The sequence below is a fragment of the Stenotrophomonas sp. Ste96 genome, from assembly GCF_024519495.1.
In the GTDB taxonomy this organism is placed as follows: Bacteria; Pseudomonadota; Gammaproteobacteria; order Xanthomonadales; family Xanthomonadaceae; genus Stenotrophomonas; species Stenotrophomonas bentonitica_A.
The window spans coordinates 760,362-817,302 of sequence record NZ_JALJRX010000001.1; the positions used below are offsets into that span (position 1 = coordinate 760,362).

Here is a 56,941-nt window from a genome sequence, read left to right on the forward strand (position 1 = left end):
ACGCAGGAGGCCACGAAGCGTTCGCGGCTTTCCGTGGTCAGCGCCGCATCGGAGAACCCGCCCGCGTTCCAGCCGCCGATCGAGATCAGGGTGTGCAGCGTGGGATGCGCACGCTTGAGCGCGGCCAGTGCCCTGAAATGCGCATCGGCCTGCGGCGCGACCACGCATTGACCTTGGTCGATGGTGGCGAACGCATAGAACAGATGGGTGAGCGTATCGGCCGGAATGGTCTCCACCGGGTAGCGGTCCGCCGAACCCCCCGGGTAGTACGCGCCGATCACCTTGGGCAACGACTCCGTGGCGGAGGCGGCCTGCGGCATCACGCTGGCGATCAGAACGGCCAGGACAGCGACGGTTTGACGGAACATGGGATCTCCCGGGGCGAAGGCGAAGCCACGTTAGCAGCGTGCTGTGGTGCGCGGGCGCTTTGCGCGGTGATGTCCTGCGAATCCGTCCAGCGGACACTGACGGCTGACCCACGCAGGTCTGGCGGCTGTCCACAGGCCGTGCGGCAACACCCGGTACGCGCCACGGACGCGTCACTCGAAGTCGCCGCCCGCAGCCGACGACCGCGCGGTCTGTCCCGCTCTGCCGCGCCGCCCGCCCGCGCCGCCCACATGTATGCCTGCATGCCTGACGGCGACAGGTGTTCACCCCCGCCTTGCGTCATCGGTTTTACAGTTCAGCGATAGTGACTGCCTGCTGCGTGACACCGATGACCGACCTGCATATCGACCGATTGGACCACCTGGTCCTGACCGTGGCGGATGTCGCCGCGACCTGTGAGTTCTACCACCGCGTGCTGGGCATGGAGGTGGATACCTTCGGCGAGGGGCGCAAGGCGCTGCGCTTCGGCCTGCAGAAGATCAACCTGCATGCGCACGGCAACGAATTCGACCCCAAGGCCGAACGGCCGACACCGGGCTCGGCGGACCTGTGCCTGATCACCTACGCGACCATGGACGAGATCCTGGCGCACCTGCAGGCGCAGGGCGTGACCGTCGAAGAAGGACCGGTCCAGCGGACGGGTGCGACCGGACCGATCCTCTCGGTGTATTTCCGCGATCCGGACCGGAATCTGATCGAGGTATCGCGCTATCTGGCGTAATGCGCCCCACCCAACGGCAGCCATGCATCGCATGGCACTCCACCGCGAACCGGCGCTGTTGGCTGGACATGCAGGCACAAAAAAAGCGGGCCGAAGCCCGCTTTTTTTGTCTGCGAAAGCGTGAGGACCAACGGTCCTCACCTACCCTCCGATCGGCGTGGGCCGATCACTCGGCGGCAGCGGCGCCTTCGCCTTCTTCGACGGCCTTCATCGACAGGCGGATACGGCCCTGCTTGTCGACTTCCAGCACCTTGACCTTGACCACATCGCCTTCCTTCAGCACGTCGCCGACCTTCTCGACGCGGTCGCTGGAGATCTGCGACACGTGGACCAGACCGTCCTTGCCCGGCAGGATCGTGACGAACGCACCGAAGTCCATGATCTTGGCGACCTTGCCTTCGTAGATGCGGCCCGGCTCGACGTCCGAGGTGATCTGCTCGATGCGGGCCTTGGCAGCCTGCGCAGCGATGGCGTTGACCGAGGCGATGACGATGGTGCCGTCATCCTGGATGTCGATCTGGGTGCCGGTTTCCTTGGTGATGGCCTGGATGGTGGAACCACCCTTGCCGATCACTTCGCGGATCTTGTCCGGGTGGATCTTGATGGTCAGCAGGCGCGGCGCGTAGTCCGACAGCTCTTCGCGCGGGGCGGTCAGGCCGTGGGCCATTTCACCCAGGATGTGCAGACGGCCAGCCTTGGCCTGCTGCAGTGCCTGCTTCATGATCTCTTCGGTGATGCCTTCGATCTTGATGTCCATCTGCAGGGCGGAGATGCCCTCAGCAGTACCGGCCACCTTGAAGTCCATGTCGCCCAGGTGATCTTCGTCACCCAGGATGTCGGACAGGACGACGAAGCGATCGCCTTCCTTGACCAGACCCATGGCGATACCGGCCACCGGCGACTTGACCGGCACGCCGGCGTCCATCAGGGCCAGCGAGGAACCGCAGACCGAGGCCATCGACGAGGAGCCGTTGGATTCGGTGATTTCCGACACCACGCGGATGGTGTACGGGAAGGCTTCCAGCGACGGCATCACTGCCAGCACGCCGCGCTTGGCGAGGCGGCCGTGGCCGATTTCGCGACGCTTCGGGCCCATCATGCGGCCGGTCTCACCCACCGAGTAGGGGGGGAAGTTGTAATGGAAGAGGAAGTTTTCCTTGTACTCACCGGCAACGGCATCGATGACCTGGCCATCACGGGCGGTGCCCAGGGTGATGGTCACGATGGCCTGCGTTTCACCGCGGGTGAACAGCGAGGAACCGTGGGTACGCGGCAGGATGCCGGTCTTCACCGAGATCGGGCGGACGGTGTCCAGCGCACGGCCGTCGATGCGGACCTTGGTGTCGAGCACCGAGTTGCGCATGGTGCTGTATTCCAGCTCGCCGAATTCCTTCGACAGCTCGGCCGGGTTCCAGCCATCAGCGGCCACACGGCCTGCCAGCGACTCGGTCACGTCCTTCTTGATCGCCGAGATGGCGTCACGGCGCTGCAGCTTGTCGCGCACCTGGAAGGCTTCGCCCAGGCGCGGGCCGATGGCTTCCTGCAGGGCGCTGATCAGCGCGGTGTTCTTGGCCGGGGCTTCCCAGGTCGACGGCTTGGTGCCGGCTTCCACGGTCAGCTCGTTGATCGCGTTGATGACCTTCTGCATTTCGCGATGACCGAAGGTCACGGCGCCCAGCATCACGTCTTCGGACAGCAGCGCGGCTTCGGATTCCACCATCAGCACGGCGTTGGCGGTACCGGCGACAACCAGTTCCAGCTCCGAATCCTTCAGTTCGGTCACGGTCGGGTTGAGGATGTACTCACCGTTCTTGTAACCCACCTTGGCGGCGGCGATCGGACCCTTGAACGGGGTGCCGGCCAGCGACAGCGCGGCCGAGGCGCCGATCAGGGCAGCGATGTCACCATCGATGTCCGGGTTCAGCGACATCACCGTGGCGATGATCTGAACTTCGTTCTTGTAGTCTTCCGGGAACAGCGGACGGATCGGGCGATCGATCAGGCGCGAAATCAGCGTCTCTTTTTCGGTCGCGCGGCCTTCGCGCTTGAAGAAACCGCCCGGGATACGGCCACCGGCGTAGAACTTCTCCTGATAGTCGCAGGTCAGGGGGAAGAAGTCCTGGCCCTCACGCGCGCTCTTGGCGGCAACGGCGGAGACCAGCAGCACGGTGTCGTCGAACTTGACGATGACGGCACCGCCGGCCTGACGGGCGATTTCGCCGGTTTCAAGCGTGACGGTGTGCTTGCCGTACTGGAAGGTTTTGGTGATTTTTGCCACGGGGGTTTCCTTGGATGATGCTTTCTTCAATGGACCGCGGGCGACCCTTGCCGCCGACGGGTGACCGGTTGTCCGGCCCAGGCGTTTATTGCGGTACTACCAAAACAAAACCGCGGCGCATTCCTGCGCCGCGGTGGGGGTTCGTGCTTAGCGACGCAGGCCGAGCTTTTCGATCAGGGCCTTGTAACGCGGAGCGTCTTTCTTCTTCAGGTAGTCGAGCAGGCTGCGGCGACGGTTGACCATCTGCAGCAGACCACGACGGCTGTGGTGATCCTTCTTGTGGGTCTTGAAGTGGCCGGTCAGCAGTTCGATGCGGGCGGTCAGCAGGGCGACCTGGACTTCCGGGGAGCCGGTGTCAGCCGCGCTGCGCTTGTTTTCTTCAATGACCTTCTGGGTGTCGATCGACATATCAGTTTTCTCTTGGATGCGTGGCCCGCAGAAACGTCCGGTTGACGTACCGCGCGACTCGCCGTTAACGAAAGGATGAACCCGCAGAACGCGGGAAGCCTGAAAAGGCCGCGAAATTGTAACGTCAGCGGCCGTCCGGGACAAGGACCGGGGTGGTGCCCGGCCGGGGCCGGTCAGAGGTTGAACAGGCGCTGCGGGGCCAGCAGACCGGTCTCGTCGACCTGCCCCAGGCCCTGGATCGCCTCGCCCGGCCCGAACACGACCACCCCACCCTGCGGCCAGCCGCCATCGCGGATGCGCTGGCCCACGCGGAAGCGAGGGGTCTGCTCCTCGTTCAGCGTGATCCGGGGGTAATGCGCCAGACCCGCGTCCAGCGGCAGCAGCAGGGCCTCCATGCCGGCCTCATCGCCCTGCTCGGCCAGGCCGCGCAGGGTCTCCAGGGTGACCATCGGCGCCTCACGGAAGGGATCCACCCACAGCCGGCGCAGGCCGGCGATATGGGCGCCGCAGCCCAGGGTCTCGCCCAGATCGCGGGCCAGGCTGCGGATGTAAGTGCCTGAACCGCAGGTCACCCGCAGCGACAGACGGGTCGGCTGCTGGTCCAGCACCTCCAGGGCGTGGACCTCCACGTCGCGTTCGGGGGCCTCGATGGCCTCACCGCGGCGCGCCTTCAGATACAGCGGCTCGCCGCCCTGCTTGAGCGCGGAGTAGATCGGCGCGCGCTGGCGGATGGGGCCGCGCAGCGGTGCCAGCGCCGCCTCCAGTTCGGCCGCGCTGATGGCCGGCACCGGCCGCTCGCGCAGTACCGCACCATCGGAATCATCGGTATCGGTGGTCTGGCCCAGCACCACCTCGGCGTCATAGGCCTTGGCCGAGCCCAGCAGCAGACCGGCGATCTTGGTGGCTTCACCAAAGCACAGTGGCAGCAGGCCGGTCGCCAGCGGATCCAGGCTGCCGGTGTGGCCGCCCTTCTCGGCGCGGTACAGACGGCGTGCCACCTGCAAGGCTGCGTTGGAGCTCATGCCGGTCGGCTTGTCGAGCAGCAGGATGCCATCCAGGCGACGGAACGAAATTCGGGGTGCCATGCATTCAATTCAAATCGGCGCCGTGTGGCGCTGCCGGTCAATCCGGCCTCCGGCGGAGCGGTCGCACTGCGACAGGCCCCGCCCCATAAGACAACAGCCCTTGCGGGCTGTTGGTCCATCAGGCGTTCTTTTCGCCTTCGTCGGCAGCATCGTCGCCACCGTCGTCATCGCCCTGCCGGCTCTTCTCTGCCGCCAGCGTATCGGGCAGATCGCGCAGGATGTTGTCGATGCGCTCGCCGCGATCCACCGAATCATCGTAGTGGAAGTGCAGTTCGGGCACATGGCGCAGCTTCATCGCACGCGCCAGCTCCATGCGCAGGCCCCAGGCCAGTTCCTTCAGGCCCTTCATCGCTTCCACCGAACGTTCGGGCATCAGCGCCGTGACGAAGATCTTGGCATGTGCCATGTCACGGGTGATTTCCACGTCGGAGACGCTCACCGAAGGCAGGCCGTGTTCACGCACTGCGTTGTGCACGAGTGTTCCCAGTTCACGGCGGATCTGGGCGGAAACACGGTCGGTTCGATGGAAGGTCTTTGGCACGGTAGGCGGACTCGTCTTGAAGGGTGATGCGAAAGCGAAAAAGCCGGACCGCGTGATGCGGTCCGGCCTGGAACATTACAGGGTGCGCGGCACTTCGATACGCTCGAAGCACTCGATCTGGTCACCCGGCTTGACGTCGTTGTAAGCCTTCACGCCGATACCGCATTCGGTACCGTTGCGGACTTCCTCGACGTTCTCCTTGAAGCGACGCAGCGATTCCAGCTCGCCTTCGAACACCACGACGCTGTCGCGCAGGACGCGGATCGGCTTGCTGCGCTTCACCGTACCTTCGATGATCATGCAGCCTGCGACGGCACCGAACTTCGAGCTGCGGAACACATCGCGGACCTGGGCGATACCGATGATCTCTTCGCGGATTTCCACGCCGAGCAGACCGGAGGCCACCTGCTTCACCTGATCGATCACGTCATAGATGATCGAGAAGTAACGCAGGTCCACACCGTTGGACTCGATGATGCGACGCGCGGAGGCGTCGGCACGCACGTTGAAGCCGATGACGGTGGCCTTGGAGGCAACCGCCGAGTTGGCGTCCGATTCGGTGATGCCGCCCACGCCGGAGTGGATCACGTTGATGCGGATGTCGTCGTTGGACAGCGCGACCAGTGCCTGGCTCAGCGCCTGCACCGAACCCTGCACGTCGGCCTTGATCACCAGGTTCAGCACCTGCTGGCCATCGCCCTTGCCCAGGGTCGCCATGATGTCTTCCATGCGGCTGCCAGCGGACTGCACCAGGCGCGATTCACGGCGCTTGGTTTCGCGCTGCTGCGCGACGTCCTTGGCCAGACGCTCGTCTTCGACCACGACGAAGTCATCGCCGGCATCCGGCACGCCGGACAGACCCAGCACCTGCACCGGAATCGACGGGCCAGCCTGGTCGGGCTGTGCGCCGGTTTCGTCGAACAGGGCGCGCACGCGGCCGTACTGGATACCGCAGACCAGGTAATCGCCCTTCTTCAGCGAACCCTGCTGCACCAGCACGGTGGCGATCGGGCCGCGGCCCTTATCCAGCGAGGACTCGATGACCACGCCGCTGGCGCGGCCGTCGGCCACGGCCTTCAGCTCCAGCAGTTCGGCCTGGATCGAGATCGCGTCCAGCAGGTCGTCGATGCCCAGGCCAGCCTTGGCCGAGATCTCGACCATCTGGGTATCGCCACCGAAGTCTTCGGACACGACCTGCTCGGTGAGCAGCTCGTTCTTGACGCGCATCGGATCGGCGCCGGACTTGTCGATCTTGTTGATCGCCACGATCAGCGGCACACCCGCCGAACGGGCGTGCTGGATGGCTTCCTTGGTCTGCGGCATGACGCCGTCATCGGCCGCCACCACCAGCACCACGATGTCGGTCAGCTTGGCACCGCGGGCACGCATGGACGTAAACGCCGCGTGGCCCGGGGTATCCAGGAAGCTGATCACGCCCTTCGGCGTTTCAACGTGGTACGCACCGATGTGCTGGGTGATGCCACCGGCTTCGCCCGTGGCGACCTTGGTGCGGCGGATGTAATCCAGCAGCGAGGTCTTGCCGTGATCGACGTGGCCCATGATGGTGACCACCGGCGGACGTGCCACCGGCTCGCCCTGGTTGCCACCGGCCAGCGCCAGCAGCGCGTCTTCGGCGTCGTTGGTGTTGGCACGGATCACGTTGTGGCCGAGTTCTTCGGTCACCAGCGCGGCGGTGTCGTGGTCGATGGTCTGGGTGATGGTCGCCATGACGCCCATCTTGAACAGCGCCTTGACCACATCGCCGCCCTTGACGGCCAGCTTCTGGGCCAGATCGGCGACGGTGATGGTGTCGCCGATGGTGACGTCACGCACGATCGGAGCGACCGGACGTTCGAAGCCATGGGCACCACCGCCACTGCGCGACTGGTTGCTGTCACGGCGGCTGCCGTGCTGCACGCGCCCGGTCGGACGACCGCGCGAGTTGCTGTTGTTGCCGCGGCGGGCACGATCGGCAGCCGACAGATGCAGCTGACCGGCAAAGCGGTTGCCACCATCGTCGTCGCGCTTGGCGCCCGGACGGTTGTTGTTGTTCGAGTTGCGATCGTCCGAACGCGGCGCCGGACGGGCAGCCGACGGTGCCGCCGGGCGCGCATTGCGCGCCGGTGCATCGGCAGCAGCCGGCTTGGCGGCAACCGGGGCCGGGGCCGGCGGTGCGTTCTTGGCCGCTTCGGCAGCGGCTTCAGCCGCCTTGCGCTCGGCTTCGGCACGTTCCTTGGCGTCGATTTCTTCCTGACGCTTGCGGGCGATCTCTTCATCGCGCGCACGGTCCTTCTCGGCCAGTGCGCGCTGCTCGTCCAGATTGCGCTGGCGGGATTCCTCCAGCTTGCGCAGGATGTCGGCGCGCTCCTCATCCGCGGTCATCGGCTTGCCGCTGGCGTCCTTCATGTAGGTACGCTTCTGACGCACTTCCACGTTGACGGTGGTCTTGCTGCGGCCGGCACTGACGGTCACTTCCTGCAACTTGCGACGGTTCAGGGTGATCTTCTTGGCGGCTTCGTCGGTGCTCTCGACGGGCTGCTCGGTCTTGCCGTGCGAGCGACGAAGGAAGCCCAGGAGCTTCACCTTCTCGGTACTGGTCACGACCTGGTCGGGACCGCTGAACTTCATGCCGGCTTCGGCAAGTTGTACGAGCAGTTTATCGACCGGGGTATTGACCAGTTCGGCAAGCTTGCGGATGGTGGTTTGCTGCGACATTCGGATCCTATGATCTGGTTGGCGCTCCCTCGAAACGTGCGAAGGCAGCGCGGAGTCTAAGCCCTGAGCGGGTCAGGGCACTGTTCATCGCTGGCTCATTCGCCGCGCTCCAGGCGGGCGATCTCCTCGGCTCGGGCGGCAAGGATCAGGGCGGCGGCGCGCTCCTGGTCCATGTCCTCGATGCCGAACTCGAGGATCTCGTCGGCGGCCAGGTCCGACAGGTCCTCACTGGTACGCACGCCGTGACCGGCCAGGGCGTAGGCGGTTGCCTCGTCCATGCCTTCCAGGGCGAGCAGGTCTTCCGACGGCGAGCCGTCCTCCAGACCTTCTTCCACCGCCAGCGCTTCGTTGAGCAGCGCATCGCGGGCACGGGCACGCAGCTCTTCGACGATGTCTTCGTCGAAGCCTTCCACGGCCAGCAGTTCGCCGACCGGGACGTAGGCGATTTCTTCCACGGTGTTGAAGCCTTCGGTCACCAGGATGGCGGCGATTTCTTCATCCACTTCCAGCTTGTCCATGAACAGCTGGCGGGCAACGCCCTGCTCTGCCTCGGACTTGGCGGTCACCTGGTCCTGGGTCATCACATTGAGCTGCCAACCGGTCAGGCGGCTGGCAAGACGGACGTTCTGGCCGCCCTTGCCGATCGCCTGGGCCAGGCGCTCTTCCGCCACGGCCAGGTCCATCGAGTGCTTTTCTTCATCGACGATGATCGACTGCACTTCCGCCGGCGCCATCGCATTGATGACGAAGTTGGCGGGGTTCTCGTTCCACAGCACGATGTCCACGCGCTCGCCGTTGAGCTCGTTGGACACGGCCTGCACGCGCGAACCGCGCATGCCGATGCAGGCACCGATCGGATCGGTACGCGAATCATGGGCCAGCACGGCGATCTTGGCGCGGTCGCCCGGATCACGTGCGCAGGCCTTGATCTCGACCAGGCCCTGGCCGACTTCCGGCACTTCGAGCTTGAACAGTTCGATCATGAATTCCGGGGCGGCACGGCTGATGAACAGCTGCGGGCCACGCGGTTCCGAACGGACTTCGGCCAGGTAACCGCGCACGCGGTCGCCAGCGCGCAGCACGTCGCGCGGAATGCCCTTGTCCTTCGGGATGAAGGCCTCGGCGTTGCCGCCCAGGTCCACATAGATGTTGCCGCGCTCGGCGCGCTTGACCACACCGGTGACCAGTTCGCCAACGCGATCCTTCCACGCATCGACCACCTGCTGACGCTCGGCCTCGCGCACGCGCTGGACGATCACCTGCTTGGCGGCCTGTGCGGCGATACGGCCGAAGTCCGGGTTTTCGATCTGCTCTTCGATGAAATCGCCGACTTCCACGCCGTCGGCTTCATCGATGGCGTCCATCAGACGGATCTGGCGGTCCGGAGACTCCATGACCACGTCATCGGCCACCACTTCCCAGCGGCGGAAAGTTTCGTAGTTGCCGTCCTTGTGGTCGATCGACACACGGGCCAGCACTTCTTCTTCCGGGTAACGCTTTTTGGCAGCCGAAGCCAACGCTGCCTCGATGGCATCGAAGATGACTTCGCGCGGGACGCCTTTTTCGTTGGCGACCGCATCCACTACCAGCAAAAGTTCCTTGCTCATTGGCTCACTCCGCGCGCGGCTTTTTGGCCGCCGGCTCGTTGGATGGTTTCTTGTTCGCCTTGCCACCCTGTTTGGGTGCCGGGCCAGTCGGTTTGGTCGGAGCCAGGCCGAGGGCGGCCCAGTCCGGCATGATGCGTGCCTTGTCGATGTTTTCGATGTCGGCGGTGAACGGAGCATTGTCGACCTTGAAGGTCACCGTGCCCTGTTCGATATCCACGGCGAGAATCTCGCCCTGCAGACGGCGGCGGCCGTCCTGCGGCAGGCTGAGCGTCACCTTGGCCGATTCGCCGATGGCGCGCTGGAACTGCTCACCGGTGAACAGCGGGCGGTCCACGCCCGGCGAAGACACTTCCAGCGTGTAGTTCGCCGTGATCGGGTCTTCGACGTCCAGCTGGGCGGACACTTCGCGGCTGACGCGCTCGCAGTCGTCGATGTTGACGATGCGCTCGGGCTGTTCGGCCAGCGGCACGTCGATGTACAGGCGCAGCGTGGCACCACCCGGGGCGGTCAGATATTCCACGCCCAGCAGCTCGAGACCCAGCGACTGAACGGTGGGGGCGAGCAGATTCGCGATTTCGGTTGCCTTGTCGCTCACAGTCGGCCTTGATTCGTTGAAAAGAAATACGGTCTGGTCCATGGCTTGGACCACCTTCCGGAAACAACAAAGGGCCCGTTGGGCCCCTGTCCGGTACAACTCCGGTCATGCTGGATTCCGGTGCAGATGCGCACGTGGTGCGAGTCTGCGAGCCCAGCGTTCCGGGGGGTCACGGCGGCCTGGGTACAGGTTGCCGTTCCTGGAAGCCGGTCGCGGGGCCTGTTCATATCCCTTGAGGGGATAGGAATAGACAGTCCGCTAAGCCACTGATGATAGCCGTTGCACCGCGCTGGTGCAATGGTTGGGGTGGCCTCTGGCGTCCCTGTTCGAAAAGCTGAACAGCCAAGCGGCTGTGTAACCCTCGTCGTGGGCAGCGGCGCGGGCAGGTCCGAAGAAGGCGCCGTGACCCAACGAAAAAAGCGACCTCGTTGCCGAGATCGCCTTTTCGTCTACTGCATCTGCACTGCAGATTTTCTGTGGTAGCGGGGGCAGGATTTGAACCTGCGACCTTCGGGTTATGAGCCCGACGAGCTGCCAGACTGCTCCACCCCGCAGCAGAAGCGGAATTGTAAGGGAGTTTTCATTCCCGTGCAACCCCATGTTGAAACGAATACCTCGCACCGAGGAACGGCAGCCGGGGAACGGTTTCCCCTCTCGCCCAGGAACGGCAGCCGACCAACGGTCGGCTCTACCGGGACTGGAACGAAAAAAGCGACACCGTTTCCGGTATCGCTTGATTCGTCCACTGCCTCCGGTTTGCACCGGAGCTATATGGTAGCGGGGGCAGGATTTGAACCTGCGACCTTCGGGTTATGAGCCCGACGAGCTGCCAGACTGCTCCACCCCGCAGCAGAAGCGGATGAGTCGTGTACCAACCAACGGTTGGTACCTACCGCAACGATGTTCTGGCGAAACCGCTGCATCAACAACTCAGGAGATGAATATTACACGAGTTGCGCACGTTTGTATCGTTTTTTACGAAATTTGTGCAAATGCCTGCTGGCACCACACCATGATCGGGTTCCACGCCACGCCCAGGGCCAGCAGCGCCAGCGCGTTCACGCCCAGCACCACACCCAGCACGCGGTCGTTGTTGGCCGGCAGCGGCTCGCCCACCGGCTCATCGAAGTACATGACCTTGATGACGCGCAGGTAGTAGAAGCAGCCGATCACGGCGCAGATCACGCCGACCATGGCCAGCCACAGCATGTCGCCCTGGATCGCCGCGCCGAGGACGGCCAGCTTGGTCCAGAAGCCCAGGAACGGCGGGATGCCTGCCAGCGACGCCATGATGCACAGCACCAGGCCGGCCATCCACGGGTTGCGGGCATTGAGGCCCTTGAAGTCTTCGATCTTCTCCGCTTCAAAGCCGTTGCGCGACAGCGCGATGATCGCGCCGAACGCGGCCGTGGACATGATCGCGTAGCTCAGGGCGTAGAACAGCGCCGCCGAGTAGCCACGCTCGCCACCACCGGCCATGCCCATCAGCAGGAAGCCGATGTGCGAGACGGTCGAGAAGGCCAGCATGCGCTTGAGGTTGGTCTGCGCGATCGCCATCAGGTTGCCGATCACCAGCGACAGTGCGGCCAGCCCACCGATCAGGTACTTCCACTCGTCGGCCAGCGGGCCCACGCCCATCTCCAGCAGGCGGTAGGCCATGCCGAACGCGGCCAGCTTCGGGGCCGAGCTGATGAACAGCGCGACCGGTGCCGGGGCACCCTGGTACACGTCGGGCAGCCACATGTGGAACGGGGCGGCACCCAGCTTGAAGGCCACGCCGGCGATCATGAACACCGCGCCGGTCAGCAGCAGCATCTTCTCTTCGGTGTGCGGAATGGCAGCGTTGATCGCATCCAGATGCAGCGAGCCGGTGGCGCCGTAGATCAGCGACATGCCGTACAGCAGCAGGCCCGAGGCCAGCGAACCGAGCACGATGTACTTCATCGCCGCTTCCGAGGCCAGGCCGTTTTCACGGTTGCTGGCGACCAGTGCGTAGGAGCACAGCGCCAGCAGTTCCAGGCCCAGGTAGACCATCAGCAGGCTGCCGGCCGAGACCAGGATCATCATGCCTGCAGTGGCGAACAGGATCAGCACCGGGATCTCGCCCTGGTAGAGCTTGCGCTCGCGCAGGTAGCTCCAGCCGTAGATCAGGGTCAGGCCGCTGCACAGCACGATCACGGTCTTCATCACGTCGGCCGCGTTGTCGCGGACGAACATGCCGTGGAAGACCTCGCCCTGCCCGCCCACTCCGGTGGCGAGCATGATGAACACGACCGCCAGCGCAGCGATCGAGAACAGGTGGGTCCAGATCTTGTTCTTCTCACTGATGAAAAGATCAAGCATCAACAGGGCGAACGCACTGCCGACCAGCACCAGCTCGGGAGCGAGCGGCGGGAGGTCAGCGGCGGTCAGTGGCAACAGCGGCGAGGTGGTCATCATCAAATCCTGGAATCAATACTCTCGACGGCCCGATTACAGCAGCTTGCTGGATGCGATCTGCATCGCCAGCTTCGCGATCGAGGGCTCCATCAGGTCGGTCAGCGGCTTGGGGTACAGGCCCAGGGCAAGGGTGCCCACGGCGAATACACCCAACACCAGCCACTCGCGACCGTTGATGTCCTTCAGTTCGGCGACATGGGCGTTGGCCACTTCACCGAAGAACACGCGCTTGTACAGCCACAGCGTATACGCCGCGGTGATCACCAGGGTGCTCGCCGCGCCGAGTGCCAGCCACGGATTGCGCTGGAAGCTGGCCATGATGATCATGAACTCACCGACGAACCCGCTGGTACCCGGCAGGCCAGCATTGGCCATGAAGAACAGCATGGCGAAGGTGGCGAACCAGGGCATCACGTTGACCACGCCGCCGTAATCGGCGATGCGGCGGCTGTGCATGCGGTCGTACAGCACGCCGACGCAGGAGAACATCGCGCCTGACACGAAGCCGTGCGAGACCATCTGCACCATCGCGCCCTGCAGGCCCAGACGGGCGGCATCCGGGTTGCCGGCGTCGCGCACCAGCCACATGGCGATGAAGGTACCCAGGGTCACGAAGCCCATGTGCGCGATCGACGAATAGGCGATCAGCTTCTTCATGTCGTCCTGCACCAGGGCGACCAGGCCAACGTAGATCACCGCCACCAGCGACAGCGCGATCACCAGCCAGGCCCACTCATGCGAGGCGTCCGGCACGATCGGCAGGTTGAAGCGCAGGAAGCCGTAGCCACCGATCTTCAGGGCGATGGCGGCCAGGATCACCGAACCGGCGGTCGGCGCTTCCACGTGGGCGTCCGGCAGCCAGGTGTGGACCGGGAACATCGGCACCTTGACCGCGAAGGCGATCAGGAAGGCGAAGAAAATCCACGTCTGTTCCTTGCCCGACAGCTGCAGCTGGTACAGGTCGGCCAGCTGGAAGCTGCCGCCCTTCAGGTACAGGTAGATCAGGGCCACCAGCATCAGCACCGAGCCGAGGAAGGTGTACAGGAAGAACTTCAGCGCGGCGTAGATGCGGCGCGGGCCGCCCCAGACACCGATGATCAGGAACATCGGGATCAGCATCGCTTCGAAGAACACGTAGAACAGCATCGCGTCCGTCGCCGAGAAGATACCGACGGTGACACCCTCCAGGATCAGGAAGGCGGCCACGTACTGGTTCACGCGCTTGTCGATCGCGCTCCAGGCACCGATCAGGGCCAGCACCGAGACCAGCGTGGTCAGCAGGATCAACGCGATCGCGATGCCGTCGACGCCGAGGTTGTAGCCGATGTCGTAGGCGGGGATCCAGGCGCGGGTCTCGACGAACTGCAGCGCGTCGATTCCCCTGTCATAGCCGCTGAGCAGCGACAGGCTGGCCACGAAGGTCAGTACCGCGACGCCCAGGGACGCCCACCGGGCGGTTTGGGCATCCCGGATGGCAAGGATCAATGCACCGCCGATGATCGGCAGCCAGATGAGAACACTAAGTAGGGGCCAGTTCGACACGTCTTCTTATTCCGTACAGGTCATCAACGCAGGTAATGCATCAGGACGCCCAGAAGGGCAATCAGGCCGATGATCATCGCGAAGGCGTAGTGATAGAGGAAACCGGATTGGGTGCGACGCAGCAGGTTGGCCGCCAGATCGATCAGGCGCGCCGAACCGTTGACCACCACACCATCGACCACATTCGTGTCGATCGCGCGCGAAACCTTGCCGAGCTTGATACCGCCGCCGGCGAAACCGCCGATCCAGAGCTTGTCGAAGCCGTACTTGTTCTCCAGCACCGACACGATCGGCGCGAAGGTCTTGCGGGCCTTGCCGGCCAGTTCCGGCTTCCACAGGTAGAACAGCGCCGCCAGCAGGAAGCCGACCACCGTCAGGATGAAGGCCGGGGCCATCATGCCGTGGATCGCGAAGGCGACCGGGCCGTGGAATTCTTCGGCCAGCGCACCAATGGTGTTGCGCGCCGGGTCGTAGAAATCAACGATGCCGGTGAAGAACGAGTGCACCTGGCCCGGGATGGCGGTGTCGGCGTGGTGGCCGGCCCAGTCGGTGCCATACAGCATCGGACCGATGCTGAAGAAACCGATGACCATCGAGGGGATCGCCAGCAGGATCAGCGGCAGCGTCACCACCCACGGGGTTTCGTGCGGCTCATGCGCGCCATGGCCGTGGCCATGATCGTCATGATGCGCGTCGCCATGGTGGGCGTCGGCTGCATGCGCGTCTGCGGCGTGATGATCGTCATGGCCATGGCCGTGATCGTCATGCGCATCGCGGAAGCGTTCCTTGCCATGGAAGGTCAGGAACAGCAGGCGGAAGCTGTAGAAGCTGGTGACGACCACGCCACCCAGCACCGCCCAGTACCCATAGGTCGCGACCCAGCTCGAGGAGACATGCGCGTGGTGCTGCGCGGCCTCGATGATGGTGTCCTTGGAGTAGAAGCCGGAGAAGAACGGGGTGCCGACCAGGGCCAGCGTACCGATCCACATGGTGATGAAGGTGATCGGCATGTACTTGCGCAGGCCGCCCATCTTGCGCATGTCCTGCTCGTGGTGCATGGCGATGATCACCGAGCCCGCGCCGAGGAACAGCAGCGCCTTGAAGAAGGCATGGGTCATCAGGTGGAACACGGCCGCCGAGTAGGCCGACACACCCAGGGCGACGGTCATGTAGCCCAGCTGGGACAGCGTGGAGTACGCGACGACGCGCTTGATGTCGTTCTGCACGATGCCGATCAGGCCGGTGAAGAACGCGGTGGTGGCACCGATGAACAGCACGAAGTTCAGCGCGGTCTGCGACAGCTCGAACAGCGGCGACATGCGGGTAACCATGAAGATGCCCGCGGTGACCATGGTCGCGGCGTGGATCAGGGCCGAGATCGGGGTCGGGCCTTCCATCGAGTCCGGCAGCCAGACGTGCAGCGGCACCTGGGCCGACTTGCCCATCGCACCGATGAACAGGCAGATGCAGATCACGGTGGCGACCGACCAGATCACCGGCTCGCTCATCACCGGAATGGAGGTGCCGAACAGGTTGATCGTGCCCGACCAGATCTGGATCAGCGCATCCGGGTGGCCCAGCACCTGCGCATTGGCGAACACGGTGGCGTAATCGAGGGTGCCGAACACCCACAACACGCCGGCGATGCCGAGGATGAAGCCGAAGTCACCGACACGGTTGACCAGGAAGGCCTTCATGTTGGCGAAGATGGCGGTCGGGCGCTTGAACCAGAAGCCGATCAGCAGGTACGAGACCAGGCCCACCGCTTCCCAGCCGAAGAACAGCTGCAGGAAGTTGTTGCTCATCACCAGGGTGAGCATCGAGAAGGTGAACAGCGAGATGTAGCTGAAGAACCGCTGGTAGCCCGGGTCGTCCTGCATGTAGCCGATGGTGTACACGTGCACCAGGAAGGACACGAAGGTCACCACGACCATCATCATCGCGGTGAGCTTGTCGACCATGAAGCCGACGTGCGCCGAGTACTGGCCCACTTCGAAGAACGTATAGATGTTCTGGTTGAACGGCTGGGCGCCGCCCCACAGCAGCATGTACAGCACATAGCTGGACAGCACGCAGCTGACCGCCACGCCGAGGATGGTGACCGCCTGCGCGCCAGCGCGACCGACCTGACGACCGAACAGGCCGGCGATGATGCTGCCGAACAGCGGTGCGAGCACCACTGCGATCAACAGACTCTTGGAGAGAGTGATTTCCATCTACGGATCAGCCCTTCAGCGAATCGACTTCGCCGACATTGATGGTGCGGCGAGTACGGAACAGGGTTACCAGGATCGCGAGGCCGATGGCGGCCTCGGCCGCGGCCACGGTCAGGATGAAGAAGACGAACAGCTGTCCGGCCGTATCACCCATCTCACGCGAGAACCCGACGAAATTGATGTTGACCGACAGCAGCATCAACTCGATGGACATCAGCAGCACGATGATGTTCTTGCGGTTGAGGAAGATGCCGGCAAGGCTGATGCAGAACAGCACCGCGCCGAGCGCCAGAATGTGGCCAAGCGTGATCATGGCTGCGCCTCCTCGTTGCTGGACGGCTTGATGTTGGTGTGCACGACCGGCTTCTCCGCGTCCATCTTGACCACGCGCAGGCGGTCGCTGCCCTTGACCATGGTCTGCTCGGACGGGTTCTGGGTCTTCAGGCCGGTGCGGCGACGCAGGGTCAGCATCACGGCGGCAACCACGGCCACGGTCAGGATGACGGCGGCGAACTCGAACGGCAGCAGGTATTCGGTGAACAGGCTGCGGGCCAGCCAGGTGATGTTGGAGGTGTCGGCAGCCAGCGCGGCAGCGTTGTCGGCCGGGAACGGATTGACCGCCCTGCCCTTCACGCCGATCAGCACCAGCATCTGCACCAGCATCGTGACCGCCACCACCAGGCCGAGCGGCAGGTAACGCACCCAGCCCTCACGCAGGTTGGAGGGATCGATGTCCAGCATCATCACCACGAACAGGAACAACACCATGACCGCGCCGACGTAGACCAGCACCAGGGCCACGCCCAGGAACTCGGCGCCGACCAGGATCCAGATGCAGGCCACGGAGAAGAAGGTCAGGATCAGGCACAACACGGCATAGACCGGATTGCGCACGCTGATCACCGCCGCGGCGGAAATGCCCGCCACGATGGAGAAGACCCAGAAACTGATATTTACCCAATCCATCATTCGACCTCAGCGGAAAGCGGCATCGGCGGCGCGACGCTCGGCGATCTCGGCTTCAAGCCGATCACCGATGGCCAGCAGCTGCGGCTTGGTAACGATGTTCTCGCCACGGTTCTCGAAGTGGTACTCGAGAATGTGGGTCTCGACGATCGAGTCCACCGGGCAGCTTTCTTCGCAGAAGCCGCAGAAGATGCACTTGAACAGATCGATGTCGTAACGGGTGGTACGGCGGGTGCCGTCCTCGCGCTTTGCCGAATCGATGGTGATCGCCAGCGCCGGGCACACCGCTTCGCACAATTTGCATGCGATGCAGCGTTCCTCGCCGTTGGGGTAGCGGCGAAGCGCATGCAGGCCGCGGAAACGCGGCGACTGCGGGAACTTCTCCATCGGGTACATCAGCGTGTACTTGGGCTTGAAGGCGTACTTCAGGGTCAGCCACAGACCACCGAGCAGCTCAAGGAGCAGCAGGCTTTTGAAGTAATGGGTAATTCGGTTCATCGCTTAGACGCCCTTCTGGATCACGCCGTAAAACACCATCAACGCCGTCACTGCAATCCAGAAGATGGTGAGCGGGATGAAGACCTTCCAGCCCAGACGCATGATCTGGTCGTAACGGAAGCGCGGGAAGCTGGCACGGAACCAGATGTAGGAGCTGGCGAAGAAGAAGACCTTCAGCAGCAGCCACGGCCAGCCGCCCACCCAGATCCACTCAACCCACGGCGCAATGACCTGGTTGCTGAGCTGGATGTCGAACCAACCTTGGAACGGGCTCAGCCAACCACCGAGGAAGAAGATCGAGATCAGGAAGCTGATCAGGATCATGTTGGCGTATTCGGCCAGGAAGAACAGCGCGAACGCACCACCGGAGTATTCGACCATGTGGCCGGCCACGATTTCCGACTCACCTTCCACGACGTCGAACGGCGCGCGGTTGGTTTCGGCAACGCCGGACACCCAGTACACGATGAACAGCGGGAACAGCGGCAGCAGGAACCAGTCGAACAGACCGGAGTTGCCCGCCTGCGCCATCACGATGTTGCTCAGGTTGAGGCTGCCCGAAGCGATCATCACGCCGACCAGGGCAAAGCCCATCGCGATTTCGTAGCTGATCATCTGCGCCGAGGCGCGCATGGCGCCCAGGAACGCGTACTTCGAGTTGGAGGCCCAACCGGCCAGGATGATGCCGTACACACCCAGCGAGGTCATCGCCAGCAGGTACAGCAGGCCGGCGTTGGCGTTGGAGAGCACGATCCGCGCGTCGAAGGGAATCACCGACCAGGCCGCGAAGGCCGGGCCCAGGGTGATCAGCGGCGCCAGGATGAACATCGCCTTGTGCGAGCTGCTCGGCTGGATGATTTCCTTGAACAGCAGTTTGAAGACGTCGGCGAAGGCCTGGAAGATGCCCATGCCGACATACATCGGGCCATGACGCACGTGCATCCAGCCGATCAGCTTGCGCTCCCAGACCACGTAGAAGGCCACCGAGATGATCACCGGCATGGCGATCACCAGGATCTTCAGGATGATCCAGAGCAGCGCGCCGATGTCGCCCAGTGACAGCAGCCACTGGTGCAGCGGGTCGACCGCGTTCAACAGCAATTCGTTCATGCAGCCACCACCGTTACGCGTGCGGCACCCAGCGGTGCGGTTGCACCGTGGCCCGATTCAATCCAGACCGACCCAGCGGCAACGCGGGCGTCGACCACCACCGGCAAGGTGGCACGGCCGGCATCGGTGCCGACCTTGGCCATCTGGCCTTCCACCAACTGCAGGCGGGCAGCGTCGTCGGCGTTGAGCACGATGCGCGGGGCGTTGTTGAGCGGATGCGACTGCAGCGCCTGGGCACGACGGACCACCGCATCGGTGCGGTAGATCGCGCCGGTCGAGGTCACTTCCAGGCCCTCGCCCGCCACCGGCGTGGCCGCCGAAGACGACACGTTGACGCTGACCGCGGCCAGGCTGGCGCGCAGGCCGGCCAGATCGGTGAACTCGAAACCGGCCAGCGACAGTTCGCCGCCCAGTGCACGCAGCACGCGCCAGCCTTCACGCGCCTCACCCGGCAGCTTGCCGCCGGCACGCGCCGACTGCTCGCGACCATCGAGGTTGGTCAAGGTGGCATCCACTTCCGGCAGCGCGCCGATCGGCAGGATCACGTCGGCCACATCGCGGGTCGAGGCACAGGCGAACTGGCTGAAGGCCACCACCTGGGCACCGGCCAGTGCCTTGCGGGCAGCGGCGGCGTCGGCGAAGTCCAGGCCTGGCTCGATGCCGTAGATGACGTACGCCTTGCGCGGCTGCGCCAGCATGGCGTTGACATCCTTGCCGGCCGGCAGCACGCCGGCGCGGGTCAGGCCCACGGCATTGGCGCCCTGCGGGATGCGGCACAGCTTGGCACCGGTCGCAGCGGCGAAATCACGCGCGGCGGCGCGGATCGCGGCAGCCTGCGGGTGGTTTTCGGCGATGCCACCGACGATCAGCACGGCATTGCTGGCGCCCTTGACCGCGTCGCGCAGGTCGGCACTGCCGAGCGCGTCGATGAAGGCCGACGGGGCAACGATCTGCTTGCTGGCCAGCTTGAACGCGAAATCGAAGTCCACCGGATTGACGGCATGGATCTTCGCGTTGCGCGTGGTCTGTGCCTTGCGCAGCCGGGCATGCAGCAGCGGCAGCTCGTGGCGGATGTTGCTGCCGAGCACGACGATGCTGTCCGCGCCTTCGATCTCGGCCAGCGGCAGGCCGAAGACTTCGGCGGTGGCGGCGTCGGAGAAGTCGCGGTTGTTGATGCGGTGATCGATGTTGGTGGTGCCCAGGCCGGTGGCGAGGCGGGCCAGCAGCGCGCCCTCCTCGTTCGAGGCCGACGGGTGCACCAGCACGCCGAGGTCGTCGCCCTGGTTCGCGGCGAAGATTTCCTTTGCGGCGGCCAGGCCTTCAGCCCAGCTCACTTCCTTCCACTCGCCGTTGACCTTGCGCAGCGGCTTGACCGCACGGTCATCGCTGTACAGGCCCTGGTGCGAATAGCGGTCGCGATCGGACAGCCAGCATTCGTTGACGGCTTCGTTGTCGCGCGGCACTGCGCGCAGCACTTCGCCGCGACGCACGTGCAGGAACAGGTTCGAGCCCATCGCGTCGTGGTAACCCAGCGACTCGCGTGCAGTCAGTTCCCACGGGCGGGCGCGGAACTGGAAGACCTTGTTGGTCAGCGCGCCGACCGGGCAGACATCGACGACGTTGCCGGACAGCTCGGTGGTCAGCGGCTTGCCGTCGTAGGTGCCGATCTGCAGGTTTTCACCGCGGTACATGCCACCCAGTTCGTAGGTACCGGCAACGTCGGCGGTGAAACGGACGCAGCGGGTGCACTGGATGCAGCGGGTCATTTCGGTGGCCACCAGCGGACCGATGTCCTCGTCGGGCACCACGCGCTTGCGCTCGTTGAAGCGGCTGACCGAACGGCCATAGCCCAGCGAAACGTCCTGCAGCTCGCACTCGCCGCCCTGATCGCAGATCGGGCAGTCCAGCGGATGGTTGATCAGCAGGAATTCCATCACCGAGCGCTGGAACTTCAGCGCCTTTTCACTGCGGGTGGCGACCTTCATGCCATCCATGACCGGCGTGGCGCAGGCCGGTGCCGGCTTGGGCGACTTTTCCACGTCGACCAGGCACATGCGGCAGTTGGCGGCGATCGGCAGCTTCTCGTGGTAGCAGAAGCGCGGGATCGGAATGCCGGCCTTGTCGGCGGCCTGGATGATCATCGAGCCCTTGGGCACGACCAGGGACTGGCCGTCGATTTCGACGGTCACGTGATCCGGTGGCACGCTCGGGTTTACGGGTTGCGCGCTCATGCGGCGGCTGCCTCCACCTTCTTGCCGTCAACCATCGAATGACCGTTGACGATGTAGTACTCGAATTCGTCCCAGAACTGGCGCAGGAAGCCCTGGATGGGCCATGCCGCCGCTTCACCGAACGCGCAGATGGTGTGGCCTTCGATCTGGCCGGCCACCGTCTTCAACTGATGCAGGTCTTCCATCGTGGCCTTGCCGGCGACGATGCGCTCCAGCACGCGGTGCATCCAGCCGGTGCCTTCACGGCACGGGGTGCACTGCCCACAGGATTCCTTGTGGAAGAACTGGCTGATGCGGCAGGCGAACTTGACGCAGCAGACGCTGTCGTCAAGCACCACGATGGCGCCCGACCCCAGACCGGTGCCCAGGGCACGCAGGGTGTCGTAGTCCATCTGCAGGCCCTTGAGCTCTTCAGCCTTCAGCACCGGCATCGAGACGCCGCCCGGGACCGCGCCCTTGAGCGTGCGGCCCGGCTTCAGACCACCGGCCATTTCCAGCAGGTCGTCGAAGGTGGTGCCCAGCGGCACTTCGAAGTTGCCGCCGTTCTGCACGCAACCGGAGACCGAGAAGATCTTCGGGCCGCCGTTCTTGGTCAGGCTCAGGCCCTGGAACCACTCCGGACCATTGCGGATGATCGCCGGCACCGAGGCATAGGTCTCGGTGTTGTTGATCGTCGACGGCTTGCCGTACAGGCCGAAGTTGGCCGGGAACGGCGGCTTGTAGCGCGGCTGGCCTTTCTTGCCTTCCAGCGATTCCATCAGCGCGGTTTCTTCGCCGCAGATGTACGCGCCGGCGCCCAGCGCACCGTAGATGTCGATGTCCACGCCGCTGCCGAGGATGTCCTTGCCCAGCCAGCCGTTCGCGTACGCGTCGGCCAGGGCCTGCTCGAAGTTCTCGAACGGCTCGTGGTGGAACTCGCCACGCAGGTAGTTGTAGCCCACGGTCGAGCCGGTGGCGTAGCAGGCGATCGCCATGCCTTCCACCACCGAATGCGGGTTGTAACGCAGGATGTCGCGGTCCTTGCAGGTACCCGGCTCGGATTCATCCGAGTTGCACAGGATGTACTTCTGCATCGTGCCCTTGGGCATGAAGGACCACTTCAGGCCGGTCGGGAAGCCCGCGCCGCCACGGCCGCGCAGGTTGGACTGCTTGACCATCTCGATGACCTGCTCCGGCGAGATCTTCTCTTCGAGGATCTTGCGCAGGGCGGCGTAACCGCCGGTCTTGAGGTAGTTTTCATACGACCACGGAGTGTCGTAATGCAGGGTGGTGTAGACCACCTGGTGCGGCAACGGTGCGGGACCGACCGGACCACTGGGTGCGTGATGATGTGCCATGTCTTACTCCAACCCGTCCAGCAGCTCGTCGACTTTCTCGACGGTCAGGCGCTCGTGGTAATGGCCGTTGATGACCATCATCGGCGCACCGGCGCAACCGGCCAGGCATTCTTCTTCGCGCTTGAGGTAGATGCGGCCATCGGCGGTGGACTGACCGGTCTTGCAACCGAGCTTCTTCTCGGCGTGCGCGACCAGGTCTTCGGCGCCGTTCAACCAGCAGCTGATGTTGGTGCAGAAGGCGACGTTGTGGCGGCCGACCTTCTCCAGTTCGAACATCGAGTAGAAGCTGGCGACCTCGTAGGCCCACACCGGCGGCAGGTCCAGGTACTTGGCGACGCCGGCGATCAGTTCGTCGGTCAGCCAGCCCGCATTCTGTTCCTGTGCGGCGTGCAGGCCCTGCAGGACAGCCGAGCGCTTGCGATCCGGCGGGAACTTGGCCAGCCAGTGATCGATGTGCGCACGGGTCTTGTCACTCAAGACCACCATCGGGTCGACGTCGCGCGCCGCCTCGAAATTACCTGTCGCCTTCATCGGCCGACCTCAGCGAATACGAAATCGTTAAAAACCAGAACCTGCAGCGCCGGCAGCAGCCGGCGGGTGTCAGGCATCGTGCAAGCGGATGCGATCACCGGTCCACCTCACCGAACACCAGGTCGTAGGTGCCGATCATGGCCACCACGTCGGCGAGCATGTGCCCGCGCACGACCGAGTCGATCGAGGACAGATGGGCGAAGCCCGGCGCGCGCAGGTGCACGCGGAACGGCTTGTTGGCGCCATCGGACATCAGGTAGCAGCCGAACTCGCCCTTGGGCGCTTCGACGGCGGCGTAGGTTTCGCCGGCCGGGACGCAGTAGCCTTCACTGAACAGCTTGAAGTGATGGATCAGCGCTTCCATGTCGTCCTTCATGTCTTCGCGGCTGGGCGGCGCGACCTTGAAGTTCTTGACCATGACCGGACCCGGGTTGGCCTTCAGCCAGGTGACGCACTGCTTGATGATGCGGTTGGATTCGCGCATCTCGGCCACGCGGCACAGGTAACGGTCGTAGCAGTCACCTTCCTTGCCGAGCGGGATGTCGAACTCGACCGCATCGTACTTGGCATACGGCTGCTTCTTGCGCAGATCCCAGGCGATGCCCGAGCCACGCAGCATCACGCCGGTCATGCCCCAGGCATGGGCCAGCTCCGGGGTGACCACGCCGATGCCGACCGTACGCTGCTTCCAGATACGGTTGTCGGTCAGCAGGGTCTCGTATTCGTCCACGCGCTTGGGGAACTCGACGGTGAAGTTCTCCAGGAAGTCCAGCAGCGAACCTTCGCGCGAGGCGTTGAGGTTCTTCAGGGCCTTGCCCTTGTGCCAGCGCGATTCCTTGTACTTGGGCATGTGGTCCGGCAGGTCACGGTAGACGCCGCCCGGACGGTAGTACGCTGCGTGCATGCGCGCGCCGGAGACCGCTTCGTAGCAGTCCATCAGCTCTTCGCGCTCACGGAAGGCGTACAGCATGACCGCCATCGCGCCCAGATCGAGCGCGTTGGAACCCAGCCACATCAGGTGATTCAGGATGCGGGTGATTTCGTCGAACATGGTGCGGATGTACTGCGCACGCTCCGGCGCCTCGATCCCCATCAGGGTCTCGATCGCGCGCACGTAGGCGTGCTCGTTGCACATCATCGACACGTAATCCAGGCGATCCATGTAGCCGATCGACTGGTTGAACGGCTTGGACTCGGCCAGCTTTTCGGTACCACGGTGCAGCAGGCCCACGTGGGGGTCGGCACGCATGATGGTTTCGCCGTCCATTTCCAGGATCAGGCGCAGCACACCGTGCGCGGCCGGATGCTGCGGACCGAAGTTCATCGTGTAGTTGCGGATCTCCTGGCGCAGTTCGGCCGGGTTGCTCGCAAAGGCCTGGCTGGCCTGGGTGAATTCACTCACTTGCTTGCCTCCGACTGCGCGGATTCACCGGCAGCGGTCTGGAAACGGGCGTCGTCACGGATCACGCGCGGCACGCCGACACGCGGTTCGACCGAGGTCACCGGTTCATAGATGACGCGCTGTTTTTCTTCGTCGTAGCGCACTTCGACGTTGCCGATCAGCGGGAAATCCTTGCGGAACGGATGGCCGACGAAGCCATAGTCGGTCAGGATGCGGCGCAGGTCCGGGTGACCTTCGAAGATCACGCCGAACAGATCGAACGCTTCGCGCTCGAACCAGTTCAGGCCCGGCCAGATGTTGGTCAGCGAAGCGACCACCGGCAGTTCCTCGTTCGGCGCAAAGCAGCGGATGCGCATGGTGAGGTTGTGCTGGTAGGAACGCAGCTGGGCGACCACGGCAAACCGCTGCAGCGGGATCGGCTGCGGCTGGGCGCCATCGCTGGTTTCGCGGGTGGGGAATTCACCCCAGGCGAAACGGCCGACGGACTTGCCCTCGACGCCACGGCTGAAACCCTGGGACGACACATCGGCCGTATCCCATTCGTCGCTGCCATAACCGAGATAATCCAGGCCGCACAGGTCAACGGCCTGCTCGAAACCGAATTCGTCGCGCAGCGCCAGAGCGGTGGCATGCCAGTCAGCGGCGGGCACTTCCAGCGTCACTTCGCCGCGGGGTTCGACCACGAAGACCTGCGCACCTGCGAAACGTGCGGAAAGTCGGTCGATGAAGGAATGTGCTTGCTCTGCCATGGGGGCTTGGCGTGCTCTTGTCAGGAGGGATGTCAGCGGGCGATGGTCTGCGTACGCCAGATCTTCTTCTGCAACTGCAGGATCCCGTACACCAGCGCTTCGGCGGTAGGTGGGCAGCCGGGGACATAGATGTCCACCGGCACCACGCGGTCACAGCCACGCACTACTGCATAGGAGTAGTGGTAGTAGCCGCCACCGTTGGCACAGCTGCCCATCGAGATGACCCACTTCGGGTCCGGCATCTGGTCATAGACCTTGCGCAGGGCCGGAGCCATCTTGTTGACCAGGGTGCCGGCCACGATCATCACGTCGGACTGACGCGGCGACGGGCGGAACACCACGCCGTAACGGTCAAGATCCAGGCGCGCCGCACCGGCGTGCATCATTTCCACTGCGCAGCAGGCCAGACCAAAGGTCATCGGCCACATCGAACCGGTACGCGCCCAATTCAACAGCGCATCGACGCTGGTGGTCACGTAGCCCTTTTCGAGCAGGGGGTTGTCGCCTTCGGGGCGCAGGATGTCATCGACCCGCCCTTCCGGGACCGGGTTGTTCATCAGGCCGTCGAGCGTCTGAATTACTCCCATTCCAGCGCTCCCTTCTTCCAGACGTAAATGAAACCGAGGAAAAGCATGCCTACGAAGAGGCCCATCGTGACCAGCGAACGTGCGCCCAGTTCCATGAAGACCTGGGTCCACGGCACGATGAAGATGATTTCCAGATCAAATACGATGAACTGAATCGCGATCAGGTAGTAGCGCACATCGAACTTCATGCGCGCGTCCTCGAAAGCCTCGAAGCCGCATTCGTACGGCGAGAGCTTTTTAAGATCAGGACGTCGGGGACCGAGGAATCGGCCAACCAGCATCAGCGCAACGCCGATACCGGTGGCAACGATCAGAAACAGCAGAGACGGCAAATATTCGGCCAGCACAGCGATTCTCTCTTGCCTCTGCCGCTGCGCCTGCAGGCGCTTTGGCATGGGGGAGTGGACGGATACCGCTACCTGGCGCTTTGCGCGCCAGACGAACCCGCTTACAAACAAATGGTGCCCAAGAGGGGACTCGAACCCCTACGACTCTCGTCGCTACCACCTCAAGGTAGTGCGTCTACCAATTCCGCCACCTGGGCTTACGATCGCACCGGTTGTTCTCCAGTGCGCCGCATATTGTAACCGTCTTCAGCGAGTCTGGGTGCCTTCCGAAGGCTTTTCTTCACCAGATTTCGGAGTTTCCGCCTGAGCCGGCACAGTGGCCGACGGAACAGGCTGCTGCGCCGGGGCTTCCGGGGCCTTGGGCACGGCCGGAAGCTCACCTGCCGGTGCGGCCGGCGCAGTGGCGGCCGGCGCCGACATCAGGCCGAGGTCCTGCTGTGCTGCCGGGCGCGAGCCATGGCTGGCGTACCAGGCCATGAAGAGGCTGATGCCGAAGAACACCACGGCCAGCCACTTGGTCGACTTGGACAGGAAGTTGGACGCACCACGTGCGCCGAACACGGTGCCCGAGGCGCCGGCACCGAAACCCGACCCTGCGGCCGCGCCGGAACCACGCTGCATCAGGATGAGCGCGATCATGGCCACTGCGACCAGCACGTAGACCACATTGAGGATCAACATCAGCATTTCGAATCCGTCCTCGGACATGTCGTGCCGGCGGTTGGGCCGACAACGTAACTAATTAGCGCCCCGCCGCCGCGGCGGCGATGGCAAGGAAGTCCGCGGCCACCAGCGAGGCGCCGCCCACCAGCCCACCATCGACATCGGGCTGTGCGAACAGTTCCGCGGCGTTGTCGGGCTTCACGCTGCCGCCATAGAGGATCGACAGTGAATCCGCAATTCTAGCATCGAGCTTGGCCACTTCGCCACGGATGAACGCGTGGACCTGCTGGGCCTGCTCCTTGGAGGCGGTCCGGCCGGTGCCGATGGCCCAGACCGGCTCATAGGCGACCACGGCCTGGGCGAACCCTGCGGCCCCGACCAGATCCAGCACCGGGGCCAGCTGGGCGGCGATGACCGCCTCGGTCTGGTTGGCTTCGCGCTGCTCGAGCGTCTCACCGACGCACAGGATCGGGGTCAGACCGGCATGCAGGGCGGCGGCGAACTTGCGGGCGACCAGTTCGCTGCTTTCAGCGTGGTACTGCCGGCGCTCGGAGTGTCCGACCAGGCCGTAGCGGGCCCCGACTTCGGCCAGCATGGTGGCCGAGACTTCACCGGTGTAGGCGCCCTTTTCATTGCTGCTGACATCCTGGGAGCCGAACGCAACGGCGCGGCCTTCGAAGGCTTCGACCAGCTCGCCCAGATACGGCAGCGGCGGCAGGACCACGACGTCGACGCCCTGCAGCGGGAGGTCGGCAACCAGGTCACTGACCAGGTCGGTGGCGAATTGGCGGCTGCCGTGCAGCTTCCAGTTACCGGCGACGATCTTGCGGCGCATGGCGGGGGCTCCTTTGGGTATCAGCCGGCCATGATAACGGATGCAACGAAATGGCGTTGGTCAGAAAACGCTTACATTTCAATTGGATATTTATTTTCCGCCGCGGACGAAAGGCAAGTGCGAGGGCGACAGCGGCGGCGGGGGCGCCCGGGCTGGGCGGGCGCAGGTGGGTTGGCGCGCATCGGAGTGCGGTGGAGCAAGCCGGCCAGCGGCCGGCACGACCCGGAATGAAGAAGGCCGCCTTGCGGCGGCCTTCTCTTGTGTCCCGGCGGATCGCTTACTTCAGCTTGATCTCGCGCAGGCGCTCTTCCAGGAAGCCGTGGGCGGTGATCGGCTCCGGGTAGCGGCTCGGGTTCTCCGGGGTGATGCAGGTCGGCAGCACGTCGATCAGGAAATCCGGGTTCGGGTGCAGGAAGAACGGCACCGAGTAGCGCGGCTGGCGCGCCTGCTCGCCCGGGGGATTGACCACGCGGTGGATCGTGGAGGGGTACACGTGATTGGTCAGGCGCTGCAGCATGTCGCCGATGTTGACCACGATGGTGTCCGCGTCGGAGGTGAACGGCACCCACTTGCCCTCGTGCGACTGCACTTCCAGGCCGGCCGCACTGGCGCCGACCAGCAGCGTGATGAAGTTGATGTCGCCATGGGCCCCGGCGCGCACGTTCGGGATGTTCTCCGCCGTGATCGGGGGGTAATGGATCGGGCGCAGGATCGAATTGCCGTTGTTGGTCTTGTCGGCGAAGAAGTCCTCCGGCAGGCCAATGTGCAGCGCCAGCGCCGACAGGACGCGCGAGCCCAGCTTGTCCAGCGCCTGGTAGATCCCGTAGCCCCGCTCACGGAAGCCCGGCACCTCGCTCGGCCACAGGTTCGGGGCCATCACCTCGCGGTACGGGGAGTCGTCCGGGATCTCCCGGCCGATGTGCCAGAACTCTTTCAGATCAAAGTGCTGCGAGCCCTTGGCGGTCTCCACGCCGAAAGCCGTGTAGCCGCGCGCGCCGCCACTGCCCGGCACGTGGTACTGACGCTTGGTCTCTTCGGGCAGCGCGAAGAAGGCCTTGAAGACCTCGTAGGCGGCGTCGATATCGGCCTGCGGGATGCCGTGGTTGCGGATGCCAGCAAAGCCCCATTCGCGGTAGGCCGCACCCAGCTCAGCCACGAACGCATCGCGGTCGGTGTCGAAACGGGTGATGTCGAGGGTGGGGATCTGGCTCACAGCGATTCCTGCTTGTTCATGGTGGTCGGTGGGCCAGCTGTGGCCCGGCTGAACATTGTGCCAGATCGGGCCAACCCCGCCACCGATACATTGATACAAACCGATACAATGCGCGCGCCCAGACGGCCAGAACGGGCCAACGGTGACGCTGACGCGCCGCCCCCTTTACTCCTTGCCCCGCCCGCCTGATGGATGCCCTGCCCTCCCCCTCATCGCCGATGGCGTTGCGCCGGCTCACGCCGGCAGGGCCGACCCCGTGGCCGATGTGCACGCATGACCTCCCACCCACGGCACCGCACAGCGCATGGGATGCGCTGGCGCGATTCCGCAGGCAATGACGACGGCCGCCCGCGCCTGCCGCGGGCGCGTTTCCACACATGGACTGTCCACCGATGAACGCTCCACTGAAAATTCTCCATACCGAGGCTGCCAAGGGATTTGGCGGGCAGGAGATCTACATCTACCGCCACATGCTGGCCATGCGCGATCGCGGCCATGACGTCTCGCTGCTGTGCCAGCCCGGCGCGCGGCTGGGCGAGATGGCACGCGAAGCCGGCTTCACCGTGCACGCGCTCAGGATGGGCGGCCTGCTGCGCATGCTGCGCGGCATCTGGTCGGTCTCGCGCCTGGTACGTCGCCATGGCTATGACGTGGTCAACACCACCAGCCGCCGCGACAGCCTGATTGCCGCCGCCGGCGCGCGCCTGGGCGGCACGCCGCTGGTGGTGCGTTCGCGCCACCTGATGAGCCCGATCAATTCGCTGCTGACCTACACCGGCCTGCCCCACCGGGTGATGACCGTGAGCAGCTTCGTCAAGAAACTGATGGTCAGCCGCGGCATCGACGATGCGCGCGTGGGAATCGTCCCGCCGATCGCGGTGCCGCCGCAGTGGTCGCAGATCGCCAAGCGCGACCCGTGGCAGTGCCTGCAGGACACCCGCGCCGACGTGCGCGCCGAACTGGGCTTCAGCGACGAGCAGATCGTGGTCGGTTGTGTCGCAGTGCTGCGCGAACCCAAGGGCCACCTGGAGCTGCTCAAGGCGATGGCGCCACTTTGCCAGGCCAACCCGCGCGTGCAGCTGGTGATCGTCGGTGATGGCCAGCCGGTGATGGATCGCCTGATCGCCCTGCGCGAGCAGTTCGGCATCGCCGCGCAGGTGCACCTGCTGGGCTACCGCCAGGGCGCTTGCCGGTTGATGGCCGGCTTCGATATCTTCGCGCTGGCCACCCACAAGGAAGCGGCCGGGACGGTGTTCCTCGAGGCCGCCTACGTCGGCGTGCCGATCGTGGCCACGCGCGTGGGCGGCGTGCCGGAGATGGTGGTGGAAGGCAGCAATGCCCTGCTCGCGCCGCTGGGCGACCAGGCCGCGCTGACCAACGCACTGCGTACCCTGATCGAACAGCCCGACCGCCGCCAGCAGATGGGCCTGGCGGGCTGGGAATGGATGCGCAGCGCGCACCGCTTCACCCCGACCGGTCACACTGAAGCGACCGAACACTATTACCACCAGTGGTTGAAGGAACTGGGCCATGGCCAACGCTAGATCCGTCCCGGTGCTGATGCACCACCATGTCTCCCCGTCCCCGGGGATGATCACGGTCTCGCCGGAAAACTTCGAAAGCCAGATCGCCTGGCTGGCGGCCAATGGCTGGACCTCGCTGACGCTGGACCAGTACGCGGATTTCCTCGCGGGCAAGCCGACGCCGGCCAGGTCGATCGTGATCACCTTCGATGACGGTTACCTGGACAACTGGGTGTACGCGCATCCGATCCTGGCCAAGTACGGCATGCACGCGGTCGTGTTCGTGGTGACCGGCTGGATGGGCGAAGGCGATGTCCGCCCGCATGCGGGCCAGCCCGGCGCCACCCTGCCCGCGACACCGGACCATCGCGGCTGCGAGGAGGCGATCCTGCGCGACAACCGCCCGGACGATGTGATGATGCGCTGGAGCGAGGCGCGCGCGATGATCGCCGCCGGCACCTTCGAAGTACATTGCCATACGCACACGCACACCCGCTGGCTCAAGCAGGCGATCTCCCGCGAGCACAAGCGCCAGGGCATCGCCGGCGACCTGTCGGTGGCGCGCGACGTCCTGCAGCAGCAGCTGGGCGAGGTCTCGGACACCCTGTGCTGGCCGTACGGCGATTTCGACGAGGACTATGTGCAGATCGCGCGGGCGCACGGCTTCAAGTACCTGCATACCACCCATCCGTTCGGCCGCAACGTGGTCGGTGGCGATCCGGAACACATCTACCGCTTCGCGATCCGCAACCGGCCGGCGAGCTGGCTGCGCAAGCGCATCGCCTACAGTTACCACCCGCTGGTCGCGCCACTGTTCAACCGCTTCAAGGCGAAGAAAAAGAAGATGGTGCCGGGGCCGTAACGCGCTACCCCGCCGCAACGAAAACGCCCCGGTTTCCCGGGGCGTTTCCAGTTTCCGGCCTCGCTGCCCGGCTCAGGCCGCGGCCGCCGCCTTCACCGCCGCCGAGAGGCTGTCCAGCGTGGACTGCATCAACTCGGCGCTGTCGGCCTCGACGGTGACACGCACCACCGGCTCGGTGCCCGAGGGCCGCAGGAACGCGCGGCCGCGCCCCTTCACTGCCTGCTGTGCAGCCAGCAGCGCAGCCTGCACGCTCTCGGCCTGTACGGTGGCCTTGGCAGCGCCCTGCAGGCGCACGTTGACGGTCTTCTGCGGCACCTTGTTGAGTACCGACAGCACCTGGCGCAGCGAGGTGCTGTCACGGCGCAGCACTTCCAGCACCTGCAGCGCACTGACGATCGCATCACCGGTGGTGGCGCGGTCCAGGCACAGCAGATGGCCGGACGCTTCGCCGCCGAGCACCCCGTTGTTTTCCACCAGCGCCTGATGCACGTACCGGTCACCGACGTCGCTGCGCTGGAAGGGGATGTTCAGCCGTTCCAGTGCCTGCTCCAGGCCGAAGTTGGTCATCAACGTACCGACCACCGGGCCATGCAGGCGACCGCTGCGCTGCCAGGCCTGGGCCAGCACGAACAGCAGGTCATCGCCATCGACCGGATTGCCCTGGTCATCAGCCATCAGCACGCGATCGCCATCACCGTCGAAGGCGATGCCGAAATCAGCGCCGACTTCGCGCACTTTCGCGGCCAGATTGTCGATGTGCATCGAGCCGACGCCATCGTTGATGTTCAGCCCGTTGGGTGCATCACCGATGCTGACCACCTGCGCGCCCATCTCGCGGAACAGCAGCGGGGCAACGTGGTAGGTGGCACCGTGCGCGCAGTCGAGCACGATCTTCAGCCCACGCAGATCGAACCCGCGCGGCACGCTGGCCTTGCAGAATTCGATGTAGCGGCCGACCGCATCCCGCGCGCGCATGGCCTTGCCCAGCCGCTCGGACTCGACCGTGGTGAACGGCGCATCGAGCGCCGCTTCCAGGGCCAGCTCGGTGGCGTCATCGAGCTTTTCGCCATCGGCGGAGAAGAACTTGATGCCGTTGTCGTAATGCGGATTATGCGAGGCGCTGATGACGATGCCGGCATCCGCACCGAGGGTGCGGGTGAGGAAGGCCACCGCCGGCGTCGGCATGGGGCCGAGCAGCTGCACGTCCGCACCGGCCGCGACCAGCCCGGCCTCCAGCGCGGCTTCGAACATGTAGCCGGAGATGCGCGTGTCCTTGCCGATCACCACCACCGGGCGGTGCCCGTTGCGCTCGGTCAGCGCGCGCCCGAGCGCATTGCCCAGGCGCAGCACGAAATCGGCGGAGATGACGCCCTCACCGACCTTGCCGCGGATGCCATCCGTGCCGAAATACTTGCGCGACGCCATCAGGCCGCCGCGTCCGGTGCCGGCGCCGGCTGGCGTGCCAGCATGGCCAGGATTTCGGACAGGCGATCGCGCATCTCGCGGCGGTCGCAGATCTGGTCGATCGCGCCGTGCTCGAGCAGGAACTCCGAGCGCTGGAAGCCTTCCGGCAGCTTTTCGCGCACGGTCTGCTCGATCACGCGCGGGCCGGCGAAGCCGATCAGTGCCTGCGGCTCGGCGATGTTGATGTCGCCCAGCATCGCGAAGGAGGCCGACACGCCACCGGTGGTCGGGTGGGTCAGCACGGAGATGTACGGCAGGCCGGCATCGCGCAGGCGACCCAGCGCGGCCGAGGTCTTGGCCATCTGCATCAGCGAGAACAGGCCTTCCTGCATGCGCGCGCCGCCACTGGCGGAGAAGCACACGTAAGGCGCACCGATCTCCAAGGCCTTTTCCGCAGCCAGCGAGAAGCGCTCACCGACCACCGAGCCCATCGAGCCGCCCATGAAGGCGAAATCGAACGCGGAGGCGACCAGCGGGCGGCCCTTCATCAGGCCCTGCATGGCGATCAGTGCGTCGTACTCGCCGGTGTTCTTCTGCGAGGCCTTGATGCGCTCGCTGTACTTCTTCTGGTCCTTGAACTTGAGCAGGTCCGTTGGCCCCAGGCGCGCACCGATCTCGGTGGTGCTGTCCGCATCGAACAGCGCGGCCAGGCGCGCACGCGCGCGGATGGCCATGTGGTGGCCACACTTGGGGCAGACTTCCAGGTTCTCTTCCAGCTCAGGACGGTAGAGCGCGCTGCCGCAGCTGCTGCACTTCTCCCACAGGCCCTCGGGGACGCTGCGCTTCTTGCTGGGGACGTTGTCGGTGCGGATGCCAGACGGCATCAACTTGCTGAGCCAACTCATGCGGGATGCTACTTCCGTTCAGGGCGGCCCGGGGGCCGCAAAGGCGGACAGTCTAGCTCACCGTTTCCATGCTCGGGCACCCCCCGGGGGTTGCCGGGGGGCTGACGTAAACCATTCTGGTACGTACGTTTGCGTGCTTCAGGCGGCGTCGAGAGCGCGTCGCAGCGGCGTGAGGAATGCCTGCGCGGTCCGTGCTGCGCCCGTGGCATCGGGCGCCTCGCCCAATGCGGCCACCAGCGCACTGCCCACCACCACGCCATCGGCCTCGACGGCCATGGCCGCCGCACTGGCCGCATCCTTGATCCCGAAGCCGGCCACCACCGGCACGCTGGAGCGGCTGCGCAGGTCGCGCAGGCGGGCACTGGCGGCGCTGCTGTCCAGCCGTTCGGATGCGCCGGTCACGCCGGCAAAGCTGACGTAGTAAAGGTACCCTTCGGCCATCGCGGACAAGGTATCCAGACGAGCGTCGGCCGTGGTCGGCGAGGCCAGCAGGATCAGCGCCAGACCGGCCGCGGTGAAGATCTCACGGGTTTCGGCGGCTTCTTCCGGCGGCAGGTCGACCAGCAGGATGCCGTCCACGCCCGCGGCGATCGCCGACTGCGCGAAGCGGGCCGTGCCATGGATCTCGATCGGGTTGAGATAGCCCATCAGCACCACCGGCGTGGTGACATCGTCCCGCCGGAAGGCTGCGACCGTTTCCAGCACGTAGCGCAGCCCCGCCCCGCGGCCCAGCGCGCGCTCGGAGCTGCGCTGGATGGTGGGGCCGTCGGCCATCGGGTCGGAGAACGGCACCCCCAGTTCGATGACGTCCGCACCGGCAGCCGCCAGCGCGTGCATCACCGGCACGGTGGCGTCCAGGCCAGGGTCACCAGCGGTGATGAAGGGAATCAGCGCCTTGCGACCTTCATCGCGCAGGCGGGCAAAACAGGCATCGATACGGTCCACGGACATCTCAGGCACATCCTTCAATCAGTTCAACGGCGCCACTGGCGCCCCAGTACAGCTTCGATATCACCCCGTCGAAGATCTCCAGCCGGATCGCCAGATCCGAACCAGGGTCCTGCCAGGTCAGGTATTCGCCCGTTTCCGGGTCATAGGCATGCGGTGCGCGCGTACTGCCCGGCGGCAAGCGCTTGAGCGCTTCATCCAGCGTCATGCCCAGGCGCAGCCCGAACGGCCCCGGCTGGGTGATGGCCTCGTAGGAGTCCTCGATCGGAGCCAGTTCAAAGCGCTGCACGTGATCGTCCTCGACCATCATCGACACGCCCTCGGGCAGGTTGCCCCGCTCGTAGTACTCGCACGCACCGCTCGGCTCGCCCTCGCTCAGCCCGGCCGAATGCCAGGGGCCGTCGGCGGCGAGCTCGGTGAAGCGCTGCCCGATCAGCACATCGCCGGCATGATCCAGCGCGACCGAGACCACCGAAGGGGCGGCCTCGTCAGCCACGGTGGCCTCCGCCGCGGCAGGCGGCGCCGGCTCGTCCTCGATCGGGCGATTGGCGATGTCATCGTCATTGCTGGCCCGTTGCCGCGCCGGTGCGACCGCACCGACCGCTGCGGCAGGTGCCGGCAACACCGGCGGATCCGGCGGCGTACATCCGGTCAGGCCGACCACCATCAGCAGCGCACTTCCCTGGCGCAGCAGCGGATTCACAGCACCAGACCCTCGCGCGCAGCGATGGTGTGTACGTCCTTGTCGCCGCGGCCGGACAGGTTGCACAGCACCAGCTTGTCGCGCGGCAGTTCGCGGGCGATCTTGATCGCCTGCGCCACCGCATGGCTGGATTCCAGCGCCGCCAGAATGCCTTCGCTGTGCGCCAGCTGGTGGAACGCGGCCAGCGCTTCGTCATCGGTGATGCCCACGTACTCGGCGCGCCCGGCATCGGCCAGGAAGGCGTGCTCCGGGCCGACGCCCGGGTAGTCCAGGCCAGCCGAGACCGAATGGGTTTCGGTGATCTGGCCGTCGTCATCGCAGATCACATAGGTGCGGTTGCCATGCAGCACGCCCGGGCGGCCGGCCGCGATGGAGGCGGCATGACGGCCGGTCTCGATGCCATCGCCGGCCGCTTCGGCGCCGACGATGCGCACGTCGCGATCGTTGAGGAACGCGTGGAACAGGCCGATCGCATTGCTGCCGCCACCGACGCAGGCGGTGATCGCGTCGGGCAGGCGGCCGTAATCGGTGAGCATCTGCGCGCGCGCCTCGCGGCCAACGATCGCGTTGAAATCGCGCACCATGCGGGGGTACGGATCCGGGCCGGCCACGGTGCCGATGATGTAGAAGGTGTCGCGCACGTTGGTGACCCAGTCGCGCATCGCCTCGTTGAGCGCGTCCTTGAGGGTGGCCGAGCCGGAGGTGACCGGCACCACTGTCGCGCCGAGCAGTTTCATGCGGTAGACGTTGATCTTCTGCCGCTCGATGTCGGTGGCGCCCATGTAGACCACGCATTCCAGGCCCAGGCGTGCGGCCACGGTGGCACTGGCCACGCCATGCTGGCCTGCGCCGGTTTCGGCGATGATGCGCTTCTTGCCCATCCGCGCGGCGAGCAGCGCCTGGCCGATGGTGTTGTTGATCTTGTGCGCGCCGGTGTGGTTGAGGTCCTCGCGCTTGAGCAGGATCTGCGCACCGCCGACCTGCTGGCTCAGGCGCTCGGCATGGTAGATCGGGCTGGGACGGCCCACGTAGTGGGTCAGGTCCTTGTCATAGGCGGCGATGAAGGCCGGATCGCGACGTGCCTGGTCATAGGCGGCGGCCAGCTCCTGCAGCGGCCCGATCAGGGTCTCGGCGACGAAACTCCCGCCATAGCGGCCGAAATGGCCGTTGGCATCGGGGTAGGCGTGGAAATCGACGATGGGGGACGTGGGGGAAGCGGACATAGCGCGACAGCCGGTGGAGACAGGCTGCCAATTTAACGCACCTGTCATGACAGGAATATCGATAATATCTGTCGCGACCTGTCAGGAAAACTCACATGACCGACGGACCGTTGCCCCCGCTCAATGCGCTGCGCAGCTTCGAGGCGGCCGCCCGCCTGGGCGGGGTCGGCCGGGCGGCCGACGCCTTGCATGTCACCCATGGCGCGATCAGCCGCCAGTTGCGTCTGCTCGAAGAGTACCTGGGCGTTGCGTTGTTCCAGCGGGAAGGCCGTGGGCTGCGCCTGACCCGCGCCGGCACGGACCTGCAGGCCGCCTGCGAAGGCGCCTTCGAACAGATCCGCGAGGCGGTCGTGGCGCTCAAGCGCCAACAGCGGCCCGAAGCGCTGGTGCTCGGCTGCAGTGGCAGCATTCTGGCGCGGTGGATGATTCCGCGCCTGCAGGCGCTGCAGAGCGCCCTGCCCCAGCTGCCGTTGCACTGGTCTGCCCAGGACGGCAGCTTCACCAGCGAACAGCAAGGTCTGGATGCGGTTCTGCTGTTGGCCCAGCCACCGTGGCCGCGCGGGTGGCAGGTGCGGGAACTGGCCCCCGAGCGGGTGGGCGTGGTGATCAGCCCCCACCACCCAGCGGCGGCACGGTTGCGCCATCAGCCGCCGGCAGCGTTGCTGGCCGAGCCCCTGTTGCACACCACCTCGCGCCCGCAGGCATGGCCGGCATGGGCGCTGTCGCATGGGCTGGACCCGGCGCAGTTGCAGCTGGGCAGCGGCTTCGAGCATTTGTACTACCTGCTGGAAGCGGCGGTCGCGGGCCTTGGCGTGGCGATCGCGCCGGAGCCGCTGGTCGCCGATGACCTGGCCGCAGGTCGGTTGCTGGCACCGTGGGGATTCGGCGCAACCGGCGGGTTCTGGGTTCTGGCGACCCCGGAGGGCGCGGCGGACCCCCGGGTGGATGCGCTGGCGGACTGGCTCACGGCGCAGCTGGCGGGATGAGCGCGCCACGACCAACGGTCGTGGCCTCCGCGTGGGGCCTGCGGATCAATCCGCTTCGTGGCAATCGGCGCGGCGCACTTCTTCCACGAACTTGCGCATCTTGTAGCCGTCCTTGATGCCCGGCTCGGACTCGATACCGCTGGAGACATCCACGCCCCATGGCAGGGTCGCCACGATCGCATCAAACACGTTGTCCGGGGTGATTCCCCCGGCCAGCAGGAACGGCCGGTGCAGACCGGTCGGCAGGCGGGTCCAGTCGAAGGCCACGCCGGTTCCGCCGCCGCCGCCGGGAGCGTGGCTGTCGAACAGGAACCCGGCCGCGCTGGGGTATCGCAGCTGCAGCTGACGGGCGTTGACCTCATCCTTGCCGCCCATCGCCACGGCCTTCAGGTAGGGCATGTTGAAGCTGCGGCAGAACGACTCGTCTTCGTCCCCGTGGAACTGCAGCAGGGTCGGCCGGACGGTACGCAGTACCTCGCGCACCTCTTCCTTGCTGTTGTCGCGGAACAACGCCACCACATCCACCATCGGCGCGATCGCCTGGCGCATCGCGCGCGCTTCGGCCGGGGCGACCCGGCGCTTGCTCTCGCGGGCGAAGATGAAGCCGACCGCGTCCACGCCGAGCTCGCCGGCCAGGCGCACATCACCGGCACGGGTCATGCCGCAGAACTTGATACGGGTGCGGTAGAAGGAGCGGCTCATAAGGTGACCTCGGCAGGCAGCTGCCAGTTGTCGGGGTACAGGGGACCAACGAAGACCAATCCCTGCGGCGGAGCGGTCGGGCCGGCGACGGTACGGTCGCGCCCGGCCAGCAACTGCTCCATCCACGAGACCGGTTGCTCACCACAACCGACCAGAATCAGTGAACCGACGATATTGCGCACCATGTGATGAAGGAATGCATTGGCCTGAACGGCGACCTCCACCACCTCGCCCTGGCGGGTCACCGAGAGCGACTGCATGTTCCGGCGCGCGTGCAGGGCCTCGCACTGCACGCTGCGGAAGGCACTGAAGTCGTTCTCGCCCAGCAGGGCCTGCCCTGCCGCATGCATCAGCCCGGCATCCAGCGGCCGGCGCTCCCAGCTCAAGGTCTGCCGATACAGCGCCGGACGGACCTGGCGATTGAGCAGGCGATAGCGGTAGCGGCGCGCGCGCGCGGCGAAGCGCGCATGGAACTCATCGGCCACCGGAACGCACCAGCGCACGGCGATCGAGCGCGGCAGGCGGGTGGTGGTGCCCAGCATCCAGCTGCGCGGATCGCGCACGACGTCGGTATCGAAATGCACGACCTGGCATTCGCCGTGGACGCCGGCATCGGTACGCCCGGCACACACGACCTGGATCGGCGCATTGGCCACCGAGGACAGCGCTTCCTGCAGGCTGGCCTGCACGCTCGGGCAGCCGCTCTCACCGAGCTGCTGCCAGCCTTTGAATTCGCTGCCGTCGTATTCCACGCCCAGTGCGTAGCGCATGGTGAACCTCTGTGTTTTGGGGGACCGGCGCAGGCGCCGGGTGGTGCATCAGGCAGCGTCGCGCTCGGACCACACGGCCGGTTCGCTGGAAGCGAACGCGACGTGCTCCAGCGGGCGTGCGCGGGTTGCCATCGGGCGGACGTGGCTCATCCCAGCCGCGCCAGCAGTTCGCGCGCCTCGGCCTGGCTGTGCGGGTCGGCACCGACAGCCACTTCGTGCAGCAGGGTGCGCGCGGTCTCGGCGTCGCCGAGGTCCAGATAGGCAATGGCCAGTTCCAGGCGGTCGCGGCCAGGGCTGCCGACCGGGGCGATGGGGGCCTCGTCGGCCGGCGGAGCAGCGGCATCGGCATCGGCATCGGCATCGGCAATGTCATCCGCACTGGCGATGGCCGGCGCAGCGTCGAGACCCTCAGGATGATCGCTCGCCTCTGAACCGTGCGCTTCACCCGCCGCGGATTCGTCCGGGAATTCGAAGACGCCGCGGAACGAGGGGTGCGCTTGGGCTTCCAACGCGTGCGCCGGCGGCTCGATCAGCGGTGCCGGGTCACGGAACAGCGCATCGTCCACGGTCACATGCTGCGCGTCGGCCTCGATGCCGTAGGCGGATGGAGCCGTGGCCTCGACCTCCGGCAACACCGGCGCTTCGTCCGTCGCGGGGGCGCTCCAGCGAGGATCATCGAGAGGAACCTGCGGCTCGGCGTCGTGCATGGAAGGCGTGGGCGAGAAGACCGGCTCACGGCGCAGCCCGGCATAGACGTCGGCGTCGGCAACGGCTTGCTCGTCGGGCAAGCGGTGCGCGTCATCGCGCTGTACGGCCAGTTCGTCCCCATCATCGGCCGCCGGCACGGCCGCGGCCAGCGAGGCGCCGTCGAGCCCATCACGCGCCAGTGGCGGCAGCGGCGACGGCTTGCGGCGGCGCACCAGCGCCCAGCCCCCGACCACCAGCAGCAGCACGACCAGGCCCAGCCAGTACCAGCCACCGCCGGCGCTGTCGCGCGTACCGGGCGCCTGCTCCAGACGCTGTTGCGCGGCGGCCAGGTCGGTGTCCCTCATCTCGATCAGCGAGGCCTGCTGCGCCTTGAGCTTTTCCAGCTCGGCCACGCGCTCACGCAGTTCCTGGATCTCGGCATCGCGCGTGGCAACGTCTTCCTTGGCCTGTCGCAGTTGTTCGTTAGCCAGCATGTCGCCCTCGGTGCCGGCAGCGGTGCCGGTGGTTGTACCTGCGGTGGTGCCTGCGGCGGCAACGGCCGGCGCGATTTCAAGGCGAGCGCCCTGGGTGGCGGCCGGGGCCACGGTGGCGGGTGCCGGCGCTGCGACGACGCCACTGTCGGCCGGTTGCGGGATCGCCGCACGCGACTGCCGCCACTGCGCGGTGTGCTCGCGCACGATCGCCGCAGCCTGCTTTGCATCGATCTGCGCCACCCCGTCGGCGCCCGGCGTGCGCAGCACCGCGCCCTGTTTGAGCAGGTTCACGTTGCCACGGATGAAGGCATCGGGATTGGCCCGCAGCAGCGCGATCATCGCCTGGTCGCGGTTGATGCCCTGCTCGCGGGCCAGCGAGCCTGCGATCTGCGAGAGGGTCTGCCCACGCTGCACCGTGACGCTGCCATCAGCGGCGACCGGCGCAGTGGGTGCCGCACGTGGCGCGGCCGGGCGTGGCGTGGTGACCGGTTGCGCACCACGCGACGGCGTGGCGGCAACAGGTGCGGCCTCCGGTGCGGGCTCACGGATGATGGCGTTGGACATCGCGCCGGCAGGGGCGACGATCTCCGGCTCGGCCACGGTGGCGGCGCTGTTGGGCGCGTCCACCAGGGCGGAATACTCACGGACCAGGCGGCCCTGCCCCCAGTCGGCTTCGATCAGGAAATTCAACGAGGGCGTGGCGACCGGTGCCTGGCTGCTCACGCGCACCACGGCGCGGCCCTGCGCATTGCGGGTCAGCTCGAACTGCAGCTCACTGACCAGCCCGGACGGCGGCTCCAGGCCCACCCGGGCGAACGTGGCCGACGAGGCCAGCGCGACGCGGAGGTTTTCCAGTTCCGACGGATCGGCGGAAATGACGGGAATCTCGGCGAGCAGCGGCTGGCCCGGCTTGGACAGCACCCGGATATCGCCCAGGCCCAGGGCCATGGCCGAACTGCTGGCCAGGGCCAGCAGCAGCGTCGATACATACTTGAGCGGACGCACTGCGCCCGGAGCCCGGTTCTTCATGGCGGCCAATATAGCGGCTCCCCCCGTGATCGGCGATGTTTCAATGCGGGCTGTCGGCGGCATCCCCATGCCGCCGACAGCCACGCGATCAGCCTTCGGCGGCGACCAGCTCGGCCAGCTGCACGGCATTGAGGGCCGCGCCCTTGCGGATGTTGTCCGAGACGATCCACAGATTCAGGCCACGCGGGTGCGACAGATCCTCGCGGATGCGGCCGACGTACACCGCATCGGTGCCCGAGGCATGGGTGACCGGGGTCGGATAGCCACCGGCCTCGTGCTTGTCCACCACTTCCACGCCCGGCGAACGCGCCAGCAGCTCGCGCGCCGCGTCCGGGGTGACCTTGTCACGGGTTTCGATGGTGACCGCTTCGGAGTGACCGTAGAACACGGGCACGCGCACGGCGGTCGGGTTCACCAGGATGCTGTCATCGCCAAGGATCTTGCGCGTTTCCCAGACCAGCTTCATTTCTTCCTTGGTGAAACCGTTGTCCTGGAAGTCATCGATGTGCGGGATCAGGTTGAACGCGATCTGCACCGGGAAGCGCTGCGGGTCGATGTCCTGGAAGCTGAGCAGCTGGCCGGTCTGCTTGCCGAGCTCTTCCAGCGCCGAGCGACCACCGCCGGAGACAGACTGGTAGGTCGCCACGTTGATGCGCTCGATGCCGTACTGGCGGTGCAGCGGGGCAAGTGCGACCAGCATCTGCATGGTCGAGCAGTTCGGGTTGGCGATGATGCCGCGCGGGCGGTGCTTCAGCGCCTCCGGATTCACTTCGGAGACGACCAGCGGCACGTCATCGTCGTAACGGAAGGCCGAGGAGTTGTCGATCACCACCGCACCGGCGGCGGCGAACTTCGGGCCAAATTCCTTGGAGACGCTGCCACCGGCAGAGAACAGCGCGATGTCCACGCCGTTCGGATCGAAGGTGCTCAGGTCCTGGACCTTGATCTTCTCGCCCTGGTACTCGATCTCGCCACCTGCCGAGCGCGAGGACGCGAGCAGGCTCAGCGTGGCGATCGGGAAGTTGCGCTCGGCCAGGATGGCCAGCATGGTTTCGCCGACAGCACCGGTGGCACCGACGACGGCGACGTGGAAACGACGATCTGGATTGCTCATGGGGAAACCTCGTGTTGGGCGTACCGACCAACGGTCGGTATCTGCCGGAATGTTGAATGTGCGTGCCGACCAACGATCGGTACCTGCCGTGCCTTGGGGATGCGTACCGACCGACGGTCGGCACCTTCCGGTTCGGGAACCTCGCCTGTTGGCCAGCGCGGTTCCCTATCGTTTTGCGTCGTCGATTTTTTTGCCGCCCACGGTCGCGCCGCCGGTTTTCACGGCAGCGACAGCGTCGGCGTTGATCGCGCTCGGCGGATGGCCCGCGTTCGGCCCCTGCCCCAGTGCGGCGGTCAGGTTGTCCACGGCCAGCTGCACCATCGCCCGGCGCGTGGCCTGGCTGGCACTGCCGATATGCGGAGTCAGCACGATGTTGTGCAGGGCGAGCAGCTCCGGGCGCACCGTCGGCTCGCCTTCGAACACATCCAGCCCGGCCGCGGCCAGGCGCCCCTTGGCCAAGGCATCGGCGAGCGCCAGCTCATCCACGATGCCGCCCCGGGCGATGTTGACCAGGGTGGCGGTCGGCTTCATCTTCGCCAGTGCGGCGGCATCGATGATGTGATGCGAGGAGGCGTTGTACGGCAGCACGAGGACGAGGTGATCCACCTGCGCCAGCAGGGTGTCCAGGTCCACGTACTGCGCACCGACCTCGGCCTCGGTGGCCTCGGGCAGCCGCGAGCGGTTGTGGTACAGCACGCGCATGCCGAAGCCGTGCGCGCCGCGGCGGGCGATGCCCTGGCCGATGCGGCCCATGCCGAGGATGCCCAGCGTGCTGCCGTGGATATCCGCACCGAGCATGGTCTGGAACGACCACTGGCCCCATTGGCCATCGCGCAACCAGCGCTCGGATTCGGTGATGCGGCGCGCGGTGGCCATCAGCAGCGCGAAGCCGAGGTCGGCCGTGGTTTCGGTCAGCACGTCCGGGGTGTTGCTGGCCAGGATGCCGGCAGCGCTGAGCGCGTCGATATCCAGGTTGTTGTAGCCCACACCGACGTTGGCGATCGCGCGCAGCCGCAGCGCGTTGGCGATCTCGGCCGCGCCGATGCGTTCGTTGAGGGTGATCAGCGCGCCATCGACGCCAGCCAACTGCTCGGCCAGCCCCTGCGGCGTATAGCGGGTGACGTCGCCGGTCATGGTCAGGTCGAAATGCTGCCCGAGCTGCTCGACGACATCGTCGAACAGGGGCTGGCTGACCCAGACCTTGGCGCGCGGGTCAGCCATCGATCATGCCCGGGATGCGCGGGGTGATCTCGCCCACATCGCCGCACTGGGCGCGATGCCGCAGCGCCTGGTCCATCAGCACCAGTGCCATCATCGCCTCGGCGATCGGCGTGGCGCGGATGCCGACGCAGGGATCGTGGCGACCGGTGGTGATCACCTCGACCGAGGCACCGCTGGCGTCCACCGTGGCACCGGGCAGGCGCAGGCTGGAGGTCGGCTTGAGCACGATCGAGGCGGTGACCTGCTGGCCGGTGGAAATGCCACCGAGGATGCCGCCGGCATGGTTGCTGGCAAAGCCCTGCGGGGTGAGCAGGTCACGGTGCTCGGTGCCTTTCTGCGCAGCGCTGGCAAAGCCGTCGCCGATCTCCACGCCCTTGACCGCGTTGATGCTCATCAGCGCGGCCGCCAGATCGCCATCGAGCTTGCCGTAGATCGGCTCGCCCCAGCCCGGCGGCACGCCGTCAGCCACCACGTTGACGCGCGCGCCGACCGAATCACCGGACTTGCGCAGCGCATCCATGTAGCTTTCCAGCGCCGGCACCTGATCGGCGACCGGCCAGAAGAACGGGTTGTCTTCCACCGCCGACCAGTCCAAGCCGGTCGGGGTGATCTCGCCCAGCTGCGAGAGATAGCCACGCACCGTGACGCCATGGCGCTGCAGCAGCCACTTCTTGGCGATGACACCGGCAGCGACGCGCATGGTGGTTTCGCGCGCGGACGAACGCCCGCCACCGCGCGGATCGCGGATGCCGTACTTCTGCCAGTAGCTGTAGTCGGCATGGCCCGGACGGAACTGCTGGGCGATGTTGGTGTAATCCTTGCTGCGCTGGTCGGTATTGCGGATCAGCAGGCCGATCGGGGTGCCGGTGGTACGGCCTTCGTACACCCCGGACAGGATCTCGATCTCATCGGCTTCGCGCCGCGCGGAGGTGTGCCGGCTCTTGCCGGTGGCCCGCCGCTGCAGGTCGTGGGCGAATTCGTCGGCGCTGATCTCCAGCCCCGGCGGACAGCCGTCCACCACGCAGCCGATCGCCGGACCGTGCGATTCGCCGAAGGTGGTGACGGTCAGCAGTTTGCCGAAGCTGTTGGAACTCACGGCCGCTGCGCTGCCAGTTCGGTGATGCGGGCGCTGTGCGCGATCAGTTCGCGGCACTCCACGGCGAAGATGCCCATCTGGCCGACCTTGAACTCGACCCAGCGGAAATCCACTTCGGGCAGCAGCTTGTACAGGTGCTGCTCGGACTCGCCCACTTCACAGATCAGCAGGCCATCCTCGCTCAGGTGCAGCGGGGCATCGCGCAGGATCTTCAGCACCAGGTCCAGGCCATCGTCACCGGCACGCAGGCCCATTTCCGGCTCGTAGGAGTATTCCTGCGGCAGGGCATCGGTCTCATCGTTGGTGACGTACGGGGGGTTGGTGACGATCAGGTCGTAATGGCGACCGGTCAGGCCGTTGAACAGGTCGGACTTGAGCAGGGTGACGTTCGGCGTCTGCAGCCGTTCCTTGTTCTCTTCGGCCAGCGACAGGGCCTCGTCGCTGAGGTCCACACCATCCACTTCCCAGTTCGGGTAGTAGTGGCCCATGGCGATGGCGATGCAGCCCGAGCCGGTGCACAGGTCGAGGGCGCGATGGACATCGCGGCCGGCCAGCCACGGCTCGAAGCCGCACTCGATCAGTTCGGCGATCGGCGAGCGCGGCACCAGGGCGCGCGCGTCGCTCTTGAAGCTCAGGCCGGCGAACCAGGCCTCACCGGTCAGGTAGGCGGCCGGGATGCGCTCGTCGATACGGCGCTGGAACAGCTCCAGCACGCGGACCTTTTCGTCCTGCAGCAGGCGCGCCTGGCCATAGGCCGGGCCAAGGTCGTGCGGCAGGTGCAGGCTGTGCAGGACCAGCTGGGTGGCTTCGTCCAGGGCGTTGTCGTAGCTGTGCCCGAAGGTCAGCCCGGCGGCGTTGAAACGGCTGGTGCCGTAGCGGATCAGGTCGATGATCGTGTGGAGTTCGGCGGCCGTTTCGGCAGTCATGGCGGGGCAACAGACAAAGTGGCCCTCGATTATAGGCGCTGGGGCGGGCCGGGGCATCCGTTGCAGTCGAAACGGGTGCGGCTGCCGCATGGGACGCCACCGCCCGCATCCCTCTATCATGGTGGCCACTTCCGGGACGGGGCCCTTATGTTCAATCGCAATGTCGGCATCATCCTGCTGATCGCCCTGGCCGCTGGGCTGGGCCTGGTCGTGGCCCAGAAGGTCTTCGCGCCCAAGCCGGGCGGTGAACGACCCGCCACGGAATCGATCACGTTCTACCCGCAGCCGCGCCCGCTGCCCGATTTCAACCTCGGCCAGTCCGACGGCACCCGCCTGATCCCCGGCGAGCTGAAGGGCCATTGGACCCTGGTGTTCCTCGGCTTCACCTTCTGCCCGGACGTCTGCCCGACCACGCTGGCCGATCTGGCCCAGGCCCAGAAGCAGTGGGAAGCCCTGCCTGAAACACTGCGCCCGCGGCTGGTCTTCATTTCGGTCGATCCCGAGCGCGACACCCCGGCGCGGCTGGGCGAGTACGTCCACGCCTTCCACAAGGACACGCTGGCGGCCACGGCGGATGTGCCCTCGCTGGAGCGCTTCGCCACCTCGCTGGGCTTCGTGTTCCAGAAGGTGCCGGGCAAGCATTTCGATGAAAACCCCGAGGACTACACCCTCGAGCACTCGGCCAGCCTGGCCGTGCTGGACCCGGAAGGCCGCCTGGCCGGCCTGATCCGCCCTCCTTTCCAAGCGCAGGCCATCGCCCGCGACCTGCAACTGCTGACCGAGAAATCCGCCCCATGAGTTTGATGACCACGCTGAGCTACGCCCTGCCCCACCGCCTGCTGTCGTCCATGGCACGCAGACTGGCGTACTCGAGCAACCCGCGGATCTCGCGCTGGCTGATCGATACCGTGACCGCCAAGTTCGGCGTGAACCTGGCCGAAGCCGCCAACCCGGACCCGCGCAGCTACCGCACCTTCAATCAGTTCTTCACCCGTGCGTTGAAGCCGGGCGCGCGCGTGGCCGATGCCGATCCGCGCACGCTGGTCATGCCGGCCGACGGCCGGATCAGCCAGCTGGGCACGATCGAGGACGGGCGCATCTTCCAGGCCAAGGGGCAGTCCTTCACCGCCGCCGAACTGCTGGGCGATGCCAAGGATGCGGAAGTCTTCCACCACGGCCTGTTCGCCACGGTGTATCTCTCGCCGAAGGATTACCACCGCGTGCACATGCCGTGGACCGGCACGCTGCGCGAGACGGTGCATGTGCCGGGTCGGTTGTTCAGTGTCGGGCCGGCGGCGGTGAACAAGGTGCCCGGGCTGTTCGCCCGCAACGAGCGCCTGGTCTGTCACTTCGATACCGATTTCGGCCCGATGGTCTCGGTGATGGTCGGCGCACTGCTGGTCTCCGGCGTGGAGACAGTGTGGGGCGGCGAGGAGATCCCGGCCTACGGCGATACCATCACCCGCAAGGATTACCGCGGCAAGGGCATCACCCTGGAGCGCTTTGCGGAGATGGCGCGCTTCAATTACGGCTCGACCGTGATCGTGCTGCTGCCGCCGGGCGTGGCCGAGTTCGCGCCGCATCTGGACGCCGAGCATGCGGTGCAGTTGGGGCAGGCGCTGGCCACCCTGAAGTGACGGTAGTGCCGGCCCATGGCCGGCACTACCCGGGCTCACGCCCATAAAAAAACGCCCCGGGAAACCGGGGCGTTTTTTTGTGTGCGATGTTCCGCTCGATCAGACCTCGACCGGGCCGACGTCCATGCCGTCGTAGTCTTCCACGCCGTTCGCTTCGGCCAGCGCCTGCAGCTCGTGGTTGCGGGCATCCAGCGAGGCTTCGGTGTGGACCTCGGCGCGCTCCACGTGCAGCACGTGGTACGGGGCCTCGCCCTCTTCCAGGTCCGGCTCGAACACTTCCACCAGGGTGTACCCCATCTCGACCAGCTTCTCGCCCAGGCCGTGCAGTGGCTCCGGGGTGGTGTTGACGAAGAAGTAGCCCCACAGCATCGGGCCGTTGAGGTCCCAATCGGTGTTTTCACGGATGTTGGCGAACATCTCGTTGATCGCGGTGATATCCATCTTGCTGTCCTGTCTGCGTGTTGCGGTGAGCACCGACCCGTGGCCGACGCTGCGATGGATGTGCTGGGCCGGGCGGCCGCAGGCGTGATGCCGGCGAGCCTACCCGGTTATGGCTTACTTGTCGCAGCCCTGCAGCTTGATGCTCTGGCCCTGCCTGAGCGAATAGGCCGGCGCCTTGAGGCCGTTGGCCCGGGCCAGGGTCGGTACGTCGCACTGGAACCTGGCCGCGATCTTGCCAAGGGTCTCGCCTTTGCCGACCTTGTAACTGCGGGCCGGCTTGGCCTTCGGCTTGGCGACCGGCACGGCGACGGGCGCAGCCGGGGTCACCGCCGGCATGGCCTGGGCCTGGGCGACCGGGACCACGCTGCCCACCGCCACGTTGCCGGTGTAGCTGACGGCCGTGGGACGCACGATCGCCGCATTGAGGTCGGCGGTGATCAGGGTGCGGGCCAGATCGGCACGCGGGCCGCTGACACAGAAGCGGTTGTACAGCCCGGCGATGCGGGTGGTCGCGTTGATCGTGGTGCCGGCCGGAATCCAGCCGTCGGCCTCATAGCGCGGGTTGAGGTTGCGCAGCGCGCGCATGTAGCCGTCGCGGGTGCCGGCGCTGCCCAGGCAGATGGTCAGCTCATAGATCGTGGTCGACTTGGCCAGGCGGATGGTGGCCGGCTGTGCGCTGATCTTCGGGAACTCCACGCCGTACTGCTGCGGGTGCAGATAGATCCAGGCCGCGGCGATCACCATCGGCACGTAGTCCTTGGTCTCGCCCGGGAACTGGTTGTAGACGCTGTCGGTCCAGAAGCTCTGGCCCGGATACTGGCGGAACACCCGGATGGCACGGCCCTCACCGCCGTTGTAACCGGCCAGCGACAGCTCCACGCTGTTGTTGAGCTCGCGCATGCGCTCGTTGAGGTAGGTGGCGCTGGCCTCGGCCGCGCTGCGCGCATCGAAGCGGGTGTCGAAGCCGGTGCCATCCGGGCCCAGGCCGAAACGACGGCCGGTGGCCGGCATGAACTGCATCAACCCCGCCGCGCCCGCACGCGAGGACGCATGCACCCGCCCGTTGGATTCCTTGGCCATGATGCCGAACAGCAATGCTTCGGGCAGGCCACGCTTTTCCCACTCCGGCCACATCACCGCCCGCAGGTTCTGGTAGTTCTCGTAGCTGGTGAGCAGCGCCGGGCGCATGTCGGTCAGCCAGCGGCGGATGCCCGCCTGCACGGCCGGGTTGTATTCGACCATGGTGTCGAAGGCGTGGCGCTTGTCATTGAGCAGCGCTGCGGCGCGGGCAGCTTCGGGCACGTCGGCAGCCAGCGGGCCGACATGGTCCGGGTCGGCCTCCAGCAGGGTGCCGTCGGCGATGACGGTGCCGTCCTCGCTGTCCTGCTGGCTGTCGGCGTTGCTCTTGAGCAGGCGCTTGTAGGTCGGCAGCAGGTTGCTGACCTGGCAGCCCTTCTGGGCCACGCAGGCGCTGATCACATCCTCCATGTCCTCCAGCGCGGCATCGGCCTCGTTGGTGCCTTTCGGGTCGGCATTGTTCACCAGCACCAGCGCCGCGTTGTAGCGCTTCTCGGCGGCTGTCATGCGCTGATCGAGCGCCTCCACCTTGGCCTTGTCGCGGGCGGAGACGCGCTGGGCATGGGCCTCGGGGACGAACGACAGCATCGCGGCGACCGCCAGCAACGGCCAACCACGGACAAGCAAGACAGGAACGGGCATTTTTGGCACTGTGTGCGAACGATGGGGCAGAGTAGCCGTGCCGCTTGCATCGGGGCAACCCGTCTGCCGGCCGGTCAGTGCCGACGTTTAGAATCCCGCCTATTCACACTGCGAGTTGACCATGGATCCGATTCTGCTCGGCAAAGGCATCACCGACGATATCCCCGTCACTCTGTTGCCGCGGCTGGGCAACCGGCACGGCCTGGTGGCCGGCGCGACCGGTACCGGCAAGACCGTCACCCTGATGACGCTGGCCGAAGGCTTCTCGCGGATCGGCGTGCCGGTGTTCCTGGCGGATGTGAAGGGTGACGTGTCCGGCCTCGCTGTAGCCGGTGCCGGGACGGATGCGCTGCTGCAACGTGCGAAGGACCTGGGCGTGGCCGACTACGCGCCCGCCGCCAGCCCGACCATTTTCTGGGATCTGTACGGCAAGCTCGGCCACCCGGTACGCACCACGGTGAGCGAGATGGGCCCGACCCTGCTGGCCCGCATCCTGGAGCTCAACGACACCCAGGCTGGCGTGCTGGACATCGTGTTCAAGCTCGCCGACGACCGCGGCCTGCTGCTGCTCGACCTGGATGACCTGCGCGCCCTGCTCGGCCTGGTCGCCGAAGAGCGCAAGGACATCTCCACCGAATACGGGCTGGTCAGCGCGCAGACGGTGGCGGCCATCCAGCGTTCGCTGCTGCGCCTGTCGCAGGACGGCGGCGAGGCCTTCTTCGGCGAGCCTGCGCTGGAGCTGGCCGACATCATGCGCGTCAACCACGACGGCCGCGGCGTGATCGGCATCCTCGCCGCCGACCAGCTGGTACTGAAACCGCGGCTGTACTCGACCTTCCTGCTGTGGCTGCTCTCCGAGCTGTTCGAAACACTGCCCGAAGTGGGCGATCTGGAGAAGCCCAAGCTGGTCTTCATCTTCGATGAAGCGCATCTGCTCTTCGATGACGCACCGCCGGCGTTGGCGCAGCGCATCGAGCAGGTGGTCCGGCTGATCCGCTCCAAGGGCGTGGGCGTGTATTTCTGCTCGCAGTTCCCCGATGACGTGCCGGCCAACATTCTTGGCCAGCTCGGCAACCGCGTGCAGCACGCGCTGCGTGCGTTCACCCCGCGCGACCAGAAGGCGGTGAAGGTCGCCGCCGAAACCTTCGTGCCCAATCCGAAACTGGATGTGGCTGCCACGCTGGCCAAGCTGGGTACCGGCGAGGCACTGGTCTCCACGCTGCAGGACAAGGGCATCCCCTCCCCCGTGCAGCAGACCCAGATCGCACCGCCGCGCTGCCGGATGGGCGCGATCACCGAGGCCGAACGTGCGCAGGTGCGCGCCGGCAGCCCGGTCGGCACCCGCTACGACACCGCGATCAATCGCGACTCGGCGGCGGAACGGCTGGCGCAGCGCGCGCAGAAGACGGTCGAGCAGGCCGATGCGCCCAAGGCCCGCACCCGCCAGCAGGATGAGGCGCAGGAGGGCGGCTTCGGGCAGAGCATCAAGGATGCGATCTTCGGTACCAAGCGCCGCCAGGGCATGATCGAGACCATGGCCAAGCAGACCACGCGCACCGTCGGCACCAAGCTGGGCAACCAGATCGTGCGCGGCCTGCTGGGCGGTATTTTCGGCGGAAAGCGCTGATACTCCGTGTCGCGCCGCATGGCGCGGCACCTTTTGACGAGCACAAGCAGACCTGATGTCGCGTTGGCGTCCCCCCGCGGAAAAAAGCACGGCCCTGATCACCGCACAGGGCCACCAGCGGCTGAAGACCGAACTGGACGAGTTGTGGCGGCACAAGCGCCCGGAGGTGGTGAAGGCCCTGGCCGCAGCCGCCGCGGAAGGCGACCGTTCCGAGAATGCCGAGTACACCTACCGCAAGAAGCAGCTGGGCGAGATCGACCGGCGCGTGCGTTACCTGACCAAGCGACTGGAGGCGCTGCGCATCGTCGATACGGCGCCGACCGATCCGAACGCCGTGTTCTTCGGCGCGACGGTCGAGCTGGAGAACATCGACTCGGGCGATATCCACGTGTACCGCATCGTTGGTCCGGACGAGACCGACGCCGGTGCCGGCTGGATCAGCATCGATTCGCCCTTGGCCCGCGCATTGCTGAAGAAGCGCGTGGACGATGAGTTCGAAGTGGAACTTCCCAGCGGCCGCCATGGGTTTGCGATCCTGTCGGTGGCGTACCCGGGCTGAAAGGGAGTGCATCCACGCATGGCGTGGATCTACAGGTGGCGCCGGAAACCAGCGGGGCTAGAGCAGCCGCCGAATCACCCCAGCGCTGTGGGATACACGCGCCCCGGGCGCAACGGGCGGAAGTAGTCGGCCCGCGCATAGAAGGTCGCCGCCTGCCGCGCGTGCCACCCGGGAATCCCCGCCAACGGCAACGGACGCAGCTCCAGCGGATCACCAAGCCACTCACCGTCCGCGATGGCCTGCGCCACCGCCGCGACCGCACTGGCATCGTCATCGCCCTGTACCAGCACGCACTTGCCGACCAGCAGGCGGTCCGGCAGCAGGGCCTGCTCCAGCAGCGCATGCCCGATCACCGCCGCGACGGCGATATCACCGTTGCACCAGTGCCCTGCTCCGTCCACGAACAGCGCCGGCCAGTCGTGCCGGTCCCATGCGCCCAGCAGCGCAGGGTAGCGCACCCGCACGATCACGCCTGTTTCGTCGAACTGGGTCAGTGCAGCCTGCGCACGGTTGCGCTGCCCCGGCGCCATCGCCGCGATGTGCCGGCATTGCTGCTGGTTGAGCGCGCGCTTGATGGCAGGGTAACGCGCCCAGATCAGGGCGTTGAACAGGTCATGCCAGTTGTCCGCACGCGTGGCGATCCGGCCGCGCCCGGCGATGCGCGTTTCATAGTGCAGGCCGTCAGCCAGCAACGCCTCGTCCTGCTCGGCCAGATGCTTGTCCGGCAACGCGAGGCGTGCGTCGAGCGCTGCGATGGTGGGCCAGTCGGGTGCGCCCATCAGATCCTGGAACTCGCGCAGCCCGGCATAGATCGGCTGTGCGAAGCAGGCCGCATCCACCGCGTTGCGCGGTGGTGCGATGAAGCGGCGTCGACCGCCAGTATCGGCAGCCGACGCCGATACGATCACAGCACGTGCAGATCGAACGGCTTGCGCGCTTCGGCGGCGAGGATCGCGTCACCGAACAGATCGTGGTCGTCGCTCTCGGTGATCTCCACATCGACGAACTGACCCACGCGCAGCTTGGCTTCTTCCGCGTTCTGGATATGCACCAGACCGTCGATCTCCGGCGCATCGGCCTTGGAACGGGCCACCGCGATGCCGTCTTCGATGGCATCGACCAGGCACTGCTGCACGGTGCCGATCTTGGCTTCCAGGCGCGCGGCGGAAATCTCCGCCTGGCGCTCCATGAAGCGGGCCAGGCGCTCCTGCTTCACTTCTTCGGGCACCGCACCGGGCAGATCGTTGGCGGTCGCGCCGGTGACCGGCGAGTAAGCGAACGCACCGACGCGGTCCAGCTGCGCCTCGTCCAGGAAGCTCAGCAGCTCCTCGAACTCGGCATCGGTCTCGCCGGGGAAGCCGACGATGAAGGTCGAGCGCACCGTGATGTCCGGGCACAGCTGGCGCCAGCGCTGCACGCGCTCGAGCGTCTTGTCGACCGCGCCCGGGCGCTTCATCAGCTTGAGGATGCGCGGGCTGGCATGCTGGAACGGGATATCCAGGTACGGCAGGATCCGGTTCTCGGCCATCAGCGGCACGATCTCGTCCACGTGCGGGTACGGGTAGACGTAATGCATGCGGGTCCACGCATCCAGCTCGGAGAGGCCTTCGCACAGCGCCTTCAGGCGGGTCTGGTAGGCCTTGTCGCGCCACATGCGCTCGGCGTACTTCACGTCCACGCCATAGGCCGAGGTGTCCTGGGACACCACCAGCAGTTCCTTGACGCCACCACGCACCAGCCGCTCGGCTTCGCGCAGCACCTCATCCACCGGGCGCGAGACCAGCTTGCCGCGCATCGAGGGGATGATGCAGAAGCTGCACTTGTGGTTGCAGCCTTCGGAAATCTTCAGGTACGCGTAATGGCGCGGGGTCAGCTTGATGCCGTAATCGGGCACCAGATCCACGAAGGGATCGTGCTTGGGCGGCAGCGCGGCGTGCACGGCCTCCATCACGCTCATGTAGTCCTGCGGACCGGACACCGCCAGCACGTTCGGGTAGGCCTCGCGGATCTGCTCCGGGCGTTTGCCCAGGCAACCGGTGACGATCACCTTGCCGTTGGCGTTCATCGCCTCGCCGATCGCATCCAGCGACTCGGTCACGGCCGAATCGATGAAGCCGCAGGTGTTGACCACCACCACGTCGGCCGAGTCATAAGAGGGAACGATGTCGTAGCCCTCGGACCGCAGCTGGGTCAGGATGCGCTCGGAATCGACAAGGGCCTTCGGGCAGCCAAGGCTGACGAAGCCGACTTTGGGGTTCAGCTGGGACATGGATCGCAAGGACTCTGGGGGCCTGGGCCCATGCCGGAATGGCGTGGGGACCTGGGGCCGGAAACGGCGGCAAGTATACCGGCGTTCAGCCCGCGCCCCTGAACCGGATCGGGTCGATCCCGCCAGATACCGCATTCCCGCTGACATCACGCTAACCCGCGCGGGGCCGATAATGAATGCCTGAACCAACGGAGTCTCGCACCATGGGTGAGTGGATCACGCTCGATACGCATTACGGACCGGTCCGCGCCTGGCAGGCAACGCCGGCAGGCAAACCGCGCGGGGGCCTGGTGGTGATCCAGGAGATTTTCGGCGCCAACCCGCACATCCGCGCGGTGGCCGACGACTATGCCGCCAAGGGCTATGCGGTGCTGGCCCCCTCGTTCTTCGACCTGGCCGATTCGGCCCCGGACGGGACCGAACCGCCGGAACTGCCTTATGACAGTGAAGGCGTGGCCGCCGGCCTGCAGATGGTGGACGAACTCGGAGTGGAAAAAGCGCTGGAGATCGTCCGGGCCGCCGCGTCGCGGCTGGCACCGGCTGGCAAGGTCGGCACGGTGGGCTACTGCTGGGGCGGCAGCATCGCCCTGCTCTCCGCGCTGCGCCTGGGCCTGCCCTCGGTCAGCTATTACGGCGCCCGCAATGTGAAGTACCTGGACGAAACGCCCAAGGCGCCGGTCATGTTCCACTTCGGCGCCCAGGACAAGAGCATCCCGCCTGAAGCGATCAAGGCCCACCGCGAGAAGCTGCCGCAGATGGCCACGTTCGTCTACCCGGCCGATCATGCCTTCAACCGCAGCGTCGGACATGCGTATGATCCAGACAGCGCCCACCTGGCGCTGGAACGCACCCTGGACTTCTTTGCGGAGCATCTTGGATGAGCGAGTTCGAACTGGATTCACGCCTGGCCACCGACAGCGTACTGGTAGCAGAAGGGCCGTTATCGCAAGTGCGATTGATGAACGATGAAAGGTATCCCTGGCTGATCCTGGTCCCACGCCTGAGTGGCGTGACCGAATGGATCGACCTGGATGGCGAGCAGCAGGACAAGCTGCGGACCGAGTTGAACCGGGCGTGCAAGGCGCTCAAGGGCACCGATGGGGTCGAGAAGATCAACATCGGCTCGCTGGGCAACATCGTGCGCCAGCTGCATTTCCATGTGATCGGGCGCCACGTCGGCGATCCGGCATGGCCGGGCCCGGTCTGGGGCCAGGGGCAGGCACACCGTTTTGACCCGGAGGTGCTGGCCGAGCGTGTCGCACTCTGGAAGGAACGGCTAGGATATTCGCCCCAGCCCTAGCGGACCCTGCCCCTGATGCGTTCCAACCTTGTCGCCGCCATCGTCCTGATCCTTGTCGGCCTGTTCCTGCTGGCCAGCAATCTGGGCTGGACCAACATGAACATGGGAAAGCTGATCCTCACCTGGTGGCCGGTCGTGCTGGTGGCGGTTGGCATCGGCCTGCTGTTCGGCCGAGGCAAGTAGAGCGGACCGTTGGTCCGCTGCTTTTCGGCCCGCTGCTTTGGGTCACCACGCCGCACGTCGGACCAAGCCACAAAAAAAGCGCGGAGTACTCCGCGCTTTTTTTGTGGTCGCCCCTTGATGGGTGACGGTAACCGCAGAAGCAGCCGACCAACGGTCGGCTCTACCAGGCGCGGACGCGGCAGCACGCCCGGGGATCGATCAGGTGCGCCGCGCCACCGGCGTGATCATCAGGTCCGCGGCAGCGTGACGCCGGTCTGGCCCTGGTACTTGCCACCGCGGTCCTTGTAGGACGTCTCGCAGATATCGTCCTTGTCGGCCTGGAAGAACAGCATCTGGGCCACGCCTTCGTTGGCATAGATGCGCGCCGGCAGCGGCGTGGTGTTGCTGAATTCCAGGGTCACATGCCCTTCCCACTCCGGCTCCAGCGGGGTCACGTTGACGATGATGCCGCAGCGCGCGTAGGTGCTTTTGCCCAGGCACACCACGAGCGTGTCGCGCGGGATGCGGAAGTACTCCACGGTGCGCGCCAGCGCGAAGCTGTTGGGCGGGATGATGCACTCATCACCCACGATGTCCACGAAGCTGCCCGGGTCGAAGTGCTTCGGGTCCACGATGGTGGAGTTGATGTTGGTGAACACCTTGAACTCGCGCGAGCAACGGACGTCGTAGCCGTAGCTGGAGGTGCCGTAGCTGACGATGCGCTGGCCGTTGGCCTGCTTGACCTGGCCAGCTTCGAACGGCTCGATCATGCCGTGCTGCTCGGCCATCTGACGGATCCAGCGGTCACTCTTGATGCTCATGTTCGATCCTGGCTGGGGACAATTGGACAGACGCCCGGGCCAGCGATTCTACAGCGACCTGTGATGCTCGCCTACGCGCTTCAGCGTGACCGGGAAAGGCGCGAATCAGCCCAACTACTCTCGCTCTAAAGTGAGACATATAACCTCTAATTATCTCATTTTTACAGAATGGTTGCGCCGCGAAGAACTGTTCATTATGGTTTCATTAAGCCTGAACGCTCGATTCAGGTAGGGATATTCAGTCACCGTAAAGCATCACGCAAAGGAATCTGATGAAACACACCATCCATGGACGCAAGTTCGCCCGTACCGCACTCGCCTTGATGTTGAGCGCATGCATCGGCACCTCTTTCGCACAAAGCACCTCCGGCAACATCAACGGCAGCGCTACGGCGGAGAAGGTTCAGGTCAGGAGCCTGGCCTCCGGTGCCACCCGCGAAGTCACCGTCGGAACCGACGGCCGCTTCAGCTTCTCGCAGTTGCCCATCGGCACTTATGAGGTCACCACCTTCAGTGGCGGCAGTGCGGTGAACACCACGCGCGTCAATGTCGTCGCCGGCCAGTCGACCACTGCCAGCTTCGCCTCGGCATCCAGCGGCGCCACCTCCCTCGACACGGTCAATGTGCGCGCGCTCAGCGCGGCCAATGCCATCGATCTCGGTAGCGTGGAATCGCGCACCACCTTTACCGCCGACCAGCTCAATTCCCTCCCCGTGGCACGCGATATCACGAGCGTTTCGCTGCTCACCCCCGGGACCGTTGCATCAAGTGGATATTTCGGCCCGGCATCGTTCGGCGGCGCCTCGGCCG

The 56,941-nt window shown here is 65.8% G+C and carries 54 protein-coding genes and 3 tRNA genes (2 of these 57 only partly in view); 12 read left to right on the forward strand and 45 right to left on the reverse strand.

Annotation, left to right across the window (positions count from 1 at the left end; all coding sequences use genetic code 11):
* Positions 1-368, reverse strand: partial view of a glycoside hydrolase family 18 protein gene (locus tag OC373_RS03600; protein WP_261997099.1) — the 5' end (the start) only. Its footprint begins 817 nt before the window's first position; only the first 368 of its 1,185 coding nucleotides appear in the window; it begins with the start codon at positions 366-368; the stop codon falls past the left edge of the window.
* A 356-nt stretch (positions 369-724) separates the two neighbouring features.
* Between OC373_RS03600 and OC373_RS03605 the strand changes: the two genes are divergently transcribed.
* A complete protein-coding gene (locus tag OC373_RS03605) occupies positions 725-1,108 on the forward strand; it encodes a VOC family protein (protein WP_216636719.1) in 384 nt (127 codons plus the stop codon).
* Between the two features lie 166 nt (positions 1,109-1,274).
* On the opposite strand, the gene pnp is transcribed toward OC373_RS03605, so the two are convergent.
* From pnp to OC373_RS03740, 27 genes are all read right to left on the reverse strand, one after another.
* Positions 1,275-3,386 carry a polyribonucleotide nucleotidyltransferase gene (gene pnp / locus OC373_RS03610; protein WP_019182695.1) on the reverse strand — a complete coding sequence of 704 codons (2,112 nt, stop codon included), beginning with the start codon at positions 3,384-3,386 and terminating at the stop codon, positions 1,275-1,277.
* A 147-nt stretch (positions 3,387-3,533) separates the two neighbouring features.
* Complete coding sequence (gene rpsO / locus OC373_RS03615; RefSeq protein WP_019182694.1) at positions 3,534-3,794, reverse strand: 30S ribosomal protein S15; 261 nt, start codon at positions 3,792-3,794, stop codon at positions 3,534-3,536.
* A gap of 173 nt (positions 3,795-3,967) precedes the next feature.
* Positions 3,968-4,879 carry a tRNA pseudouridine(55) synthase TruB gene (gene truB / locus OC373_RS03620; protein ID WP_070425585.1) on the reverse strand — a complete coding sequence of 304 codons (912 nt, stop codon included), beginning with the start codon at positions 4,877-4,879 and terminating at the stop codon, positions 3,968-3,970.
* 118 nt (positions 4,880-4,997) lie between these two features.
* Positions 4,998-5,420, reverse strand: a complete 423-nt coding sequence (rbfA, locus tag OC373_RS03625) for a 30S ribosome-binding factor RbfA (protein WP_019182692.1) — start codon at positions 5,418-5,420, stop codon at positions 4,998-5,000.
* 75 nt (positions 5,421-5,495) lie between these two features.
* Positions 5,496-8,135, reverse strand: a complete 2,640-nt coding sequence (gene infB / locus OC373_RS03630) for a translation initiation factor IF-2 (RefSeq protein WP_070425586.1) — start codon at positions 8,133-8,135, stop codon at positions 5,496-5,498.
* A gap of 95 nt (positions 8,136-8,230) precedes the next feature.
* The gene (gene nusA / locus OC373_RS03635) at positions 8,231-9,742 is read right to left on the reverse strand and encodes a transcription termination factor NusA (protein ID WP_019182690.1); all 1,512 of its coding nucleotides are present in this window, start codon (positions 9,740-9,742) and stop codon (positions 8,231-8,233) included.
* Between the two features lie 4 nt (positions 9,743-9,746).
* The gene (gene rimP, locus OC373_RS03640; protein WP_019182689.1) at positions 9,747-10,337 is read right to left on the reverse strand and encodes a ribosome maturation factor RimP; all 591 of its coding nucleotides are present in this window, start codon (positions 10,335-10,337) and stop codon (positions 9,747-9,749) included.
* 477 nt (positions 10,338-10,814) lie between these two features.
* Positions 10,815-10,891 (reverse strand) — tRNA-Met (locus OC373_RS03645).
* Between the two features lie 218 nt (positions 10,892-11,109).
* Positions 11,110-11,186: transfer RNA gene (locus OC373_RS03650), tRNA-Met, on the reverse strand.
* Between the two features lie 126 nt (positions 11,187-11,312).
* A complete protein-coding gene (gene nuoN / locus OC373_RS03655) occupies positions 11,313-12,773 on the reverse strand; it encodes an NADH-quinone oxidoreductase subunit NuoN (RefSeq protein ID WP_070425587.1) in 1,461 nt (486 codons plus the stop codon).
* Between the two features lie 36 nt (positions 12,774-12,809).
* Entirely contained in the window at positions 12,810-14,318 is a 1,509-nt protein-coding gene (locus tag OC373_RS03660) for an NADH-quinone oxidoreductase subunit M (RefSeq protein ID WP_070425588.1), read from the reverse strand.
* A gap of 23 nt (positions 14,319-14,341) precedes the next feature.
* Positions 14,342-16,534, reverse strand: coding sequence for an NADH-quinone oxidoreductase subunit L (gene nuoL, locus OC373_RS03665; protein WP_261997100.1), 2,193 nt, complete (start codon positions 16,532-16,534; stop codon positions 14,342-14,344).
* 7 nt (positions 16,535-16,541) lie between these two features.
* Positions 16,542-16,847 (reverse strand): NADH-quinone oxidoreductase subunit NuoK, encoded by a 306-nt coding sequence (gene nuoK, locus OC373_RS03670; RefSeq protein WP_019182685.1) that lies wholly within the window; start codon positions 16,845-16,847, stop codon positions 16,542-16,544.
* On the reverse strand, positions 16,844-17,500 hold the full coding sequence (locus OC373_RS03675; protein WP_026069700.1) for an NADH-quinone oxidoreductase subunit J: 657 nt from the start codon (positions 17,498-17,500) through the stop codon (positions 16,844-16,846). Before OC373_RS03675 ends, nuoK begins: the two co-directional genes overlap by 4 nt.
* 9 nt (positions 17,501-17,509) lie before the next feature.
* The gene (gene nuoI, locus OC373_RS03680; RefSeq protein WP_017355930.1) at positions 17,510-17,998 is read right to left on the reverse strand and encodes an NADH-quinone oxidoreductase subunit NuoI; all 489 of its coding nucleotides are present in this window, start codon (positions 17,996-17,998) and stop codon (positions 17,510-17,512) included.
* A 3-nt stretch (positions 17,999-18,001) separates the two neighbouring features.
* Positions 18,002-19,108: an NADH-quinone oxidoreductase subunit NuoH gene (gene nuoH / locus OC373_RS03685; RefSeq protein WP_261997101.1), complete on the reverse strand. Its 1,107-nt coding sequence runs from the start codon at positions 19,106-19,108 to the stop codon at positions 18,002-18,004.
* Entirely contained in the window at positions 19,105-21,339 is a 2,235-nt protein-coding gene (gene nuoG / locus OC373_RS03690; RefSeq protein ID WP_261997102.1) for an NADH-quinone oxidoreductase subunit NuoG, read from the reverse strand. Before nuoG ends, nuoH begins: the two co-directional genes overlap by 4 nt.
* Positions 21,336-22,676, reverse strand: a complete 1,341-nt coding sequence (gene nuoF / locus OC373_RS03695; RefSeq protein WP_261997103.1) for an NADH-quinone oxidoreductase subunit NuoF — start codon at positions 22,674-22,676, stop codon at positions 21,336-21,338. Before nuoF ends, nuoG begins: the two co-directional genes overlap by 4 nt.
* A 3-nt stretch (positions 22,677-22,679) precedes the next feature.
* The gene (gene nuoE / locus OC373_RS03700) at positions 22,680-23,207 is read right to left on the reverse strand and encodes an NADH-quinone oxidoreductase subunit NuoE (protein WP_019182680.1); all 528 of its coding nucleotides are present in this window, start codon (positions 23,205-23,207) and stop codon (positions 22,680-22,682) included.
* A gap of 94 nt (positions 23,208-23,301) precedes the next feature.
* Entirely contained in the window at positions 23,302-24,609 is a 1,308-nt protein-coding gene (locus OC373_RS03705; protein WP_046273237.1) for an NADH-quinone oxidoreductase subunit D, read from the reverse strand.
* A complete protein-coding gene (locus tag OC373_RS03710) occupies positions 24,606-25,358 on the reverse strand; it encodes an NADH-quinone oxidoreductase subunit C (protein ID WP_019182678.1) in 753 nt (250 codons plus the stop codon). The genes OC373_RS03705 and OC373_RS03710 overlap by 4 nt, the downstream gene beginning before the upstream one ends.
* Before the next feature lie 32 nt (positions 25,359-25,390).
* Positions 25,391-25,945, reverse strand: coding sequence for an NADH-quinone oxidoreductase subunit B (locus tag OC373_RS03715; protein WP_019182677.1), 555 nt, complete (start codon positions 25,943-25,945; stop codon positions 25,391-25,393).
* Complete coding sequence (locus OC373_RS03720) at positions 25,936-26,292, reverse strand: NADH-quinone oxidoreductase subunit A (protein ID WP_026069699.1); 357 nt, start codon at positions 26,290-26,292, stop codon at positions 25,936-25,938. Before OC373_RS03720 ends, OC373_RS03715 begins: the two co-directional genes overlap by 10 nt.
* Before the next feature lie 112 nt (positions 26,293-26,404).
* Positions 26,405-26,489, reverse strand: a tRNA-Leu gene (locus tag OC373_RS03725).
* 49 nt (positions 26,490-26,538) lie between these two features.
* Positions 26,539-26,979 carry a preprotein translocase subunit SecG gene (secG, locus tag OC373_RS03730; protein ID WP_070427438.1) on the reverse strand — a complete coding sequence of 147 codons (441 nt, stop codon included), beginning with the start codon at positions 26,977-26,979 and terminating at the stop codon, positions 26,539-26,541.
* A gap of 55 nt (positions 26,980-27,034) precedes the next feature.
* Positions 27,035-27,790: a triose-phosphate isomerase gene (tpiA, locus tag OC373_RS03735; protein ID WP_046273238.1), complete on the reverse strand. Its 756-nt coding sequence runs from the start codon at positions 27,788-27,790 to the stop codon at positions 27,035-27,037.
* Positions 27,791-28,067: 277 nt separating this feature from the next.
* Complete coding sequence (locus OC373_RS03740; RefSeq protein ID WP_019182673.1) at positions 28,068-29,003, reverse strand: 2-oxoglutarate and iron-dependent oxygenase domain-containing protein; 936 nt, start codon at positions 29,001-29,003, stop codon at positions 28,068-28,070.
* Between the two features lie 392 nt (positions 29,004-29,395).
* Here OC373_RS03740 and OC373_RS03745 point away from each other — a divergent pair, with 392 nt between their 5' ends.
* Together OC373_RS03745 and OC373_RS03750 are read left to right on the forward strand one after the other, a co-directional pair.
* Entirely contained in the window at positions 29,396-30,547 is a 1,152-nt protein-coding gene (locus OC373_RS03745; RefSeq protein ID WP_070425592.1) for a glycosyltransferase family 4 protein, read from the forward strand.
* Positions 30,534-31,388 (forward strand): polysaccharide deacetylase family protein, encoded by an 855-nt coding sequence (locus OC373_RS03750; protein WP_070425593.1) that lies wholly within the window; start codon positions 30,534-30,536, stop codon positions 31,386-31,388. The genes OC373_RS03745 and OC373_RS03750 overlap by 14 nt, the downstream gene beginning before the upstream one ends.
* A gap of 72 nt (positions 31,389-31,460) precedes the next feature.
* Here OC373_RS03750 and glmM read toward each other — a convergent pair whose 3' ends face one another.
* The 5 genes from glmM to trpB form a co-directional block, all read right to left on the reverse strand.
* Positions 31,461-32,813, reverse strand: a complete 1,353-nt coding sequence (gene glmM / locus OC373_RS03755) for a phosphoglucosamine mutase (RefSeq protein WP_261997104.1) — start codon at positions 32,811-32,813, stop codon at positions 31,461-31,463.
* A complete protein-coding gene (gene accD, locus OC373_RS03760) occupies positions 32,813-33,697 on the reverse strand; it encodes an acetyl-CoA carboxylase, carboxyltransferase subunit beta (RefSeq protein WP_019182669.1) in 885 nt (294 codons plus the stop codon). Before accD ends, glmM begins: the two co-directional genes overlap by 1 nt.
* Before the next feature lie 138 nt (positions 33,698-33,835).
* Positions 33,836-34,648 (reverse strand): tryptophan synthase subunit alpha, encoded by an 813-nt coding sequence (gene trpA, locus OC373_RS03765; protein WP_070425595.1) that lies wholly within the window; start codon positions 34,646-34,648, stop codon positions 33,836-33,838.
* Between the two features lies 1 nt (position 34,649).
* Positions 34,650-35,348 carry a hypothetical protein gene (locus OC373_RS03770; RefSeq protein WP_261997105.1) on the reverse strand — a complete coding sequence of 233 codons (699 nt, stop codon included), beginning with the start codon at positions 35,346-35,348 and terminating at the stop codon, positions 34,650-34,652.
* The gene (gene trpB / locus OC373_RS03775) at positions 35,345-36,571 is read right to left on the reverse strand and encodes a tryptophan synthase subunit beta (protein ID WP_019182666.1); all 1,227 of its coding nucleotides are present in this window, start codon (positions 36,569-36,571) and stop codon (positions 35,345-35,347) included. Before trpB ends, OC373_RS03770 begins: the two co-directional genes overlap by 4 nt.
* A gap of 95 nt (positions 36,572-36,666) precedes the next feature.
* On the opposite strand from trpB, the gene OC373_RS03780 reads away from it, so the two are divergent.
* A complete protein-coding gene (locus OC373_RS03780; RefSeq protein ID WP_261997106.1) occupies positions 36,667-37,557 on the forward strand; it encodes a LysR family transcriptional regulator in 891 nt (296 codons plus the stop codon).
* A gap of 45 nt (positions 37,558-37,602) precedes the next feature.
* On the opposite strand, the gene OC373_RS03785 is transcribed toward OC373_RS03780, so the two are convergent.
* The 7 genes from OC373_RS03785 to prmB all read right to left on the reverse strand — a co-directional run bounded on the left by OC373_RS03785 (position 37,603) and on the right by prmB (position 45,596).
* Positions 37,603-38,259, reverse strand: coding sequence for a phosphoribosylanthranilate isomerase (locus OC373_RS03785; RefSeq protein WP_019182664.1), 657 nt, complete (start codon positions 38,257-38,259; stop codon positions 37,603-37,605).
* Entirely contained in the window at positions 38,256-39,029 is a 774-nt protein-coding gene (gene truA, locus OC373_RS03790) for a tRNA pseudouridine(38-40) synthase TruA (protein ID WP_046273243.1), read from the reverse strand. Before truA ends, OC373_RS03785 begins: the two co-directional genes overlap by 4 nt.
* 146 nt (positions 39,030-39,175) lie before the next feature.
* A complete protein-coding gene (locus OC373_RS03795; protein WP_261997107.1) occupies positions 39,176-41,239 on the reverse strand; it encodes a FimV/HubP family polar landmark protein in 2,064 nt (687 codons plus the stop codon).
* A gap of 88 nt (positions 41,240-41,327) precedes the next feature.
* Complete coding sequence (locus OC373_RS03800) at positions 41,328-42,353, reverse strand: aspartate-semialdehyde dehydrogenase (RefSeq protein WP_019182660.1); 1,026 nt, start codon at positions 42,351-42,353, stop codon at positions 41,328-41,330.
* A gap of 165 nt (positions 42,354-42,518) precedes the next feature.
* Entirely contained in the window at positions 42,519-43,574 is a 1,056-nt protein-coding gene (locus OC373_RS03805) for a D-glycerate dehydrogenase (protein WP_261997108.1), read from the reverse strand.
* Positions 43,567-44,670: a chorismate synthase gene (gene aroC, locus OC373_RS03810; RefSeq protein WP_261997109.1), complete on the reverse strand. Its 1,104-nt coding sequence runs from the start codon at positions 44,668-44,670 to the stop codon at positions 43,567-43,569. The genes OC373_RS03805 and aroC overlap by 8 nt, the downstream gene beginning before the upstream one ends.
* Entirely contained in the window at positions 44,667-45,596 is a 930-nt protein-coding gene (gene prmB / locus OC373_RS03815; protein WP_019182657.1) for a 50S ribosomal protein L3 N(5)-glutamine methyltransferase, read from the reverse strand. The genes aroC and prmB overlap by 4 nt, the downstream gene beginning before the upstream one ends.
* Before the next feature lie 147 nt (positions 45,597-45,743).
* Here prmB and OC373_RS03820 point away from each other — a divergent pair, with 147 nt between their 5' ends.
* Positions 45,744-46,394 (forward strand): SCO family protein, encoded by a 651-nt coding sequence (locus tag OC373_RS03820; RefSeq protein WP_019182656.1) that lies wholly within the window; start codon positions 45,744-45,746, stop codon positions 46,392-46,394.
* On the forward strand, positions 46,391-47,233 hold the full coding sequence (gene asd / locus OC373_RS03825) for an archaetidylserine decarboxylase (protein WP_046273246.1): 843 nt from the start codon (positions 46,391-46,393) through the stop codon (positions 47,231-47,233). Before OC373_RS03820 ends, asd begins: the two co-directional genes overlap by 4 nt.
* A gap of 99 nt (positions 47,234-47,332) precedes the next feature.
* Here the strand turns inward: asd and OC373_RS03830 are convergent, their stop codons facing one another.
* Together OC373_RS03830 and OC373_RS03835 are read right to left on the reverse strand one after the other, a co-directional pair.
* Positions 47,333-47,674 (reverse strand): ribonuclease E inhibitor RraB, encoded by a 342-nt coding sequence (locus OC373_RS03830; RefSeq protein ID WP_070425601.1) that lies wholly within the window; start codon positions 47,672-47,674, stop codon positions 47,333-47,335.
* Between the two features lie 114 nt (positions 47,675-47,788).
* Positions 47,789-49,393, reverse strand: coding sequence for a transglycosylase SLT domain-containing protein (locus tag OC373_RS03835; RefSeq protein ID WP_261997110.1), 1,605 nt, complete (start codon positions 49,391-49,393; stop codon positions 47,789-47,791).
* A gap of 121 nt (positions 49,394-49,514) precedes the next feature.
* On the opposite strand from OC373_RS03835, the gene OC373_RS03840 reads away from it, so the two are divergent.
* Entirely contained in the window at positions 49,515-51,020 is a 1,506-nt protein-coding gene (locus OC373_RS03840) for a DUF853 domain-containing protein (protein WP_261997111.1), read from the forward strand.
* A 55-nt stretch (positions 51,021-51,075) separates the two neighbouring features.
* Positions 51,076-51,579, forward strand: coding sequence for a transcription elongation factor GreB (gene greB / locus OC373_RS03845; protein ID WP_261997112.1), 504 nt, complete (start codon positions 51,076-51,078; stop codon positions 51,577-51,579).
* 74 nt (positions 51,580-51,653) lie between these two features.
* Here the strand turns inward: greB and OC373_RS03850 are convergent, their stop codons facing one another.
* Entirely contained in the window at positions 51,654-52,484 is an 831-nt protein-coding gene (locus OC373_RS03850) for a DUF3025 domain-containing protein (protein WP_261997333.1), read from the reverse strand.
* A complete protein-coding gene (gene rimO, locus OC373_RS03855; protein WP_261997113.1) occupies positions 52,484-53,848 on the reverse strand; it encodes a 30S ribosomal protein S12 methylthiotransferase RimO in 1,365 nt (454 codons plus the stop codon). The genes OC373_RS03850 and rimO overlap by 1 nt, the downstream gene beginning before the upstream one ends.
* 203 nt (positions 53,849-54,051) lie before the next feature.
* Here rimO and OC373_RS03860 point away from each other — a divergent pair, with 203 nt between their 5' ends.
* From OC373_RS03860 to OC373_RS03870, 3 genes are read left to right on the forward strand one after another with little or no spacing between them, the layout of a single operon-like run.
* Positions 54,052-54,729: a dienelactone hydrolase family protein gene (locus OC373_RS03860; protein ID WP_070425606.1), complete on the forward strand. Its 678-nt coding sequence runs from the start codon at positions 54,052-54,054 to the stop codon at positions 54,727-54,729.
* A complete protein-coding gene (locus OC373_RS03865) occupies positions 54,726-55,148 on the forward strand; it encodes an HIT family protein (RefSeq protein WP_019182648.1) in 423 nt (140 codons plus the stop codon). Before OC373_RS03860 ends, OC373_RS03865 begins: the two co-directional genes overlap by 4 nt.
* 15 nt (positions 55,149-55,163) lie before the next feature.
* Positions 55,164-55,331 carry a DUF5668 domain-containing protein gene (locus OC373_RS03870; RefSeq protein WP_019182647.1) on the forward strand — a complete coding sequence of 56 codons (168 nt, stop codon included), beginning with the start codon at positions 55,164-55,166 and terminating at the stop codon, positions 55,329-55,331.
* Between the two features lie 227 nt (positions 55,332-55,558).
* On the opposite strand, the gene dcd is transcribed toward OC373_RS03870, so the two are convergent.
* Positions 55,559-56,131: a dCTP deaminase gene (gene dcd / locus OC373_RS03875; protein ID WP_019182646.1), complete on the reverse strand. Its 573-nt coding sequence runs from the start codon at positions 56,129-56,131 to the stop codon at positions 55,559-55,561.
* Between the two features lie 272 nt (positions 56,132-56,403).
* Here dcd and OC373_RS03880 point away from each other — a divergent pair, with 272 nt between their 5' ends.
* Positions 56,404-56,941 carry the 5' end (the start) of a TonB-dependent receptor gene (locus OC373_RS03880; RefSeq protein WP_261997114.1) on the forward strand. 2,504 nt of this gene lie beyond the right edge of the window, so 538 of the gene's 3,042 nt are visible here — the first part of the coding sequence; it begins with the start codon at positions 56,404-56,406; its stop codon lies beyond the right edge, outside the window.

What these genes read in the sequence shown, in the direction of transcription:
- OC373_RS03780 (WP_261997106.1), top strand. Translation starts at nt 36,667, where the DNA reads ATGACCGACGGACCGTTGCCCCCGCTCAATGCGCTGCGCAGCTTCGAG.
- OC373_RS03860 (WP_070425606.1), top strand. Translation starts at nt 54,052, where the DNA reads ATGGGTGAGTGGATCACGCTCGATACGCATTACGGACCGGTCCGCGCC.
- nuoF (WP_261997103.1), bottom strand. Translation starts at nt 22,676, where the DNA reads ATGGCACATCATCACGCACCCAGTGGTCCGGTCGGTCCCGCACCGTTG.
- rpsO (WP_019182694.1), bottom strand. Translation starts at nt 3,794, where the DNA reads ATGTCGATCGACACCCAGAAGGTCATTGAAGAAAACAAGCGCAGCGCG.
- trpA (WP_070425595.1), bottom strand. Translation starts at nt 34,648, where the DNA reads ATGTCCGTGGACCGTATCGATGCCTGTTTTGCCCGCCTGCGCGATGAA.
- greB (WP_261997112.1), top strand. Translation starts at nt 51,076, where the DNA reads ATGTCGCGTTGGCGTCCCCCCGCGGAAAAAAGCACGGCCCTGATCACC.
- truA (WP_046273243.1), bottom strand. Translation starts at nt 39,029, where the DNA reads ATGCGCTACGCACTGGGCGTGGAATACGACGGCAGCGAATTCAAAGGC.
- trpB (WP_019182666.1), bottom strand. Translation starts at nt 36,571, where the DNA reads ATGTCCGCTTCCCCCACGTCCCCCATCGTCGATTTCCACGCCTACCCC.
- OC373_RS03745 (WP_070425592.1), top strand. Translation starts at nt 29,396, where the DNA reads ATGAACGCTCCACTGAAAATTCTCCATACCGAGGCTGCCAAGGGATTT.
- nuoE (WP_019182680.1), bottom strand. Translation starts at nt 23,207, where the DNA reads ATGAAGGCGACAGGTAATTTCGAGGCGGCGCGCGACGTCGACCCGATG.
- nuoI (WP_017355930.1), bottom strand. Translation starts at nt 17,998, where the DNA reads ATGAACCGAATTACCCATTACTTCAAAAGCCTGCTGCTCCTTGAGCTG.
- OC373_RS03785 (WP_019182664.1), bottom strand. Translation starts at nt 38,259, where the DNA reads ATGAGCCGCTCCTTCTACCGCACCCGTATCAAGTTCTGCGGCATGACC.
- OC373_RS03710 (WP_019182678.1), bottom strand. Translation starts at nt 25,358, where the DNA reads ATGGCAGAGCAAGCACATTCCTTCATCGACCGACTTTCCGCACGTTTC.
- OC373_RS03675 (WP_026069700.1), bottom strand. Translation starts at nt 17,500, where the DNA reads ATGGATTGGGTAAATATCAGTTTCTGGGTCTTCTCCATCGTGGCGGGC.
- secG (WP_070427438.1), bottom strand. Translation starts at nt 26,979, where the DNA reads ATGCTGATGTTGATCCTCAATGTGGTCTACGTGCTGGTCGCAGTGGCC.
- OC373_RS03840 (WP_261997111.1), top strand. Translation starts at nt 49,515, where the DNA reads ATGGATCCGATTCTGCTCGGCAAAGGCATCACCGACGATATCCCCGTC.
- OC373_RS03865 (WP_019182648.1), top strand. Translation starts at nt 54,726, where the DNA reads ATGAGCGAGTTCGAACTGGATTCACGCCTGGCCACCGACAGCGTACTG.
- accD (WP_019182669.1), bottom strand. Translation starts at nt 33,697, where the DNA reads ATGAGTTGGCTCAGCAAGTTGATGCCGTCTGGCATCCGCACCGACAAC.
- OC373_RS03750 (WP_070425593.1), top strand. Translation starts at nt 30,534, where the DNA reads ATGGCCAACGCTAGATCCGTCCCGGTGCTGATGCACCACCATGTCTCC.
- OC373_RS03805 (WP_261997108.1), bottom strand. Translation starts at nt 43,574, where the DNA reads ATGGCTGACCCGCGCGCCAAGGTCTGGGTCAGCCAGCCCCTGTTCGAC.
- rimO (WP_261997113.1), bottom strand. Translation starts at nt 53,848, where the DNA reads ATGTCCCAGCTGAACCCCAAAGTCGGCTTCGTCAGCCTTGGCTGCCCG.
- nuoN (WP_070425587.1), bottom strand. Translation starts at nt 12,773, where the DNA reads ATGACCACCTCGCCGCTGTTGCCACTGACCGCCGCTGACCTCCCGCCG.
- OC373_RS03835 (WP_261997110.1), bottom strand. Translation starts at nt 49,393, where the DNA reads ATGCCCGTTCCTGTCTTGCTTGTCCGTGGTTGGCCGTTGCTGGCGGTC.
- truB (WP_070425585.1), bottom strand. Translation starts at nt 4,879, where the DNA reads ATGGCACCCCGAATTTCGTTCCGTCGCCTGGATGGCATCCTGCTGCTC.
- nuoL (WP_261997100.1), bottom strand. Translation starts at nt 16,534, where the DNA reads ATGGAAATCACTCTCTCCAAGAGTCTGTTGATCGCAGTGGTGCTCGCA.
- tpiA (WP_046273238.1), bottom strand. Translation starts at nt 27,790, where the DNA reads ATGCGCCGCAAGATCGTCGCCGGTAACTGGAAGCTGCACGGCAGCCGC.
- OC373_RS03820 (WP_019182656.1), top strand. Translation starts at nt 45,744, where the DNA reads ATGTTCAATCGCAATGTCGGCATCATCCTGCTGATCGCCCTGGCCGCT.
- OC373_RS03795 (WP_261997107.1), bottom strand. Translation starts at nt 41,239, where the DNA reads ATGAAGAACCGGGCTCCGGGCGCAGTGCGTCCGCTCAAGTATGTATCG.
- OC373_RS03715 (WP_019182677.1), bottom strand. Translation starts at nt 25,945, where the DNA reads ATGGGAGTAATTCAGACGCTCGACGGCCTGATGAACAACCCGGTCCCG.
- dcd (WP_019182646.1), bottom strand. Translation starts at nt 56,131, where the DNA reads ATGAGCATCAAGAGTGACCGCTGGATCCGTCAGATGGCCGAGCAGCAC.
- nusA (WP_019182690.1), bottom strand. Translation starts at nt 9,742, where the DNA reads ATGAGCAAGGAACTTTTGCTGGTAGTGGATGCGGTCGCCAACGAAAAA.
- OC373_RS03870 (WP_019182647.1), top strand. Translation starts at nt 55,164, where the DNA reads ATGCGTTCCAACCTTGTCGCCGCCATCGTCCTGATCCTTGTCGGCCTG.
- infB (WP_070425586.1), bottom strand. Translation starts at nt 8,135, where the DNA reads ATGTCGCAGCAAACCACCATCCGCAAGCTTGCCGAACTGGTCAATACC.
- OC373_RS03830 (WP_070425601.1), bottom strand. Translation starts at nt 47,674, where the DNA reads ATGGATATCACCGCGATCAACGAGATGTTCGCCAACATCCGTGAAAAC.
- asd (WP_046273246.1), top strand. Translation starts at nt 46,391, where the DNA reads ATGAGTTTGATGACCACGCTGAGCTACGCCCTGCCCCACCGCCTGCTG.
- nuoK (WP_019182685.1), bottom strand. Translation starts at nt 16,847, where the DNA reads ATGATCACGCTTGGCCACATTCTGGCGCTCGGCGCGGTGCTGTTCTGC.
- prmB (WP_019182657.1), bottom strand. Translation starts at nt 45,596, where the DNA reads ATGACTGCCGAAACGGCCGCCGAACTCCACACGATCATCGACCTGATC.
- nuoH (WP_261997101.1), bottom strand. Translation starts at nt 19,108, where the DNA reads ATGAACGAATTGCTGTTGAACGCGGTCGACCCGCTGCACCAGTGGCTG.
- OC373_RS03800 (WP_019182660.1), bottom strand. Translation starts at nt 42,353, where the DNA reads ATGAGCAATCCAGATCGTCGTTTCCACGTCGCCGTCGTCGGTGCCACC.
- nuoG (WP_261997102.1), bottom strand. Translation starts at nt 21,339, where the DNA reads ATGAGCGCGCAACCCGTAAACCCGAGCGTGCCACCGGATCACGTGACC.
- glmM (WP_261997104.1), bottom strand. Translation starts at nt 32,813, where the DNA reads ATGGCGTCGCGCAAGTATTTCGGCACGGATGGCATCCGCGGCAAGGTC.